General features: G+C 42.2%; 44 protein-coding genes, 1 other RNA gene and 3 pseudogenes (1 of these 48 only partly in view). 40 read left to right on the top strand and 8 right to left on the bottom strand.

Translation table 11 applies throughout. The annotated features are described in order from the left end of the window. Positions 1-140: 140 nt before the first annotated feature. The 14 genes and pseudogenes from merTP to VM932_RS07225 all read left to right on the top strand — a co-directional run. A pseudogene (gene merTP / locus VM932_RS07290) lies at positions 141-599 on the top strand (mercuric transport protein MerTP); the annotation flags it as partial. Continuing rightward, positions 599-802: pseudogene (locus tag VM932_RS07285) on the top strand (GDCCVxC domain-containing (seleno)protein). The pseudogenes merTP and VM932_RS07285, both read left to right, overlap by 1 nt. 24 nt (positions 803-826) lie before the next feature. Beyond that, positions 827-1038: pseudogene (locus tag VM932_RS07280) on the top strand (IS982 family transposase); the annotation flags it as partial. Positions 1039-1300: 262 nt separating this feature from the next. Further along, positions 1301-1843: an RNA polymerase sigma factor gene (locus VM932_RS07275; RefSeq protein WP_326278127.1), complete on the top strand. Its 543-nt coding sequence runs from the start codon at positions 1301-1303 to the stop codon at positions 1841-1843. 82 nt (positions 1844-1925) lie between these two features. Further along, positions 1926-3119, top strand: a complete 1194-nt coding sequence (locus tag VM932_RS07270) for a FecR family protein (RefSeq protein WP_326278126.1) — start codon at positions 1926-1928, stop codon at positions 3117-3119. 235 nt (positions 3120-3354) lie between these two features. Then, the gene (locus VM932_RS07265) at positions 3355-6714 is read left to right on the top strand and encodes a SusC/RagA family TonB-linked outer membrane protein (RefSeq protein WP_326278125.1); all 3360 of its coding nucleotides are present in this window, start codon (positions 3355-3357) and stop codon (positions 6712-6714) included. Between the two features lie 10 nt (positions 6715-6724). Next, a complete protein-coding gene (locus VM932_RS07260) occupies positions 6725-8254 on the top strand; it encodes a SusD/RagB family nutrient-binding outer membrane lipoprotein (protein WP_326278124.1) in 1530 nt (509 codons plus the stop codon). A 29-nt stretch (positions 8255-8283) separates the two neighbouring features. After that, positions 8284-9783: a mandelate racemase/muconate lactonizing enzyme family protein gene (locus VM932_RS07255; protein ID WP_326278123.1), complete on the top strand. Its 1500-nt coding sequence runs from the start codon at positions 8284-8286 to the stop codon at positions 9781-9783. Positions 9784-9885: 102 nt separating this feature from the next. Continuing rightward, positions 9886-10827, top strand: coding sequence for an RraA family protein (locus VM932_RS07250; RefSeq protein ID WP_326278122.1), 942 nt, complete (start codon positions 9886-9888; stop codon positions 10825-10827). A gap of 10 nt (positions 10828-10837) precedes the next feature. Further along, positions 10838-11287, top strand: a complete 450-nt coding sequence (locus VM932_RS07245) for a nuclear transport factor 2 family protein (protein ID WP_326278121.1) — start codon at positions 10838-10840, stop codon at positions 11285-11287. Positions 11288-11315: 28 nt separating this feature from the next. Next, positions 11316-13589, top strand: a complete 2274-nt coding sequence (locus tag VM932_RS07240) for an outer membrane protein assembly factor BamB family protein (protein WP_326278120.1) — start codon at positions 11316-11318, stop codon at positions 13587-13589. A gap of 16 nt (positions 13590-13605) precedes the next feature. After that, the gene (locus tag VM932_RS07235; protein ID WP_326278119.1) at positions 13606-14703 is read left to right on the top strand and encodes a bile acid:sodium symporter family protein; all 1098 of its coding nucleotides are present in this window, start codon (positions 13606-13608) and stop codon (positions 14701-14703) included. 137 nt (positions 14704-14840) lie between these two features. Next, positions 14841-15887, top strand: coding sequence for a sugar kinase (locus tag VM932_RS07230; RefSeq protein ID WP_326278118.1), 1047 nt, complete (start codon positions 14841-14843; stop codon positions 15885-15887). Positions 15888-15962: 75 nt separating this feature from the next. Further along, positions 15963-16637: a bifunctional 4-hydroxy-2-oxoglutarate aldolase/2-dehydro-3-deoxy-phosphogluconate aldolase gene (locus VM932_RS07225; RefSeq protein WP_326278133.1), complete on the top strand. Its 675-nt coding sequence runs from the start codon at positions 15963-15965 to the stop codon at positions 16635-16637. Here VM932_RS07225 and VM932_RS16745 read toward each other — a convergent pair. The 4 genes from VM932_RS16745 to VM932_RS07210 all read right to left on the bottom strand — a co-directional run bounded on the left by VM932_RS16745 (position 16632) and on the right by VM932_RS07210 (position 18739). Beyond that, the gene (locus tag VM932_RS16745) at positions 16632-16775 is read right to left on the bottom strand and encodes a recombinase family protein (RefSeq protein WP_428979825.1); all 144 of its coding nucleotides are present in this window, start codon (positions 16773-16775) and stop codon (positions 16632-16634) included. The two genes, VM932_RS07225 and VM932_RS16745, sit on opposite strands and share 6 nt — an antisense overlap. 82 nt (positions 16776-16857) lie before the next feature. Beyond that, the gene (locus VM932_RS07220) at positions 16858-17010 is read right to left on the bottom strand and encodes a hypothetical protein (RefSeq protein ID WP_326278117.1); all 153 of its coding nucleotides are present in this window, start codon (positions 17008-17010) and stop codon (positions 16858-16860) included. Positions 17011-17317: 307 nt separating this feature from the next. After that, complete coding sequence (locus VM932_RS07215; RefSeq protein WP_326278116.1) at positions 17318-17899, bottom strand: VOC family protein; 582 nt, start codon at positions 17897-17899, stop codon at positions 17318-17320. 114 nt (positions 17900-18013) lie between these two features. Next, the gene (locus VM932_RS07210) at positions 18014-18739 is read right to left on the bottom strand and encodes a superoxide dismutase (protein WP_326278115.1); all 726 of its coding nucleotides are present in this window, start codon (positions 18737-18739) and stop codon (positions 18014-18016) included. Between the two features lie 58 nt (positions 18740-18797). On the opposite strand from VM932_RS07210, the gene VM932_RS07205 reads away from it, so the two are divergent. Next, positions 18798-19271 carry a hypothetical protein gene (locus VM932_RS07205; RefSeq protein ID WP_326278114.1) on the top strand — a complete coding sequence of 158 codons (474 nt, stop codon included), beginning with the start codon at positions 18798-18800 and terminating at the stop codon, positions 19269-19271. Positions 19272-19642: 371 nt separating this feature from the next. On the opposite strand, the gene VM932_RS07200 is transcribed toward VM932_RS07205, so the two are convergent. Then, the gene (locus tag VM932_RS07200; RefSeq protein ID WP_326278113.1) at positions 19643-20344 is read right to left on the bottom strand and encodes a hypothetical protein; all 702 of its coding nucleotides are present in this window, start codon (positions 20342-20344) and stop codon (positions 19643-19645) included. 380 nt (positions 20345-20724) lie between these two features. Here VM932_RS07200 and VM932_RS07195 point away from each other — a divergent pair, with 380 nt between their 5' ends. The 16 genes from VM932_RS07195 to rhuM all read left to right on the top strand — a co-directional run bounded on the left by VM932_RS07195 (position 20725) and on the right by rhuM (position 31366). Beyond that, positions 20725-20901 (top strand): hypothetical protein, encoded by a 177-nt coding sequence (locus VM932_RS07195; protein ID WP_326278112.1) that lies wholly within the window; start codon positions 20725-20727, stop codon positions 20899-20901. A gap of 75 nt (positions 20902-20976) precedes the next feature. Then, complete coding sequence (locus VM932_RS07190; protein WP_326278111.1) at positions 20977-22920, top strand: tetratricopeptide repeat-containing sensor histidine kinase; 1944 nt, start codon at positions 20977-20979, stop codon at positions 22918-22920. A gap of 14 nt (positions 22921-22934) precedes the next feature. Further along, positions 22935-23600, top strand: a complete 666-nt coding sequence (locus VM932_RS07185; RefSeq protein WP_326278110.1) for a DNA-binding response regulator — start codon at positions 22935-22937, stop codon at positions 23598-23600. Between the two features lie 201 nt (positions 23601-23801). Beyond that, positions 23802-24311, top strand: coding sequence for a hypothetical protein (locus VM932_RS07180; protein WP_326278109.1), 510 nt, complete (start codon positions 23802-23804; stop codon positions 24309-24311). 164 nt (positions 24312-24475) lie between these two features. Beyond that, the gene (locus tag VM932_RS07175; RefSeq protein ID WP_326278108.1) at positions 24476-24634 is read left to right on the top strand and encodes a hypothetical protein; all 159 of its coding nucleotides are present in this window, start codon (positions 24476-24478) and stop codon (positions 24632-24634) included. A 275-nt stretch (positions 24635-24909) separates the two neighbouring features. Next, the gene (locus VM932_RS07170; RefSeq protein WP_326278107.1) at positions 24910-25959 is read left to right on the top strand and encodes a type I restriction endonuclease; all 1050 of its coding nucleotides are present in this window, start codon (positions 24910-24912) and stop codon (positions 25957-25959) included. Continuing rightward, positions 25949-26176 carry a hypothetical protein gene (locus tag VM932_RS07165; RefSeq protein WP_326278106.1) on the top strand — a complete coding sequence of 76 codons (228 nt, stop codon included), beginning with the start codon at positions 25949-25951 and terminating at the stop codon, positions 26174-26176. Before VM932_RS07170 ends, VM932_RS07165 begins: the two co-directional genes overlap by 11 nt. A gap of 214 nt (positions 26177-26390) precedes the next feature. After that, positions 26391-26585, top strand: coding sequence for a YegP family protein (locus VM932_RS07160; RefSeq protein WP_326278105.1), 195 nt, complete (start codon positions 26391-26393; stop codon positions 26583-26585). 3 nt (positions 26586-26588) lie between these two features. Further along, the gene (locus VM932_RS07155) at positions 26589-26888 is read left to right on the top strand and encodes an excalibur calcium-binding domain-containing protein (protein WP_326278104.1); all 300 of its coding nucleotides are present in this window, start codon (positions 26589-26591) and stop codon (positions 26886-26888) included. 12 nt (positions 26889-26900) lie between these two features. Continuing rightward, positions 26901-27305, top strand: a complete 405-nt coding sequence (locus tag VM932_RS07150) for a hypothetical protein (RefSeq protein ID WP_326278103.1) — start codon at positions 26901-26903, stop codon at positions 27303-27305. 1 nt (position 27306) lies between these two features. Continuing rightward, positions 27307-28572 (top strand): ABC transporter permease, encoded by a 1266-nt coding sequence (locus tag VM932_RS07145; protein ID WP_326278102.1) that lies wholly within the window; start codon positions 27307-27309, stop codon positions 28570-28572. A 4-nt stretch (positions 28573-28576) separates the two neighbouring features. Further along, positions 28577-29491: a hypothetical protein gene (locus VM932_RS07140; protein WP_326278101.1), complete on the top strand. Its 915-nt coding sequence runs from the start codon at positions 28577-28579 to the stop codon at positions 29489-29491. 1 nt (position 29492) lies between these two features. Next, complete coding sequence (locus VM932_RS07135) at positions 29493-29759, top strand: DUF4236 domain-containing protein (protein ID WP_326278100.1); 267 nt, start codon at positions 29493-29495, stop codon at positions 29757-29759. 208 nt (positions 29760-29967) lie between these two features. Then, a complete protein-coding gene (locus VM932_RS07130) occupies positions 29968-30219 on the top strand; it encodes a type II toxin-antitoxin system ParD family antitoxin (protein WP_326278099.1) in 252 nt (83 codons plus the stop codon). Next, positions 30206-30508, top strand: coding sequence for a type II toxin-antitoxin system RelE/ParE family toxin (locus VM932_RS07125; RefSeq protein ID WP_326278098.1), 303 nt, complete (start codon positions 30206-30208; stop codon positions 30506-30508). The genes VM932_RS07130 and VM932_RS07125 overlap by 14 nt, the downstream gene beginning before the upstream one ends. A gap of 183 nt (positions 30509-30691) precedes the next feature. After that, positions 30692-31366 (top strand): RhuM family protein, encoded by a 675-nt coding sequence (rhuM, locus tag VM932_RS07120; RefSeq protein WP_326278097.1) that lies wholly within the window; start codon positions 30692-30694, stop codon positions 31364-31366. 489 nt (positions 31367-31855) lie between these two features. Here the strand turns inward: rhuM and VM932_RS07115 are convergent, their stop codons facing one another. Next, positions 31856-32188 carry a DNA-processing protein DprA gene (locus tag VM932_RS07115; protein ID WP_326278096.1) on the bottom strand — a complete coding sequence of 111 codons (333 nt, stop codon included), beginning with the start codon at positions 32186-32188 and terminating at the stop codon, positions 31856-31858. Between the two features lie 388 nt (positions 32189-32576). Between VM932_RS07115 and VM932_RS07110 the strand changes: the two genes are divergently transcribed. From VM932_RS07110 to VM932_RS07095, 4 genes are all read left to right on the top strand, one after another. Further along, on the top strand, positions 32577-32831 hold the full coding sequence (locus VM932_RS07110; protein ID WP_326278095.1) for a helix-turn-helix domain-containing protein: 255 nt from the start codon (positions 32577-32579) through the stop codon (positions 32829-32831). Then, a complete protein-coding gene (locus tag VM932_RS07105) occupies positions 32828-34066 on the top strand; it encodes a type II toxin-antitoxin system HipA family toxin (RefSeq protein WP_326278094.1) in 1239 nt (412 codons plus the stop codon). Before VM932_RS07110 ends, VM932_RS07105 begins: the two co-directional genes overlap by 4 nt. A 636-nt stretch (positions 34067-34702) precedes the next feature. Next, positions 34703-34876, top strand: coding sequence for a hypothetical protein (locus tag VM932_RS07100; protein WP_326278093.1), 174 nt, complete (start codon positions 34703-34705; stop codon positions 34874-34876). Positions 34877-35306: 430 nt separating this feature from the next. After that, positions 35307-35588: a hypothetical protein gene (locus tag VM932_RS07095; RefSeq protein ID WP_326278092.1), complete on the top strand. Its 282-nt coding sequence runs from the start codon at positions 35307-35309 to the stop codon at positions 35586-35588. A gap of 72 nt (positions 35589-35660) precedes the next feature. Here VM932_RS07095 and ssrA read toward each other — a convergent pair. After that, positions 35661-36060: a transfer-messenger RNA gene (gene ssrA / locus VM932_RS07090) on the bottom strand. Between the two features lie 223 nt (positions 36061-36283). On the opposite strand from ssrA, the gene VM932_RS07085 reads away from it, so the two are divergent. Continuing rightward, positions 36284-37489 (top strand): NAD(P)-dependent oxidoreductase, encoded by a 1206-nt coding sequence (locus VM932_RS07085; protein ID WP_326278091.1) that lies wholly within the window; start codon positions 36284-36286, stop codon positions 37487-37489. Between the two features lie 122 nt (positions 37490-37611). Next, positions 37612-37839: a hypothetical protein gene (locus VM932_RS07080; protein WP_326278090.1), complete on the top strand. Its 228-nt coding sequence runs from the start codon at positions 37612-37614 to the stop codon at positions 37837-37839. 1 nt (position 37840) lies between these two features. Here VM932_RS07080 and VM932_RS07075 read toward each other — a convergent pair whose 3' ends face one another. Beyond that, the gene (locus tag VM932_RS07075) at positions 37841-38956 is read right to left on the bottom strand and encodes an Sb-PDE family phosphodiesterase (RefSeq protein WP_326278089.1); all 1116 of its coding nucleotides are present in this window, start codon (positions 38954-38956) and stop codon (positions 37841-37843) included. A gap of 214 nt (positions 38957-39170) precedes the next feature. Between VM932_RS07075 and VM932_RS07070 the strand changes: the two genes are divergently transcribed. The 3 genes from VM932_RS07070 to VM932_RS07060 form a co-directional block, all read left to right on the top strand. Next, positions 39171-39629 (top strand): COG2426 family protein, encoded by a 459-nt coding sequence (locus tag VM932_RS07070; RefSeq protein WP_163626030.1) that lies wholly within the window; start codon positions 39171-39173, stop codon positions 39627-39629. Between the two features lie 103 nt (positions 39630-39732). Then, positions 39733-40602: a DUF808 domain-containing protein gene (locus VM932_RS07065; protein ID WP_326278088.1), complete on the top strand. Its 870-nt coding sequence runs from the start codon at positions 39733-39735 to the stop codon at positions 40600-40602. A 22-nt stretch (positions 40603-40624) separates the two neighbouring features. After that, a protein-coding gene (locus VM932_RS07060; protein WP_326278087.1) for a DUF1801 domain-containing protein crosses the window boundary here: on the top strand, positions 40625-40683 show its beginning. 310 nt of this gene lie beyond the right edge of the window; the window shows 59 of its 369 coding nt (coding positions 1-59); it begins with the start codon at positions 40625-40627; its stop codon lies off the right edge, out of view.

Here is a 40683-nt window from a genome sequence, read left to right as displayed (position 1 = left end):
TGCTTGGCAATATCGAAATGGGTAATCAATAGTTCGGGAAGGAGAACCTTCAGTAGGTCAATGTATGGATCCAATACAGTCAGTTTTTAAAACAAAGTTCAAACTATAAATTCAATTTACACACAACTTTTGAGATTGACCCCTATTTTGTTGGACTGACCGTTTTGGCCCTTGGGTTTGCCTGGTACCGGAAGCTAAGGCCCAAAAAGGAAATTGATTGCAATTGCGAAACGGAAGACAAGCCCAAATTTGTCCAAAGCAAAGCATTTTTGGGATTGATAACGGTTTTTGCAGGTCTGATGCTTGCCTTTCCCCTATATGCCCGTATTTTCTATCCGAAGGTTGAAAAACAAATAATTGTGGTGGACAGATCGAATATTCAAACTGTTGAGTTTTCCATAGATGGTATGACCTGTGCAGGCTGTGAGGCACATATGGACCATGAGATGAACAAACTTCCTGGGATTATCTCATCGACCGCATCCTACGAAAAAGGGAACACCAAGGTCGAATTTAACACTTCAAAGACCGATATTGATGAAATCGAAAAGGCCATCAATGCGACCGGATATACCGTGACCGGCAAAGAAGAAGAGTAATGGATGTTATCCTACAATCGACCATCACCTGCCCCAATTGTGGACACCAGAAAGAAGAGGAAATGCCGATCGGGGCCTGCCAGTTCTTTTACGAATGTAAAAACTGAAAGACCGTATCAAAGCCGAAGCAGGGCGACTGCTGTGTGTACTGTAGCTACGGTTCGGTAAAATGTCCGCCGGTAAAGGACAACTGTTCTTGCTGATTCCTGTCCCAATTATGTATCATCACGCCCATGAGACGCAACCAAAAAGAGTTCAGGGAACACCATACACCTTCAGAAAATCAAGGAAGCGGATAGAAACTCTGTTCTCATAGCTCTGCGACCATTTCTTAATACGAAGAAATTGTGCCAAGACATTTGAAGGGTTTAAGACCAAGGTCTTGGCAAAAGTGACGGAATTGACAATGGTACGGTATGTCAATCATTTTATATTTTAAAGGAGCATCAACAATATTAAAATCAGTATTGTTTAAAATGCACTGCGGGTTAAATACAAATAACATTTATGCTACAAAAAACTAGTTTTCAGAGAACATCTTATCTCACATGTTTAAAAGTAAATATGTTAGTAAAACGGCAAATTTTATTAAACTTAAAATAAATGAATATATTTAAAGATAATTTAATAAAATTTTAACCCAAATATTATATTCTATTGAATAAGGGTGCATCGGAAACTTTGATGTTTAATTATAGAAAATGGACTCCCCAACCGAAAATAAGATAAGAAGTTTATTCAAGGAAAATTATCAAGAGTGGTGCGTGCATTCTTTTGCATTTCTCCATAACATGGATGAAGCTCAAGATGTGGTCCAGGATGTATTGGTTAAAATTATATCAGGGAATAAACTTGAGGGTATTGCCAATCCCTCTTCTTATATTAAGGTGGCTGTTAAAAATGCCAGTTTACAGAGAATCAAAACAAAACAGAAAATAAGGAAGCTAGATGAAACCCCTCCCTTGATAGATTATTCTTACGAGCAAGAATTAATTGAACAAGAGAATAAAGCTAAAGTTCAAAATGCCCTAAATGTATTGCCTGATCAAAGTAAAAAGGTCTTTGAGCTCTGTGTGATAGAAGGTCTGCAGTATAAGTATACAGCGGATATTATGGGAATATCCATTAATACGGTTAAATATCACTTAAAAAAGGCCTATAAAATTCTTAGGACAACCCTTAAGGATACCTATTTGTTCAACTTAATAGTTGTCATTGTCTACATTTTTTTTGTTAAAAAATAAAATTTCAACAAAAAATCACTACCCGTTTTTGTAAAATGATAATTATATAGGTAAACGTGCCATCGCACAATGTTTAAAGCCTATGGAAGTCGCACGACTTATTTATAAAAAACTTACATCTAAACTTGGCCCAAACGAAAACTTGGAATTTAATCAATGGTTATCGGCTTCAGAGGAAAACGAATTTGTATTTCAAAGCATCCGGAATTATTATAAGAAGGGCGGAGATATTTCAAAATTGAATCAACTGGACGCAGATAGTGCATGGAACAATATTCGCGAAAAATTTACTTCTACAAAGAGGAACAGAGTGATTCATATAGTCAAATCCACCTATAAATATGCGGCCATTCTTATAATTGCTTTGATAGCTGGATATTTTTATTGGGGGGGAAACAATGATCTAAACGAAATTACAGAGGTTCCAATAACTGATAAAGATGGTGTTGTAATAGTTCTTGATAGTGGTGAGGAGATAGCGCTTTCGCCAACAGGCAAGCAAGAATTGGTAGATAAGGCAGGGAACAAATTTGGAGAGAAAGAGGGACATCAGTTAAGTTACTTAGGGGAAAATCCAAAGGATGAATTGATATACAATACATTATGGGTTTCCAATGGAGAGCGTTTTGACGTTGTTTTATCCGACAGCACCCACATCTATTTAAATTCAGGGTCATCCCTGCGTTACCCTGTTACATTTTTACCTGGAAAGAAAAGACAGGTCTTTTTGGAGGGTGAAGCTTTTTTTGAGGTATCAAAGGATAAAAAACATCCATTTGTGGTTACGAGTGCCAATATGGATGTAGAAGTTTTGGGAACAAAGTTCAATGTCTATGCCTATCCAGAAGAAGATAGTATTAATACCGTTTTGGTTGAAGGCTCGGTGAGGCTTAATCCCAATCCATCTGAAATAAAAAAAGGGGACTCATTGATTCTTCAACCTGGGCATATTGCCTATTGGGACAAAAAAATGGTAGCTGCCAGTACCAAAAAAGTGGATACGGACATCTATACCAGTTGGATGGATGGAAAACTGGTGTTTAAGGGAATGAGGTTTAGGGATATCATCAAAAGGCTGGAACGACATTACAACGTTAGTATCTCCAATCAAAATGATAATCTAAATGAGCGCTTGTTCACGGCAACATTTGATGTAGAGACCATTGATGAGGTCTTGAGCACATTTGCGTCAGAAACAAAGTTTGAATACGAAATAAAGGAAAATCAAATAACCATATCAAAACAACCTCAAAAAACAATTAAGCCTATGAAATAAATGCACATAAAAAAATCGGGAAATGCTGCAACATATTCCCGATAGAGTTCATCAACTTAAAAATTAAGTTAACTAAAAACATTACAAAGGTATGAAAAATAATATCAAGGACACTGTGCCTTGTCTACCAATCAACCTGTCGCTGACCGTGAAACTAACCGTCTTTTTTTTGATAGTTTCCTTTTTTTCGACACATGCAAACTCCTACTCCCAGAAAGCCAAACTTACATTGGTAATGGAAAATGTAGCGATCGAGCAAGTGTTCGAGGAAATTGAATCTGCAACAGAATTCAAATTTTTTTACGACAATAAAAAAATAGACACCAAGAGAAGGGTTTCCATTAAGGCAGAGCAATTGTCGATTACGGCCATTTTAGATGAGCTGTTCAAAGGCACCAGCATTACTTACTTGTTCAATAAGAAACAAATTGTGTTAAAGCCTAGGCCAAAGGGCATGCAAGGTGCGCCAAATGGACTTGCGAATACCCTCAGGGTAATTCCACAAGCTACAATCACCGGTACTATAACAGATTCGAACGGAGTTCCAATTCCGGGAGCCTCAGTTATCGAGAAGGGCACGACCAATGGTGTTGCGGCCGATTTCGATGGTGTATATGAGATAACCGTTAGAGGAACGAACCCAATATTGATTGTGAGCTCCATAGGTTTTGCAAGACAAGAAATTCCTGTGGATGGGGCAAGACAACTCAACATAACACTACAGGAAGATACCCAAAACCTTAATGAGGTAGTAGTTACTGCTTTGGGAATCAAACAAGAGACAAAAAAACTGGGATACTCCGTAGCCCAAGTGGATGCAGAAGAGGTAAATGTCAACAGGTCGAGCAATTTCATGAACACCTTACAAGGTAAAGTGGCCGGTGTCAATATTTCTTCCTTGAGCACTGGACCTGGGGGTTCATCAAAAGTTAGGATTCGTGGACAGTCGTCGATTTCCGGAACCAATAATCCCTTAATAGTGGTAAACGGTGTGCCTATTGACAATACAAGCTTTGGTACCAGCCCTGGAAGTGCCAGCAATGAAGTTGGAACCAATAGCGGAGGTGTTTTTTCTGATGGAGGAGATGGATTTTCCAGTATCAATCCAGATGATATTGAAAGTATGACCATATTGAAAGGAGCCACAGGGGCTGCACTTTATGGTTCCAGGGCCAAAGATGGTGTGATCATGATAACGACCAAGAGCCGTGGCTATGGCGATGGACTTGGAATTACCTACAACGTGAACGTAACGAATCATACCCCTCTGGATTTCACCGACTATCAATACGAATATGGCCAGGGTGAAAATGGAATCAGGCCTACATCTGCCAATCCAACATCAGGACAATGGTCCTTCGGTGAACGTTTTGAACCAGAAATGACACAAGTGCTCTTTGATGGAATCGAGGTGCCATATGTACCTGTACGCGATAGGGTCAAAAAGTTCTACAGGAATGGTTTGGATGTTACCCATTCGGTTTCTTTTGCGGGCGGGAATGAAAAAGGAGGGTTTAATGTTTCTTTATCAGACCTGAACAGCGAGGGTATTACTCCCAACAATGAATTTGATAGGAGTACGATCAACTTGGGCACTACCTATGATCTATCCGATAAATTGAGCTTTGAGGCCCACGTGAACTACTCCAATGAAAGGAATACCAATCCACCGAATGTGGGGCAACAGGACAATACGATTCCCGTATCACTGTTCAATATGGCCAATTCCATGCCTTTGGACGTCTTGGATGCCAATAAGTTTGATGAGAATGGCAATGAATATGTCTATTCAAGGTTTAGGAACAGGACAAATCCATACTTTACACTCTCAGAGCAGTTCAATACTATAAAAAGAGACCGAGTTTTTGGAAATATATCCCTAAAATATGATGTATTACCCTGGTTGAGCGCCCAAATCCGGGGAGGCCAAGATTATTGGTCCCGGTTCCAGGAATATAACGGTTTCCCAACGGGACAGGCTTCAAGAGGGCCAGCTCCGGATGGTTTCGTGAACGGGACCTTTACGCAAGAGTCTAGAAGGTTTAGGGAGACCAATATAGATTTCCTGATTTCCATAAATAAAGATATTTCTGAAAATTTTTCAGTAGGTCTGAATATGGGGGGCAACAAGATGAAGCGTACCTTGGATCTGAACAGGGTAGATGTATCGGATTTTGTGATACGAGACCTTTATACCGTTCAGAATGGTCGTATCAAAGACCCTGTTTATAGTTTATCGGAACGCGCAGTAAATTCTTTGTACGGTGCGCTGGACCTATCGTATAAAGATACCTATTTCCTGAGTGCAACATTGAGGAATGATTGGTTTTCCACTCTCGCTCCAGCGAATAGGAGCATACTTTATCCATCCCTATCCGCAAGCTATATTGTATCCAATGTATTCGAAGAACAACCAGATTGGCTCACTTTCGCCAAACTTCGAGTGGCTTATGCAGAAGTGGGGAGCGATACGGATGTGCCCCCTTACTCCGATGCATTGTTCTACGATATTGACTCTAATTTCTTTCCCAATATGGATGGGAATGCGCAACCAGTGGCAGGCGCAAATACCAGCACTTTGCCCAATCCCGATCTGCGACCTATGCGGACCAAGGAGATGGAATTTGGTCTGGACGTTAGATTTTTTGATAACCGGTTGGGACTGGACATGGCAGTATATCGTAAGACCACGATAGATCAGATTGTACCGGCACAAATCTCCAATACATCAGGTTTTGTGAGCACTTTGATCAATAGCGGCGAGAGTAGGAGCGATGGTGTAGAGGCCATGCTCAATATTGTCCCGATAAAGAACAAGGACTTTAGATGGGACCTTAACTTGAACGCCTCTTACAACAAAACAAAGGTAATCAGCTTGTTGACCGATACACCAGGAGAGTCCATATTGGTCGGTAATCATATTTTCAATGGGTTCCTATATCAAGTAACCGGCAAAGAAATAGGTCAATTGGCCGGTTTTGGATTTATGAGGGATGAACAAGGCCGACAAGTTTTTGGCGATGATGGAAGGGCACTTAGAACTGATGAAATCCAATACTTTGGAAGTGCTCTGCCAAAATGGGTCGGTGGAATCACCAATGCCTTTAGGTATAAAGACTTCAATTTTTCATTCTTAATTGATTTTAAGTTGGGCAACAAGATAATTTCAGGTACGAACTTTAATGCAGTAAGGCACGGGTTGCACAAAATGACACTTCCCGGACGTGAAACCGGTGTGGTGGGCGACGGTGTTAACCTGCAGGGAGAACCTAATACAGTGGCCACGGAATCCCAAAGGTATTGGGAAGTAGTAAGGTCATCACAAATTATTGAACCCATTATTTACGATGGAGGGTATTGGAAACTGAGACAAATTACCCTCGGGTACAATTTTAGAAAGTTTATCCCCGATGATTCGGTATTGAAAGGAGCCACATTGAGTTTGGTGGCCAACAATGTATTTCTGATCAAAAAATGGGTTGATAACATAGACCCGGATTCGTTCAGCTATAGTTCGGACAATGTTTCCGGGTTGGAATCAACTGGTGTGCCCACCACTAGGAGCATGGGCTTCAATCTAAACCTAAAATTTTAAGAGAAGAATTATGAAAAGCAATAAGAAAATTATAGCATTAATGATGGTGGTTTTCCTCTTTATTGGGTGTGAACAAGACTTTGATGAGATAAACACCAATACAGTGGATCCTACCAGTGAGAGTATAGACCCAACATTTTTGTTGAACAACGCCATTATCGGATTATCGTTCTCCAACGGACAGGTAGTTTACGATATGGGGATAGTGCAACAATTGATAACCCCGAATTCTGGTATTTTGAGCGGGGCAAACTATAACCAGGACAACCGCGGGGCAACCGAAATGCAATGGAACGACTACTACGAGTCCGTTATAAAGCATACAGGGGACCTGATCGACCAATTATCGGATAGGCCGGAACGAAGCAACCTTTTGAATATGGCCAAGATTGTCCAGTCCTATGCCTTTATGGTATTGACGGATACCTATGGGGATATCCCTTATTCTGAAGCAGGAAAGGGGTATTCGGATCAAATTGTTTTGCCAAAATATGATGCACAGGAGGACATATACCTAGACTTGATCGAGCAATTGAAAGGAGCCGTTGAAGGTTTTACAGCATCAGCGACCGATGAAGGCGGTGAGGTACTATATGCAGGTAATTTGGACCAATGGAGGAAATTAGGGAATTCACTCCTCCTTCGTATCGGAATGAGAATGGTGAAAGTGAACCCACAATTGGCCCAAGAAACCGTTCAGTACGCCTATGATGGAGGTGTGCTGGAGTCCAATGAAGATAATTTTGTGGTTAGGCACGATAATAACTTTACAAGCCCCATAGGGGGGTATCTCAACGGTTCCGAGGCCAATAATTTTTATTTAACGGAGTACTTTGTGGATTATTTGGCCTCACATAACGACCCGAGATTGGAATCCATTGCAGTTAGATATATTGGTGCCGCTTCAGGTGCGGAACAGACCGAGGACAATGCGTCCACCAATGCTGAAGATCAAATAGGAATGCCCATTGGGTATGATAATGTGAGCATCGAGCAAGTCGTCTCGGATATGGGACTGGAGAGCTTTTATGCATTCAGTCAAGTGGATAGGGACAGAATCGTTACAATCAGCTCCCCGGTATTTTTATTGACCCATTCACAAACGCAATTATTGTTGGCCGAAGCTGCCGAAAGAGGTTGGATCACAGGTGATGCCGGGACTTTTTATGAAGAAGGTATGAGGGCCCATATGGAACAGATGGCCTCTTATGGCAGTGATGCCACAATAGAAGCCTCGGATGTCGATGCCTACATAGCTGCGAACCCTTTGGATGGGAGCAATAACCTAGAGTTGATCAATACCCAGTACTGGGTTTCCTCCTTTTTAAATGGACCGGAGGCATTTGCCAATTTTAGAAGATCAGGGTATCCCAACCTGTCCCCGAATTCATATCCGGGACAGGATATAACCGGTGACTTTATCAGAAGATTGACATATCCAAATGCGGAAATAGCAGTAAATGGGGAGAATCTGAACGAGGCCATATCCAGAATGGGGCCTGATAATCTAGACACCCGTGTGTGGTGGGACCGAGAGTAAATTAATCAAACAAATCAAATCCATAAAAAATGAAATCAGTATTAAAAGAAATCATAGCCAAAAATAAAAAGGAGGAAAGTGCCTATAAATCGGCCAGGGAGGCCGAAATCAATAATCCAAAAACACCGGATGCCAGACGGGATTTTTTGAAGAAAACCGCTCTTGGAGGGATTGCGATGACAGGAATGATGGGGCTTGGCATTGAGGATACCGTGGCCCAGACGACATCAAAAGTGAACAGGGCCTCTGCTCCCTCTGAGCTAAAGATTACCGATATGCGATATGTTCTGACCAATGTAATGGGAGGTACCGCCATCATAAAAATAGAGACCAACCAAGGTATTTATGGATTGGGAGAGGTAAGGGATGCCGCCGATGTTCGCTACGCATTGTTCCTTAAGAGTAGAATATTGGGGAAGAATCCTTGCAATGTTGAAAAAATATTCAAGAGCATAAAGCAATTCGGAGGGCCTGCTAGGCAGGCCGGTGGTGTTTGTGCCGTGGAAATGGCCTTATGGGACCTTTGTGGAAAAGCATATAATGTGCCCGCATGGCAATTGTTGGGAGGAAGATATAGGGATAGGGTGAGGTTGTATGCCGATACGCCCCAAGCCGATACGGCGGCCGAGCAGAAAAAACTCATTGACTATAGAATGAATGACCAAGGTTACACTTGGTTAAAGATGGATGTGGCCATTTCTTCCTTGCCCCCAAATTCGGGAACCTTGGTAAACGATAAGTTCTGGAGAAACAAGGAAGGACGTTTGGCACAATGGGGGGACCGAAGGAACTATATGTCCTATGGGAACACCGAGCATCCTTTCACACAGATCCAGATTACCGAGAAAGGACTCGATATGTTGGCCCAGCGTGTTGCAGATGTAAGGGAAATGGTAGGTTGGGAAATTCCAATATCCACCGATCACTATGGACACTTTGACATGAACAATGGAATCCGACTGGGAAAAGCATTGGACAAATATAGGTTGGCATGGTTGGAAGATATGGTGCCATGGCAGTATACCGAACAGTGGAGAACTATTTCCGAAGCATTGGAAACACCGACCACAACGGGAGAGGATATCCATTTCTTGGAAAACTTCAAGCCCATCATACATAACAGGTCAGTGGATATCGTACATCCGGACCTGGCTTCTTCCGGGGGATTGCTGGAAACCAAGCGGATAGGCGATTATGCAGAGGAATTTGGAATAGGCATGGCCATGCACCAAGCCGGTACTCCCGTATCCTTTATGGCCAATGTGCATTGTGCGGCTGCAACACAAAATTTCTTGGCCTTGGAGCACCACTCAGTGGATGTGCCTTGGTGGGAAGACTTGGTAACAACAGTCGGAGGCTTTAAGATGATCGATAAAGGTTTTGCGACCGTACCCCTTACGGCACCTGGATTGGGGATTGAGTTGAATGAGGAAGTGGTCAAAGACCACTTGCACCCAAGCGATAAGAGCTTCTTTAAATCGACAAAGGAATGGGATGAACTGAGATCCCATGATAGGACTTATAGTTAGTATTTGTAGTTGAATTGTTTAGTTAGGCAAGCCCGTGATAGGTTTTATATCATCATGGGCTTCCATTGAATATTTGTTGAATCAATACGGAATTTTTAAAAAATGAAAAAATCTAGAATATTTTTAGTGTTGCTTGTTTGTTTGATCGGCCAATGGGGCATGAACGCCCAAAAGGTCGGTTCATCGCCAGAATATATAAAGGCACTTACAAAAGAATGGGAAGGGGAGCGCTTTAAGGACGGTAGGCCTAGGGTTTCCGATGCACTATTGGAGCGATTGAAAAAAATAAGGATCGAAGAGGCCTGGGGCTATCTGAGAGGCAAAGGATATAACAACCAGTATGAAGGCGGATGGAAGATCATTCATCCCGAAGGGGTGATGACCGGTCGCGTTGTAACGGCGCAATATATGCCACTTAGGCCAGACCTAAACCAATACGTGAAGTTACAGGGTGCCAAAGAAAAAAGGGATACCATAGGAGGAAGCAATTCCTGGCCCATTGAAATGTTGGTCAAGGGAGATGTGTATGTGGCGGACGGTTACGGAAGGATCATTGACGGAACATTGATCGGTTCCAATTTAGGGAACGCCATATACGCCAATTCCCAAAATGGGGTGGTTTTCGACGGAGGTGTCAGGGATTTGGGTGGATTGTTAGAGATCGAAGGGTTCAATGGATGGTACCGTGACGAGGATCCCTCGTATCTGCAAGAACAAATGCTGACCTCGATCAATGCCCCCATTCGGATCGGAAGGGCCACCGTACTGCCAGGGGATGTGGTTTTGGCCAATAGGCACGGGACCATCTTTATACCGTCCCACCATGTGGCCGAGTTGGTGATCTCTTCAGAAGTAGTGGCTTTGAGGGATGAATTCGGTTTTCAAAGATTACGGGAGAAAACATATACCGCAGGGCAGATTGATACCAAATGGACCTCCGAGATCAAATCGGATTTCTTGAATTGGCTAAAGAATTATCCAGACAGCAAACTACCTATGACCAGGAAGGAATTGAACGCTCATTTAAAGAAAAACAACTATTAATTTTTTATAAATGAAGCAGCTGTTTTTGACCCTATTGTTCCTTTTGGCAGGTATTGTCCTTAGTTCATGTACGGCCCCTGGGACAGAGGGCGAGCTCAATAAGGACATAGTCTTGAGTGCACTGGAACGGTTCGATAACGCTATAATGGAAAGGGATGCTGAGGTTTTGTCGGCAATAGCATCCCAAGATTTGACCTATGGACATTCCAGCGGAAACATACAGGATAAGGAAGAATTTATTGATGATGTGGTAAACGGACCTTTCCAATTCTTATCCATTTCAAATAAAGACCAAAGAGTTAATGTATCGGGCAATGTTGCCATTGTGAGGCATGTTCTCTCTGCCGATGCCATGAACAATGGGGTTTCGGCCCAGGTACATATAGGAGTTGTAATGGTTTTCAAGTTGGATGACAACGGGCGTGTAGCGCTTCTTGCCCGTCAAGCATATAAACTATGATCATGATATTTAATCATCACGGGAATATATGAAGGAAACCGGAATCCTTGTAAAAGGAGAACAAAGTGTACCAACTTTGGTGTTGATCCTTTTCGTTGCCACAGTCCCAATATTGGTCGGAGGATGTGTCGATGACAACAAAAAGTATCTAGACAGCTTCACTCCTACATTAGAGACAGGAAAAGATTGGCCTGTATATGGAGGGAGTAGAGCGTCAAAAAGATATTCCCCATTGACACAGATAACCATGGAAAATGTGGGCGATTTGGAAATAGCCTGGACTTATGATGCCAGAGACCAAGTCGAGGGAGCTGAAGCGTCCAGACCTAGGTCCATACAATGCCAGCCCATAGTGAAGGATGGCATTCTCTACGGTACAACGCCGGAACTGCAACTGTTTGCACTTAGGGCGACAACAGGAGAGGAGCTATGGAGGTTTAAACCGGTTCGGGATTCCCGAAAATACAATATTAGTGCAGGTAGGGGCGTCACCTATTGGCAAAAGGGCATTGATTGTAGGATTATTTACACATCGGGTACCTACCTATATGCGATCAATGCAAAAACAGGCAATGCAATCCCTAGTTTTGGAGAGGACGGCAGAGTGGATTTGCATGAGGGCCTGGACGATGGTTTGGATTTGGATATGGGCAAGGTCAGTATAAATGCGACGAGCCCCGGAATAATTTACAAGGATATATTCATCATTGGTTCCAGTGTTTCCGAGAAAGGGGATGCGGCACCGGGCAATATTCGTGCATTCGATGTGGTGACGGGAAAGTTAAAATGGGTTTTCCATACCATACCCCATCCGGGCGAGGAAGGATATGATACTTGGCCCAAAGATGCATATAAAGAGCATGGAGGCGTAAATAGTTGGGGCGGCATGTCCTTGGATGTGGAAAGGGGCATGGTATTTTTCGGTACCGGATCGCCATCCTCGGATTTTTATGGTGGCAATCGTAAGGGAAAAAACCTGTTCGCCAACAGTGTGGTGGCCTTGGATGCAAAAACGGGCAAACTGGAATGGTATTTTCAGACCGTACGGCACGACCTTTGGGACAGAGATCTCCCATGCGCGCCAAACCTTACCACCATCACTGTGGAAGGGGAAAAGAGGGATGTCGTGGTACAGGCTGGAAAAGATGGGTTGGTTTACGTTTTGGACAGGGAAAATGGCACGTCCGTTTTTCCAATCGAAGAGCGAAAAGTCCCTATTTTGGATGGTCTTCCGGGAGAACAACCGTACCCTTCCCAAATTTTTCCGATAAAACCAGAACCATTGTCACATCAATTTTTCAGGGAAGATATGATAACCGACCTATCACCGGAATCCCGTGCGTACGTTAAAGGGATAGTCGATAAATATCAAATCGGGCATAAGTTCAGTTTGCCCAGTGAAAGCGGTACGCTGATGTTCGGATATAGTGGTGGAGCGGAATGGGGAGGGAATGCAACGGACCTGGAAGGGATCCTCTATCAAAACTCCAATAACGATCCTTGGATATTGGAAATGGAGGATGTGGAGTCCAGGGACAATGAAATGCAAAGTGTACGGACCGGTGCCGATATCTATAGGATAAATTGTGCCATGTGCCACGGAAGCGATAAAAAAGGGACCGCAGAGTTTCCAAGTTTGGTCAACATTGGGGATAGGTTGGCTTCACAGGACATTGAATCTATTCTTGAATCCGGTATGGGTCGTATGCCGGCCTTTCGCCACATTTCCAAAAAAAATAGAAAAGCCGTTACAGCTTTTCTATTGGATTTGCCTATGGGAATGCATCCCGGGACGGCAAATGTCCCCAATACAAGCGAAGCGGAAGAAAATATAGAAGAGCCTGCCTTTGGCTATGAACCACGTTATGTTCCAAAAGTTTGGAAAAAACTAAAGGATCAAAACGGTTACCCCGGAATCAAACCACCATGGGGAACACTGAATGCCATTGACCTGAATACCGGGGAGTACCTTTGGAGGGTTCCTTTGGGAGAGTACCCTGAGTTGACGGAGCAGGGCATTCCGATAACCGGAACGGAAAGCTATGGAGGCCCCATAGTAACCGCCAGTGGGCTCGTTTTTATTGCAGGAACAAAGGATGAGAAAATCAGGGCATTCGATAAAAGGACAGGGAAGGTGGTCTGGGAATACCAATTGCCCGCCGGTGGCTTTGCCACACCCATCACCTATGAAGCGGACAACAGACAATATGTGGTTATCGCTGCCGGTGGGGGAAGGGGGCAAAAACCAGGAGGGTATTATATAGCGTTTGCTCTAAAAAACAAGCCACAAAAAATTAATTAACCATAAAAAAAACATTTTGAAAAAACCGATAATATATAAGATAAGCTTGGGCCTTGCAGTTTTGTCGCTATTGATTTTTAGTGCTATGGCCCTTATGGGCGAACTGTCCGGTGCAGGTATGCCCATAGTACTGTTCTTTGTACTGTTGGCCCTGGGCTTCAGCGGTTACAAATCGTTGAGGGACTATGTGTTCGCAGTGCTGATCTTTGCGGGGGTCTCCCTTTCATTATATTGGCCCCAGTACTTTGTGCAGGTCGGCGAATTTAAACTGACTGGCCTGATCATCCCCTTGATACAGATCATCATGTTCGGCATGGGGACCTCGATGAGCGTAAAGGACTTTGCCGGGGTGGTCAAATCGCCGAAGGGGGTCCTGGTGGGTGTTGTTGCACAATTGGCTATAATGCCACTAGTGGGGTACGGCCTTGCCAATCTGAGCGGGTTTGCCCCTGAGATCGCTGCGGGAATCATCCTGATCGGCTGCTCCCCAAGCGGCGTGGCATCCAATGTCATGGCGTATCTGGCCAAGGCGAACCTGGCACTTTCCATTACCATAACCTCCATTGCGACGCTGTTGGCCCCTTTTGTGACGCCCTTGCTCATGAAGCTATTGGCGGGGCAGTTCGTTGATATCGATGTGCTTTCTATGATGTGGAGTATAACCAAGATGATCATCCTTCCCATAGGGGCGGGCCTGTTGTTCAACCATTTGCTGCACGGGCGTACCAAATGGCTGGACAATGTGATGCCTCTGGTGTCCATGTTTGCCATAGGGCTGATTATTATAGTGATCACCGCTGCTGGCAGGGACAGTTTGTTGGACATAGGGGCATTGCTGTTGTTGCTGGTACTGGTGCACAACGTTTTTGGGTATACATTGGGCTATTGGTTTGCCAGGACGGTAGGAATGAACGAGCGCGATTCCAGGACGATCTCCATAGAGGTGGGCATGCAGAATGGGGGCTTGGCCTCCGGTATCGCCAATACCTTGGGCAAGATAGCCACCATGGGTCTGGCCCCAGCGGTCTTCGGGCCGTTGATGAACATTACAGGATCTATTCTGGCTTCGTACTGGCACAAGAACGTGCCCGTGGAAGAAACCCGGGATATGTAGCGTTCAAGGTGATAAAAAAATAATAGGTCGTTTGAATTAGCTTGGTCAATCGGGAAGGGCACGACATATGTCGTGCCGGTCCTTCCCTTTTGAAAGTGAACGGGAACGACAAGTAAACCTTAAAATGAAAGATAGAGATGAAAAAAGTAGTAACGTTCGGCGAGATTATGTTGAGATTGGCCCCTCCGGGGTTTCTGAGGTTCTCGCAGGCCAACAGTTTTGATGTGGTCTATGGCGGGGGGGAGTCCAATGTGGCGGTCTCATTGGCCAACTATGGGGTGCCCGTTGACTTTGTGACCCGATTGCCCAAGAACGATATCGGGGAATGCGCTCTGATGGAAATGAGAAAGCGGGGAGTGGGCACCGACAAGATCGTTTATGGCGGGGACCGCTTGGGCATCTATTTTTTGGAGACCGGGGCCGTGAGCCGGGGCAGCAAGGTGGTCTACGACCGGGCACATTCGGCCATGGCCGAGATAGGCCCCGGGATGGTCGATTGGGACAGTGTCTTCAAGGATGTGGAATGGTTCCACTGGACGGGGATTACCCCAGCCATATCACAGGGCGCAGCGGATGCCTGTCTGGAGGCCGTAAAGGTGGCAAGTGATAACGGCGTTACCATATCCACCGATCTTAACTATCGTGCCAAGCTTTGGAAATACTGTGACGATACCAAGCGGGAGGGGGTTATGTCCGAGTTGACATCGTACTGTGACATCGTACTGGGGAACGAGGAGGACGCGGAAAAACACTTCGGAATCAAACCGGAGGGGCTGGACATCACCACGCAAGGTGAACACGTGAAGGCCGAAGCCTTTCTTTCGGTATGCAAGCAGATGATGGAAAGGTTCCCCAGGGCCAAAAAGGTCATTACCACCTTACGGGGTTCCTTGTCCGCCTCCCACAACACATGGGCCGGCGTGCTCTACGATGGAGAGACGATGTACACCTCCAGGGAATACCAGATTACGCATATCGTGGACCGTGTCGGTGGCGGGGACTCCTTTATGGGGGGATTGATCTATGGGCTGCTTAAATATCCCGAGGACGACCAGAACGCTTTGGACTTTGCCGTGGCCGCCTCATGTTTAAAGCATACCATAAAGGGGGATGCCAATCTGGCCACGGTGGACGAAGTGGAAAAATTAATGGGGGGCGATGCCTCCGGTAGAGTGTCCCGATAGATGGTCGGGTTGGTTTAGTTTTTTAATCCCATGGGGTCCATGATAAGGCTCCATGACTTTTTGATATATAAGGATATGGCAGGACATACAAGATTGGAAGTAGTGGGAATGATGCAGGAAACGGGGATGGTGCCCTTGTTTTATCATTCGGACGTTGAGGTGGGGAAAAAGGTACTGAGAGCATGTTACGCGGGCGGCGCCAGGTTGATGGAGTTCACGGCAAGGGGGGATTTTGCCTTTGAAGTGTTCTTGGAACTCAATAAATATGCAATCAAGGAGCTTCCCGGGATGATCATGGGGGTCGGGTCCATTACGGATGCAGCGGCGGCCTCTCTGTTCATGCAAATGGGCGCGAACTTTATTGTCACCCCATCCTTTAGGGAGGATATCGCCAAGGTCTGCAATAGGCGCAAGGTGCTTTGGTCGCCGGGCTGTGGATCATTGACGGAAATCAATAGGGCGGAGGAACTGGGGTGCGAGATCATCAAGCTTTTTCCCGGGGCCACCTATGGCCCCGGGTTTGTGAAGGCGATAAAGGGCCCGCAACCCTGGACGAGCATTATGCCCACGGGGGGCGTGAGCACGGAAAGGGAAAATTTGGAAGCTTGGTTCAATGCCGGAGTGACCTGTGTGGGCATGGGCTCCAAGCTCATATCCAAGGAGATACTGGCCAATGGGGATTATGCCGGGTTGGAAAACAAGGTGAAAATCACTTTGGAGACCATAGGGGCTATCAGAAGGAGTTTATAAATTATATGGCCTTTCCTTGTTTTCAACATCCTTACACTTAATTAGTTTGGTCAAGTGTGAAAGGCTCCTGCTTATTCGATTTAGTTTCCAGACCACAATGTTGTCTCCGTCCCTCACATATTTTAAAAGTTCGCCCAAGCTCTTCCATACTTCCTTGGTCCTGGACAATTTACCCGTTTAAATATTCTTTTGGTGGAACTATAGTTATTGGGCAATAGTATTAGGCCCCATCCGATGCCTGTTCCGTTGTCAAAAGACTTTCTATATAACTTCCAAGGGATATTCCATAAAAGATATCGTCGAATTCCTGATTATCAGTGTTGAGAATTCTGCGTACCGTGGTTTGTTGATCGACCAATGACTGGGAGGTCATATCATTGTTTTGGTCTACGAGATATACGGAAAGGGAACCCCGTAGGATGTGATTGTCGTTGATTGAGTTTACCGAAAGTTTTATACTAAGGACGGCATCCATATTGCCCCTTAACTCATTGGCAGTGTTCCATAATTGCGTTTCGGGCAGTTTTTTTATTCTTCGGACATGAAGTGTATTTAATTTTGGATAGGGGAAATCTTACCCTTCCCACATACATGGAAACATTCGGTTTGAAGGGTAGCTTACAGATGTTCAATGTGGTTTTGAGGGGGCGCACGCCGTCATGTAATGGCGGAGCCACCCACTACATAGGCCGTAGCCCATTTATTTCGTTCATTAATCCATCAAGGTCAAGGGGTTTGGTATACATATCCAATGAGCCATCAGATTTTTGTGGCCATTGGTTTTTCGGTTTGTCCCAATATAGTTCAACACCATTGCCGTCAGGGTCATCTAAATATAAGGCCTCTGAAACGCCATGATCAGAAGCCCCTGTCAACGGGTAGTCGGCCTGTTGTAAGCGATAGAGAATGGTTGCTAGGTCTTTTCTTGTTGGATACAGTATTGCCGTATGAAATAGTCCGACCGTATTTCTTGCTGCTGGAGGGGCGTTCTTGCTATACCAAACGTTTAAGCCAATGTGGTGGTGATAACCTCCCGCAGATATGAAGGCGGCGTCAGTGCCATAGGTCGTTGTAATTTCAAAACCCAATAGTCCGCAGTAGAAGTCGAGTGAGCGCTGTAGGTTGGAAACCTTCAAGTGTACGTGCCCTATTTTGGTGTCCTTTGGTACCTTATAGTTTGTTGTAATGTCCATCTGTCCGTCTTGTTTTTTGATTACTGCCAACTTGTTTATATCCCAATTCTCTTCGGCATCCTGTGCCAAATAGGTTGGCTCTGCCCAAGTTTTGTGTTTTTAATGCAAAGCATAGTTTCCGCTATTCAAGGGCTTGTGCACGTGTCTGCTTATGGAGGAACGGACCATTGTTGGCAGTAGTGTTTATTTTGTAAGTCGTTTTGCTGTCATAAATCGTTCAGCTACATTATCCCAATTGATAATTTCAAGAACGGTATCAACAAATTCAGCTCTTTTATTTTTGTACTTCAAATAATAGGCGTGTTCCCAAACATCAATCACCAAAATCGGAATAACGCCCCATTGTGTTAATTTTTGATGGTTTTCGCACTGTAGCAATGTCAAGCTGTCCGAATAAGGTTGGTAGCCCAAAATTCCCCAACCGCTACCTTCTACAGTTTTTGATATTTTTCCGATGTAACTTTTTAACCTATCAAATGAGCCAAAGTCCTTTTCTATCTGTTTTAAAAGTTCGGTCTTGGGTTCAGTTTTTTTATTTGTTAAGTTCGTCCAAAAAATAGAATGAAGTACGTGGCTTGAAAAATGGTAAGCTAACTTTCGTGTCCACAAATCCACTTGGTCTAAATCGCCCGATTTTAGGTGTTCCTTAATTTTAATCAAATCTTTGTTTGCTCCTTTAACTGCTCCACCGTGATGAAATTCAAAGTGCAAATGAAGTGTTTCCTCGTCCATATATGGCTCCAAAAAAGTTTTATTGTATGGAAGTGATTTTTGAATGAAATTCCCATTATTGTCCACTAATTTGTCAATACCATTTTCTGTCACATTTTGTGAAAAAACGTTGTTGATCGGTAGGATTGTCGCTCCACCTAAAATTGCCGAGTTTTTTAAAAATTCTTTTCTGTCCATAATTTTGTTACTTTTAGTTTAACTCGTTTTCTACATTACTGTAAACGGCCACGCGGATATGGCGAGTAGCGTTGTCCTGCACAGCGGGGCAAAAGCTAGGGCAGCCATTAAACGCACATTCGCTATATGCACAGTTAGGAACAGTGGCAAAGGCAATTTAGTGAAAATAATTGTTGTAGTTGATCGTGAGAACTGGCGAATGTGCGATTGTACGGAGTGGCGTTACGGTCGCAGGGTGTACTCCAAAGGACTGTATGTGGCCCAAACGGAGATCGGTTTTTCCATCAAGCACCATAAGAACAGTGTGAACCTGATTATGCCCGAGTTGGAAGGATTGTTCCGTAAATTCATGGACAATGAATTCTATACGATCTCCGATAGGTACCACCAGATAATCTCGGCGAAACTATTGGACACTAAGGCCTTTAAGAAGGTGCTCGATCAGACCAAGCTCTTTTGCTATGAGTGCAGTGATACCAATGATAATCCCTCCAAAAGGGCCCGTGAGGTCATCGAGATCCTAGCTCGTTAGGCCGTACTATTGGGTACTACTCCCAACCTCTGATTGGGCTACAATGCCTTTAATGCGGTATTGCACTGTAGTTTGAGACGAAGTTTTTCACATCAGAAACGTTTCGATAAACAACTCTTTGAAACCGTTTGTGAGATGGTCTAAAGGCCATAAAGGGCCGCTCCGGTGCCTATAAACCGGAGATTTTTGATGGGATATTCGTTTTTCGAAATGTTTTGGCTTTGGTTATGGGAGGTATCGATTATGGGGGCAGTGCATTATGTTGCTTTTGAAGGAGCGCTTTTTAAACGAGGGAGTCTCAGACCCAAATATCCTGGACTGGAATTATCCTTGCGCTTTATTCAAACTTTATGCATTTTAAAATGCAGGTATTATTCCAAGAAGGAGTCCTTTTTATAGGAGTGCACAGGAACATAGGTCTGGATGATATAAGGGGTAATCTTCCGCAAGGTTTCGTCATTGGTCGGATGTAGTCCTGGAGCCGTAAAATATTCAATCTCCCCCTCCTTGTTCTTATGGTACCATAGTAAGGGTTTATCATCCTGCGAAAAGAATTGCGTTGCCATGTTGACATCCACTTTTTTAAAATGCTTCAGCTTTGATATATCCATGGGCTCCACCTTGGTTCCAAACGAAGAATAGGGTTTGGAAGTACAGGGCACTTTTACATATATGGAGTCGGCCCATGCCATGCATTGGTTTTCAGCCTTTTCACCTGTGGGATTTGTATTGTTCCCATATATCCCTATCACGATTGCCAAAACCAAGGAAACGACCACGAGGATGGGTATGGTCCATTTTGTGGCAGGGACTGTTTTTCTGTTTTTTACATAATCAGCATAATTGTCATAGCCTAGATATTTACAGCATAGATCTACACTCTCCGCTTGTGGGGCACCATACTTCTTTTTTTTGTTGATGTATCTGTCATAGGCCCTCTCCAAGGTTTTCGAACTTAGTTCACTATGGTCGCTGATATGACTGGACAATGCAAACCTAGAGTGGGAGGCATGCTCCGTCTTCGCTTTTTCAAAGACCTTCCGAACAATCTCTGCTATATATTTTTCATCCATTGGACTAAAAGTACAAATTTTAAAAAGGCAAATCATATTGCTGAACCCTTCCGAACCCCTGATTTTATTGATGTCTAAAAAATGTCCAATACAAGTCCAATCGCTGTCTGCAATGCAAATGAACACTTCAATTTACTTTGTCTCAGAAAATGGATTCCGCTATGTGTTGCTAACATGGCTTTTCTAGAAAGTTCATTTTTATGGGATGCTGTAATGCGGCCTGTAAGGTCCATTGGAAAGTAACCTAAAGGGTCGCTTACAGTTTCCACTTTCCAAAAATAGCAAAGGAGTACTCCAAAACTCACGGGTGGTTGAAAACCAAAAATCCTCCGGAAAATTCCGGACGGCCACCTCTTTGTTCAATTTAAAATTTCATAAAGATGAGAAAAGTGTTTTTGGCCGTGATGGCCGTTGTTCTGAATATGTTTCTGTTCTCTTGTTCCACTACGGATACGGCTGAGATCGAGAGCGAATATGACATGGTCGCTACCGAAGGTGACGACCAAGATCCGACCCCACCACCACCTCCACCGCCCCCCGGAGAAGGTGATCAATAAGAATAATTTCATTAATTTGAGCCATGTCTGTAAATCGGACATGGCTTTTTTTAATGAACCACAACTTCTTTATTCTTGAAACGGTACCCATTCCTTATCATATTGACGATTTTAGTTTCCTGTGTACCGTTCGATAAAGATGGGACAAGGGATGTTTCGGATAAAAACGACAGTATAAACATCTATTATACTCGCTCCATTAGCAAGGATGTTTCATTGGAAGAGAAAAGGGAAAGTATAGACAGGGCCCTTTTTTTGGCTAAAGATCTGGAAGCGGATTCCATCTTGGGCAAGTTGATGTACAAAAAAAGTTCCTTGCTCTTTCAAGCTGGGGACTACAATAGCTTGGTGGCCCACCATGACAGTTTCGTCACAATGCAATCCGAAGTTGATAGGCCTAGATTAAAGGCATCCCAGTATTACCTAATGGGGTATTATTATGATCGGATCCAATCTGATTATAGCAGGGCATTTGAAAATTACAGTGCGGCCAAAAGCCAATTCGAATTGGCAAAGGATAGTAGCTGGACAGGGAATTGCTTATTGCTTATGGGGGTGATACAGAAGAACCAAAATGATTTTTTTGGAAGCAAGGAAACCGTGACCGAGGCCCTGCAATTTTTAAGGGAATCCCGTGACATCAAAAAAATGGTTCAATATTATGGACTCTTGGCCACCAATCATAGGAAGTTATTGAACTTCGAGGATGCCATATTCTATTATACCAAGGCCATTAAAAATAGCGGATCATTGGAGGACAGGATCGCATTTGAGAACAATCTTGCCGCCACCTATATCGATAATGGAAGATATGAAGAGGCCATAGCGCTTTTAGATAAGATCGTGGGAAATACAGCCTTGGATTCCACTCCTGTGGTTTATGCAAGGATATTGGATAATTTGTCCTATGCCCAATGGCTTTTAGAGAAAAAGGATGTTGGCGCTTCTTTCCAAAAGGCCCTCCAAATAAGAAAGGAGAAAAAGGATTGGCGTGGGCAATTGGCAAGCTATACGCATCTAGGTGAGTTTCATTTGGAAGATAGGTCCAATAGGGCCAAGGCCTATTTTGATACCGTGATCCAAGTGGCCAAAAAAATCGAGGTCCCAAGGGCAGAGATTGATGCCTTGAAATTTCTCATGCAAATAGACCCAGAAAATGTCAAGCTCCGAGACCGCTATATTCTGTTGGCCGATAGTCTTGATTCGCAGGAATTGAAGGTCAAGACCCAATTTGCCAAATACAAGTATGACGATAAAATAAAACAGGAATCCATTTTGCGCTTAGAGAAGGAGAAGGCGGAACAAGCGTTGTTGACCGCAAAGGAGCGAAATCAAAAAACGATATCCTACTTAGGTTCCTTGACAATGCTATTGGGCTTGGGTTTTGCCATTTATTTTTTTAAACAACGGACGAGACATTTAAAGGAACAAAATAGATTGACAAGGTTGGAGGCGACATTGGAGACCGAAGCGGAAATGTCCAGAAGGTTACATGACGATTTCGGGGCGGGACTCAACCAGACCATGTTGATGATCAATGCGGACGTGGATAGGACAGCGGTCTTGGATAAATTGGATGGCCTTTACAATCAAAGCCGCAATTTTTCGAGGGAGGTCAATGAAGTGGCAATAGGAACGCATTTTAAGGAAGCGTTTTTGGAAATGCTTCGCTTTAGGACACCGAGCGATGCGAACCTTTTCATGACCGGTGTCAAGGATGTCCAATGGAATGAAATGGCCCCTTTATCACAAAAAGTGCTCTTCAAGGCTATACAGGAACTGATGATCAATATGGGCAAGCATAGTAGTGCCGATATGATCACCATTGTTTTCAAATCCACAGAAAAAGTATTGACGGTCAATTACTCGGATAATGGAGTGGGGGCGTCACTGAAGGAACTCAATGCCAAAAATGGTCTTTGGAATACAGAAAAGCGTATTCAGGCTATTGGAGGAAGCATTACTTTTGATTCCCATAAAGGTCAGGGCTTTAAGGCCCATATCACGATACCTTTATAATTCAACGTATTGTTATGTTCAAAAAAATATTGCTCGCGGAGGATTTTCAAGATACCAATCAAGGGATATCTGAAATGTTGCGCGAGAAGTTACAAATCCCGATCATCCGCGACGAACTCTATTGTGATAAGGCATACAATCGCTTAAAGTATGCTGTAGATCAAAGGGAACCTTTCGGCTTATTGATAACCGATTTGTTTTTTAAAGGAGACCATGTGGAGCGCAAACTCACCTCTGGTTTGGAACTGATCCAGGCTGCCAGAAATCTGCAACCGGAAATAAAGGTCATCGTGAATTCCATGGAGGATAACCCGTCCAAGATCGATGCACTCTTTAAGGACCAAGAAATCAATGCCTATGTCTGCAAGGGACGCCATGGCCTTACGGAATTGGTAAGAGCAATTCGGGAAGTGTACCATAACCGTACCTATGTTTCCCCCGGTATTGATCTGAACGTTTCCAATAACGTATTTGAACTTGAAGAGTTCGACCTGATGATACTTCAAAGCTTGGCGGAAGGGCTTACCAAAAAGGAGATTTCGGAAAAGTTCAAAAAGGATAATATCACCCCCAACAGTGAAAGTACCATAGACAAAAGGGTCAGTAAAATGTTCGATGAATTCGGGGCCAAGAATACCAATCATTTAATCGCCAAAATGATTCGGGAGGAAAAGATCTGATCAAGAGTTTTTTAGTAAACCTTTGAATTTCCCTTGCAGATATCTGTAAGGGATTTTTTTTGCTGGGTAGTATGTTTGATGTCATAAATACACAATGGCTTATTTACCATTGGAAACAAACCAAAGTGGAGTTCAGGAACCACACTTAAAAAACGAGGCGGGACCGAAAAGCCAGATGAGTAGGATAAATCCAACAAACAAATGATCAAAAATTCAACCACCAAAATGACCGCCATTTTTTTGGCAGCCACATTTCTCTTTTCAAGTTGTGCTTCCATAGTAAGCAAGGGAAGCTATCCAATTTCAATAAATAGCGCTCCTAGCGAGGCCAAAATCGTAATAAAGGATAAAAAGGGCATTGAAATTTTTTCAGGGCAGACACCTGCCACACTAAAACTTAAAGCAGGAAGTGGTTTTTTCGGTAAAGCGAGGTATCAAGTAACTTTTTCAAAAGCAGGATATGATACAAAGACTGTACCGGTCGATTTCAAGCTTGATGGGTGGTATTTTGGGAATTTGCTCTTGGGAGGACTTATAGGTATGCTCATAATTGACCCGGCAACCGGTGCTATGTACAAGTTGGAAACCGAATTTCTTAATGAAACTTTGATCCAAGCTACAGCGAGTAACCAAAACAATGGATTGAAGGTTTACGACCTGAATGAGATTCCTGCTGCATGGAAGGGCCATTTGGAACAAGTAGGTGAATAAAAAATCAACGTCACTGACCATTGGACAGTCGTATTGGACTTCAGGAAATAGAATCCATTCTTTTTCATTTGTTCGATATGACAAATTTGGATCCCTTACAGAAATCTGTAAGGGATTAACTTTTTATAGGGGTAGGTTTGAAAATATAATCAAATACTATCGATATGGCAGTTAAACATATCCCAACAGGAGAAGTGCACAAAGGATACAAGGGGGGGATTACAGATTGTGGATTTGACACAAGGGCAAAGCCAGAGCATTGGGAAGAAAGTGTTGAGGAAATTACATGCGATAAAAAGGGATGTAAAACCAGCTATCGGTAAAATGGGGTCGTTTCTAATTTCATATGTTTTGCATGCCCCAATTCGGAATTATCAACCATTGGTTGAAGAAATACAAAGAATTGGAAATTGTAGGCAATGCTTCGATTCGATGTGGGTGGTCAAATCCAATGAAACCAGTGCATTATTAAGGGATAGACTCTCCAAACACATCTATGGAGACGATGAACTCCTTGTTGTTGGATTAAAAGGATATTGGGCTTCGCATAATCTAAGCGGTGATTGTACCAATTGGTTGTCAAAAAATATATAGGAACATGGAACTTCAGAACCAACTTAAGGTATTAGCGGAAAAAGTAATCAAGCTCAAAGAGCAAATCGATACCGAGGAATCTACCAAACATGCCTTTGTGTTGCCATTCATCAATTTATTGGGCTACGACACCTTCAACCCTACCGAGGTAGTACCTGAATTTACCGCAGACCTTGGATTGAAAAAGGGGGAAAAGGTGGATTATGCGATTTTTCAGCATGGTGACCCCATAATCATCATCGAGTGTAAGAACTGGAAAGAAAAGTTGAACGCCCACAACTCCCAATTGTTCCGGTATTTCCATACTACGAAAACTCGTTTTGCCCTGTTGACCAACGGTATCGAGTATCAATTTTTCACCGATTTGGAATCGGCCAATAAAATGGACGAAAAACCTTTTTTAGAGTTCGATATCACCCAGTTAAAGGAGAATGTGGTCAACGAAATTGCCAAGTTCCACAAGAAGAACTTTAACGTTGATGCGATAGTGGACAACGCGAGCTCCCTAAAATATACCAAGGAAATCAAAAAACTTATTGGCGAAGAACTACAAGCGCCAAGCTATGATTTTGTCAGGCTCTTCGCATCACGGATCTATACTGGCCGGCTTACTGAAAAGGTAATGGGGGAATTCACCGATTTGGTAAGCAAGGCCTTTATCCAGACCATTGGCGAGAAGGTGAACGATCGCTTGAATTCAGCGCTTCATAAGGAAGCGGAAAAACAACAGGAAGAGGACAAGGAGCCAGAAAAGGTGAGTAAAGTCGACACCACGGAGGAGGAACTTGAAGGATATCGAATCGTAGTGGCCATTTTGCGTAGGAAACTTTCGATTGATCGTATTGTACATAGGGATACCCAATCCTATTTTGGTATCTTGCTGGATGACAATAACCGAAAGCCACTATGCCGTTTGCATCTCAATGGAGGGAACAAATACCTAGGGACCTTTGATGAAAACAAGGACGAGACACGGCACTTGATTGAAACGGTGGATGATATTTATCAATTTGAAGACCTTTTATTGAGAACAATAGATTTGTATGAGGGCTAGGATACTGTTACTTCCGTTGCTTTTTCTATGGACAAGTAGTTTCAATACACCTATTTCTTTGGATACCAACGTCTATGTCTGTATGGGAAAGGGAAGCAAAAAGTACCACTACCGCAAAAATTGTAGGGGTCTTTCCAACTGTTCCACCAAGATCTACCAAGTCACTTTGGCAAAGGCCAAGGAAATGGGCCGCACCCTTTGCGGTTGGGAGGACTAAAAATGCCATATTTTCTACAAATCTTAAGAGCAACTGCTGGATGGACTATCAGTCGAAATCTAGCTTGTGCGCCCTTATCAGTTTTACCTGAGAGCTTTTTGGACGTCTGACCGGATAAAGTATTTCTTATCACCTATTTGCATTACGGAAATCTGTAAGGAATTGCCAAGTAATGGGGTTACGTTTGGGAAACAAACCATTAAAACCAATACAAATGGCCTTTCCAAAATTTGAAATCAAAAAAAGCAAAAGTGGCGATTACTATTTCAACCTCCGATCCAAAGGAAGTGGGGAGGTTATCGCCACCAGCGAAATGTACAGTTCAAAGCAGAACTGTAAGAATGGCATTGCTGCCGTAAAACGGGATGCCCCCGTAGCTGAGGTGGATGACTTGACCGTTACTTCATAACCCATGGGCTATCGCAAAGGATATTACAAGAAGGATGGAACTTATGTCCAAGGACATTTTGTGAGCAAAAGATCGAAAAGTCTAAAAAGCAATAATTACAAGGGAGGCTGTATGGGATTGATGATGATTTTCATAATTCTATTGGTTTCCGTATCGTGCACCAGTGATAGCGAATCACCCTGTGCCAAGAGAAACTGTTCCGATTTTTCTTCCCAAGAAGAGGCACAATCAACATTTGAAACAAATAAGACCTGTTATTCAAATTTGGATAGGGACAATGATGGGATAGCCTGTGAAAACTAAAAAAAAACAACCATGGATAAAATGAATATTTCACTGGAGTTAAAGAGCCATTTTTTAAGGTTATATCAAATGGCGTTTACTGATGATAATTTTGATGTGCTGGAACTTCAAATGTTATATCGATTCGCAGAGGAAAGGGGATTGGCCCAGGAACAATTGAACGAAGTACTGCTCAATCCGTCCCAAGATTCTAGCGTACCACAGGAGTTGGAGGACAAAATTGAATATCTATACGATCTGGCACTTATGATTTGGGCTGACGGTATAGCAACTGAGGATGAGGTCAATACACTCAAAAAGTATTGCCTAAAGTTTGGCTTTTTGGAAGAAAACGTGGACGACATCTGCGGGTTTTTATTGGAAAACGCTGAACAGAATGTTTCCAAAAAGCAATTAATGCACCTAATGAACGATTGATATGAGCCCTTTAAAAAAAATATTCTCAATCAAAAAGAATTCCGAACCTGAAGCGGTACGCCCACAGGAAGACAACCTTAAAAAAATAAAACTTACTTTTTTTGAGAGTGGTTATGGTTCATCCAAACAGGCTGAAGGCAACCACATGGTCTTTAAGGCTTGTTTGCAGGATGTTTATATGGACTATAAAGGAAAATGTAGGGAAGATGAGAGACTTCAGAAATCCTTAAAAGAACCCTATGTCCAAGAAAGGAGCAAGTATGAAATAGAACTGAAGAAACGGAAAACTGCAAGGGTGATTTTGGAAGAGACCATCGGCAAGCTGGAAGAGAAAATACAACGGTTCAAATCTGAGATTGCCGATGTAAAGCATAATCCCGAAAAATATGTGGAGGATGTGGACAAGAAACCCAAAGCGCAATTTTATTTGGGTTTGATTGTCTTGATTCCGATTACCTTTTATCTATTGGTCTTCTATATATCTGCTTCATATTCTGCTTTTTTCAAAACTTTTGATCCTGATGATGAAATTTCAGCAGCCATTTTTGATGCCAATGCTTTATCTAAGGCAATTGCAGATGGTTGGTTAGAAGGTGTGTTTGTTGCCACTATCCCATTTGCCTTTATGGGGTTGGGATATTTAATACACATGTTTCAAAAGCATAAAAATTGGTTGTCCTATGTGAAGATAGGAACCTTGTTTGTGGTCACTTTTATATTTGATGCTATTTTGGCTTATCAAATCGAGAAGAAGATTTATGACTTTGACAAAACATTGAATTCCCCTCCATTTGATGTTGGAATAGCTTTTACCTCACCGGAATTTTGGGGTATCATCTTTGCAGGTTTTGTAGTCTATATTATTTGGGGATTGGTGTTCGATTTTATCATGAAAGAGTATGACAATTTCGACAAGATCAAATCCTTCATCCGATCCAAAAGGGAAGATATTGAAAATGCTCGGCAAGAAATCAGCAAGTTGATAAGCAAGATTAATCCAATTAAGGAAGAAATTTCGGGAATAGAAGGGAAAATCAATGACCTACAAAGAACCATTGATGGATTCATTTTTTCCAACAAGCACTACCTAACCTATCATGCCGAATATGTAAAAGGATGGTTTTTGGCCATAGCCGATAATTTTGATTCCTTAAAAAGAAGGGATGAATTATTAGCTAAATGCAGGGAAGAAGAGCGAAAACATTTGGAAGAACACGAAATAGCCGATGAAAGCTACGAAGGCAGGTTGTATAAACTTATAAACTGATTTCATGAAGACGAAGATTTTAATAGTAATTACTACTTTCATATCGCTGCACTCCTGTAAAAAAGATGCAAAAGCAGAAACGGCTGAAAAGGAAGAACAACCTATTACCGAGGTAAAATCCACTTCTCCCAGCAATGATTTAAACATTAGCATTTTGCTAGATCTTTCAGATAGGATAAACCCTGAAAAATATCCTGCACCTGCCATGGAATATTATCAAAGGGATATTGGGTATTTGGAATCGGTTGCCAAAAGTTTTGAATGGCATTTATTGCATAAGAAGGTTATTCAAATGGATGACAAGATCCAGGTTTTTATAGATCCCGAACCATTTGACCCAACCTTGAACAAGAAGGTTGGTGAACTGAAGACACATTTCACGAAAGTCAATGTGTCCAAAGATTCTATTTTACTGGTATCTGAAAAGTTTAGTTCCATTTCAAGGGCCATCTATAAGGCAGCCATAGACGACAACAATTATGTAGGGTCGGACATTTGGGGCTTTTTCAAGAACAAAGTCGATGATTACTGCATAGATGATGGGTATCGAAACATACTGGTGATTCTGACTGATGGTTATATCTTCCATAAAGACGCCAAGATGAACCAAGGAAACCGAACGAGTTATTTAACTCCACAATGGATTGATAAAAATGGATTGAACAATGGAGAATGGCAAAAACAAATGGATGAGAAAGATTTTGGGTTCATGGTGGCCAGTAAAGACCTTTCCCATCTCGAAGTACTTGTATTGGGAATCAACCCAAACAAGGGCAATCCCTATGAAGGGGATGTTATCAGAACATATTGGAGCAAATGGCTCGATGTAATGAACGTAAAAAAATATGAGCTTAAGCAGGCTGACTTGCCAACACATATGGATAAGATTATTCAAGATTTCATTCTAAACAAGGAGTAAAATGGCTTTCAGATTCAATAAACGCGTTTCACTTGGAAAAGGTATTGGGTTGAATATTAGTAAATCAGGCATTACACCAAGTTATCGTGGAAAACGCGGCAGTTTGAGTTCGAAAGGGTATTCCATCCGGACAGGGATTCCAGGTCTGACCTACCGTAAAGCGTTTTCAAAATCAAAAAACAGTGGTTGTCTGGTCATGTTGTTGGTCATCATATTGGTGGCATCTGTACTTTACATACATCAAAATAGACTTGGGTCTATTCAATAATCCTTAATTTGAACCGCAAAACAACAGGCAAATGGTCCGATAGTTTCCTGGCCCTTTATTCTTTGATGTTGAAAAGTCCAAAAGAAATCTACAAAAATGGATTGATTATAGAGATTCAATTCTTAATAGATAAAGTTCAAATAAACGATTGTTGTCTATGCCAAATTATTTGCTTAAATTGAATCATTATTAATAATATTGGTTCAATATGGGGGTAATTAGAAAATCCATCACTTTTACGGAACAACAAGATGCCTTTGTCAAAAGTTTGATCGAGCAAGGGTTCTACACGAACGACAGCGAATATATCAGGGACATAATTCGAAAGGATCAAGAGCGTAGAAAACGTATCGTTGATTTGAACGAAGCGTTGATCGAAGGAATTGAAAGCGGTCCGACCGATGTTACTATCGATAGTATTTGGGAAGAAGCCATAAACGAGCACAATGCCGGAAAATAAATTTGTCATTAGTGCAAAGGCAAAGGCAGATTTGAAGGCCATTGCCAAATACACAATAAAAAAGTTCGGTGAGGGGCAATCTTTAAAATATGCACAGGGACTCAAAACTATTTTAGCTGATTTGGGCGACAACCCTGAACTCGGAAAGAGATATGTGGCAGTAAAGGACAAAATGTTGCTACGCTATAGGTACAAGGCACATGTCATATTTTTTTTTGTGGAAAATGAGAAAATATTCATTGTAAGAGTTTTGGGCGATCGGATGGATTTTCCAAAACACCTTAAGTAAAGTTCAAATAAACGATAACTTGCTACTGAAAGTGTTTAAGCAAAAATAATTTCAAACCGGAGATATCAGTTCATAACAATATGAATACGGATAAGCAAATAGAGATTTACCAAGCTAAATGATGGTTCTACTCAAATAAACGTTCAATTTGAGCAAGATACCGTTTGGTAGACACAGGCGCAAATGGGTCAACTATTTGAAAAAAACAAACGTACAATTTCGGAGCATATAAGAAACATTTTCAAAGAAGGTGAACTGGATGAAAAACTGGTTGTCCGGAAATCCCGGACAACCACTCAGCATGGTGCCATTGAAGGGAAGACACAAATCTCCAACGTGAATATTTACAATTTAGATGTAATAATTTCTGTAGGTTATAGGGTAAAATCTCAAAGAGGAACACAATTTAGAATATGGGCTTCCAATATTCTAAAGGAATATCTGATTCAAGGCTACGCTGTAAATGAAAAACGTTTGGCTCAAAAGGAGCAAGAAGTACAGCTTCTAAAAGGAGGCATACAAATATTGAGCAGGGCCATTGAAGAAAAAGTAGAAGATAATGAATGGCTTACAGTATATGCCAAAGGTTTAAGCTTGTTAGATGATTACGACCATGAGCAATTAGATGCCAAAGGGTTAACTACGAGAGCAGCCAACTATCCAACTTTAGAGGCATATTTTGAGGTAGTAAACCAAATGAAATCTGAGTTCGATAGTGCGGTATTTGGAAAGGAAAAAGATAAAAGCTTTCAAAGCTCTTTAACCCAAGTCGCAAAGGGTTTTGACGAAAAGGATTTTTATCAGGACTATCTCATAAAGTGTGTAAATAGAAAATTAGCGGGGGCATGCCCCCGCTAATTTTTTGTCTAATTTTAAATATTTGCACATTATAGACTTCCATAGACCCTGACATGTTCACACTGGTCAGACCAACCCCTTCTATGCTGACTTTCGAATCTTCATCAGCAATGTTTCCAAATGGAAGGAGGTCGATTTGGATACGGCCTTTCCATAGGAGTACAAAAGCGTTGTCTTTTAAGGGTTGAAAACCTTCATGTTCTATTAAATATTGCTTCAAACTTTGATAGGTTCCTGGATGGATACGCTGGAGCATGCTGACCCCTCTACAGCCCGGCTTATAGGCGACTGCCGTTCTGGCGGATGCTGCCCCCCCCCTTACAAAAATAAGATATCTAAAGTTTTAGATTATTCTGGAGCATGTTGACCCCTCTGGATAATTTATTTGGGAGCATGTTGCCCCCCTGGCTGCACAATCCGGTGAAAATGGTTCTTCTTCATATTTGGGGAAATCTATGTATTAGGAATTTAGTTGTAAAATATTAAATATCAAATGTTTAAATACATCCCCAAAATTGCAATGGTCTTACCTCCTGAATCAATTGCTGTCTGGTGGGCTATTGTATCTATTCTTTTTGCCAATCCACTTACTACTATAATGTCGTGCTTGACCAAAGTTTTTGATATGATCTTTGCCCGTTGTAAACCTTCCTTTGAAGCGGCTCTTGAACCTACAACGGAAACTCTTCTTTTCTCATAGAGCAAGTCTTCTTCTCCACCAAAAACCAACTTTTCAGGGAAATGCTTCTTTTCGGCATCTGCCAATAGTTGAAAATAGGTTTCAATGCCTAGGTAGTTATAGTGGTAGATACGACTAGACACAAAATAAAAGAAAATATTATTGGCTTATTTCTAAGGGGTATTGGCTATGTGGATGTGCTGGATGGTTGAGACCACAAGAACGGAAAATTTTAGCCATTCAATATTTGACTAAACTGAGTTGAAAATCAGATTTTTGTAATACCTGGAACGGTACTCATTTTATCCGACAAAAAGATATACTATGGTCATTTTTTGAAAGATTCGGACACAGATGACATTCTACATAGGAGTTGAGGTTGAATTTCTTAAAATACGTTTCATTTTAAAAGTAAGTAAATTCCAATATAACTACTATTATAATAGTAATTATTTCATATATTTACACATAACTAATACTATAATGTCACTTATAACGCAAAATAAAGCCCAAAAAATAATCACTCGGAACATGAGGGATCTGCGTCTTGGAAGGGGGCTGACCCAAAAGGGGTTGTCAGAGCGCTCAGGGGTAAGCCTATCCTCCTTGCGCAAGTTCGAACAAAAGGGAAGCATTTCCCTGGAATCTTTTTTGAAGTTGGCCCTGACGCTTGGATGCATGGATAAGCTTATAAAGGCTACTGAACCCATGGAAAGCAATTTCTCATCCATCGATGATGTATTGGCCAAAGATGACAAAAAGCCTAAAAGGGGTAAACACGGATGAGCACTTATATTTCTGTAAATGAATTAAAGGTCGGGATAGATTTTGGAAAAAAGATTATCCCAGTGGGCCGTTTGGCCATTCGTGATTATAAAACATATTTTGAATACGACACGGATTTCATAAAAAAGGGCTTGGAGATATCCCCGATCAAACTTCCTCTTGGTCCGGGACTTCAGGTGTTCGATTATCAATCCTTCGAGGGGTTGCCCGGTGTCTTTAATGACAGCCTGCCGGATGGATGGGGGCGGCTGCTGTTTGATCGGTATATTAGAAGTCAAAATTTGTTGCCAGATGATTTTTCCTCTCTGGACCGGTTGGCCCATGTTGGTAAAACAGGACTCGGGGCTTTGGTGTATGAACCTGATTATAGTGAGATAGACGTTGAAAAGGATGAGATAAATCTGGATATACTTTCCCGGTACACACAGGAGATTTTGGATGGAACGGCCGATGAGGTGCTGAAGGAGCTGATAGATCTGAATGGTTCATCCGCGGGAGCACGTCCGAAAGCCCTTATTGGTTTGGATAGGACGAAAACCCATATTATCTCGGGAAAACATGACCTTGGTCCTAACCATGAGTATTGGCTGGTCAAATTTGCCAATGGTAGCGATGGTATCGATGCCGGTGCAATCGAGTATGTATATGCCCTTATGGCCAAGGATGCTGGTGTGGAGATGATGCCCGTACATCTATTTGAAGCGGCAAAGGGTTCCGGTTATTTTGCTACCCAACGCTTCGACAGGAAAGGAGACAAAAGACTTCATATGCATACTGCCAGTGGTCTACTGCATTCGAACTTTAGAATACCGTCCTTGGACTATGAGGATTTGATCGCCCTTACCGGGGTACTTACCAAGGATGTGCGAGAAGTAGAGAAAATGTTCCGTCTCGCAGTATTCAATGTGCTCTCCCATAACCGGGATGACCATGGTAAAAACTTTTCCTTTCTTATGGGAGAAAAAGGGGAGTGGAAATTATCCCCCGCCTATGATCTGACCTTTTCATCAGGTCCAAGGGGACAACAGAGTACCATGGTCATGGGAGAAGGACAATCGCCATCAATTGGACATTTATTGAAATTAGGGGAGGAAGCCAATATAAAAGAATCCAAGGTCAATGAAATCATAGATCAAACCAAGTACGCCCTAAGTCATTGGGAGGTTTTGGCACAGGAATACGGTGTGACAAAAACGAATATCAAGTTTATTAGATCCAGAATTGTAACTGTTTAAGAGAAACAAACGTGGCATTGTAATATACTGATAAGTAGGTGATGATTGATTCTTCCTTTATTTCAAAGCGGAGTTATGGTTGCATTCTTTGACTGTTTTTACTCAAATGTAGGCTAGTATACCGGGCATAGTTTCTTTTGACATAAGGATTTAACATTAGAGCCCGGTACTGGTTTTTTAAAATGTAATTTTCAATCCATTTCATTCTTTTGTTTTAATTGCTTTCTTCAATGCGAACACCCTCATTCCTTTGTTGGTTTGGGGGTGTTTTAATTAGTGTTCAATACCTTACTGCTCCAAAAGAAGCTAAGAATCCTTTATTTAGGAAAGAGGATGTTGAAGGGCTGTTTCAAGGTTGGGGGGTGGCTGTTTTTTAGATTTTAATGTAACATATGTGCAACATATCGAAAAATCAACTATTCAATGTAATATTTACTGGTTTTCAGCGTCCTATATATAGTTAAGCATTAAGTTGTTGATGTACCTAAAGGTAAGTGTTAAAAATGTTGGATTTTGACACGCTTTTCGTTATAATATGTTGTGAACGTGATACTTTGTGTTGTTAAATATGTTGTATATTATTATTGTAATACTTTTATATCATAAAGCTTTATTTAAACTAAACATTTGACTGACATGAAAAAAGGTCTTAAATACAAAAAATCTGTTGCGTCTTCTTCTAACTCTAAAGGAGAGAGATTGGGTTGGTCTTTGGTTAGTGATGTAAAGAATAAGTCTCTCAAAAAAGTATTATCAAGAAGGAAGAATGTTACTTTAAATTCTGATTCAGAGCCACTTCTTGTGCCTTAATGAAAATCACTCATAAAGGTTATCCCTTAAAATTTATTCAAACTCATCCTGTTCCAAGTTATGACACAACGTGTCATATAAAAACCTATGTTTTTAAGTTTCGGTCTAAAAAAACAAAATTTCATTATATAGTAAGGGCTGAGCTACATGAACTTGATTTTTTTGCAATCAAGTTTTACGCAAAGCGACACCGGAAAAGTGACAGGAAATATCAAATAGTGGTGAATAAGGGAGATGTGGCCGGTGTAGTTGTAACTGCCGCTAAAGTTATTCCCTACCTTCTGAGATTGTTCCCGAAAGCATCTTTTGGTTTTTTTGGTTCAAGAACGTTCGACACCAGAAGCAATAGACTTGAGCCGTTACAAAATAACCAAAGGTTTAAGTTGTATAGTGAGCATATTTAACGACGAAGAGAGCAAACGGTTACTTCTTGGAAACCAAAAAACTGGAAGAACTTAGAAGAGCCATCTCATCTTTATCACACTTTGATTTTTATTTCCCGGGAGAAGTTGAGTTTTTAGTATTGGGAACAAGCAAGGAGGAGGTAATTACATTTACCCATAACTTAGCAGATGAGGATTTTAGGGATGTTTTTGTCCATCATCAGGCGTATTTTAATATGGGCATTATGCCTTATGATAAGTTTATCGCATCTTTAAATGACTGGATTGAAATGATGAGAAAAGGTAGGGCGGCCTTAGAGGTGGCCTAATCTTAAAACTACAAACTAAATTGACAACCATAATAAAAAAACCCCCGTAAACATTAGCGTTTCGAGGGTATCTAGTGGAGCCGGAGGGATTCGAACCCTCGTCCAAACAAGCAATAACCATGCTTTCTACATGCTTAGTATCTGCTTAATTTTCGATGTATACCTGACCAGATACGGCCTAACATACACTTAGCTTCTTTAGGTTTTAGAGGTGTCGCCAAAGCGAGCGGACACCCTTGTGTTGACTTTTTTGGTGCTCCTAAACGAATCGCCGTCAACAAGGGCTATTCAGGAACATCTCGCTTCCCTACCTTGTAGGGACGAGGCACATCCTACTATAATTCAGATTATGCGGCAAGAGCGTAATTATTTTCGCCAATTAAAAGTGTGAAACATGAGATTTACGAGCTATATCCCAGCGCTCGACATGCTTACATCGCCATTGGTCTTGCTGTCAAAACCGGTCGGCCCCGTAATGTCATTCCCGCAAAGGCAGGAATCTCCCACTTTTTTATCAAAGAACGCTTTTCGCAATACGGGCGTTACCAAAGCTTGGCTTCGCAACATTTCGGTCGGGCTATCGCCTCTATCCCTAAAGCGGTCGGCAAAGGTAACTTATATCCATCAAACAATAAAAAGTTTGCTTACCCTGCCTATTACTCTTATTTTGGTCAACAATTATACCAAAATACTATATGAAGTTCGGAATCATTAGGGAACGAAAAAATCCGCCCGATCGCAGGGTGGTGCTATCCCCAGAAGCATGCCAAAATGTCCTTTCCACATATCCAAAAGCCCAAATTTTGGTCGAATCGTCCCCAATTCGGGTGTTTTCGGACCAAGAATATACCGATAAAGGTCTAAACGTTGTCAAGGATATGGCCACATGTGAAGTACTCTTCGGTGTCAAGGAAGTACCTGTAGAGGCATTGATTCCCAACAAAAAGTATTTCTTCTTTTCCCATACCATTAAAAAACAACCCTATAACCGCGAACTCCTTCAAGCTATTTTGGAGAAGAACATCGAATTGTACGATCACGAAGTGATAACGAACCAAAAAGGGAGTAGACTTGTGGCCTTTGGCAGATATGCTGGCATCGTAGGTGCCTACAATGGATTCAGGGCCCACGGACTCAAATATGATCTGTTCCAATTACCCAAGGCGGAAAGTCTACTGGATCAACAGGCACTTATCGTCGAATTGAAAAAGATAGAACTTCCCAGCATCAAAATATTGCTGACAGGTAAAGGGAGAGTGGGCAATGGCGCGAAGGAAATGCTCGATGCCATGGGGGTAAAGCAAGTGTCTCCTGGCGAATACTTATCCGACACATTCAACGAACCTGTCTATTGCCAAATAGATGTGTCCCATTACACCAAACGTAAAGATGGAACCAAAGGCAGTAAAGCCGATTTTTTCCAAAACCCAAAATTGTATGAATCCGACTTTTTCCGCTTTGCCAAGGTAACCGATTTATATATAGCAGGTCATTTTTATGGGGATGGAGCCCCGTATCTGTATACCCGAGAAGATGCCAAACAGCCCGATTTCAACATAAAAGTAGTTGCTGATATCAGTTGCGATATCGATGGTCCAGTGGCTTCAACCATTCGCCCGTCTACCATAGCAGAACCCATTTATGGGTACGACCCCGTATCCGAAACGGAAACCGACTTTAAGAATGAAAGTGCCATTGCCGTAATGGCCGTGGACAACTTGCCTTGTGAATTGCCCCGAGATGCAAGCGTAGGTTTTGGAGAAGCATTTTCCAAGCATGTAATTCCGTCCTTCTTTAACAACGATAAGGATGGGATTCTCGATCGGGCCCGCATGACTCAAAATGGAAAGCTCACCCCTCGGTATGCCTATCTTCAAGATTATGTTGACGGAAAAGAATAGCTTTTTAGCCAAAAATGCCTTCCAGAGGTTGGTAATGCATTGCTTTTTAGTATATTGTATGTCCTAATCCTTAAAAGCCTGTGACATTTAATTGGGTGTTTTCTGGAGATGACAATCCAGCAATGCAAAGAACCTGTATCGATTTGGAATACAGCCTCAGACCTAGAATCATGCGATTCCTGTTGTCCCGATTGGATGTTGATACAGACTTTTCCTGTTTTCACTTTAATGTTGATGTGGACAAAAAATGGGTGTCTATCTCAGATAAAACCCCAAAAGAGTACGTCAGCAAAATATTGACAGGCTTTGACCAGGTAATCAACGGGTCCTCTTTTTCCTCTGTGGCTTAAACTATTCCTCCAATCTAATATCCCAAGTAACGATCGGATGCTCTTTGGGAGCAGTATAAGCCCCTAATGCTTTGAGCTTTATTTTTAGGTCGGCCTTTTTTTCCAGCGTTTTGATCTGTAGGGTTTTGGTGCCTCCGGCCGGTACTGTAAAAACCGGCGAACTGGAATAGAAGGTGTAAGGCATTTGGTTTTCGAATATCAAATCGCTGCTGGTCACATTTTTTAAGGTAATCCCTAAAATGGAAGTGTTGTTAATGTATTTGGCTTCTTCAAATTGTAATGAAGCATTGAGTAAAGGAACCAGATTTTCTTCTTTTCCAACCAAAAGCGAATTAAAAACAGCGACCGTTCTTCCTGCAAATAAGGCTTCTTTTAAGGATTCAATAGACCTTTCTTTGGCAAAAACCAAGGTTATGGGGCGGTCGTGCCCCTTTTCCACATAATCCCAATCAATAAGGCCATGTATATCGCTGGTGCCCATAATGGTCAAATTATTTTCAAGGGCTAGGGCCAATGACTCTTCAGAATAATCAACCGTATTTATGACCTCTATTCCGTGCAACTCTCCCTTTTTGATCCGCTCTTTTTGAAAATCGTCCAAAACAGGGTTTCCGCTTGGCGATTGGGCATACCATGCGGGATGGTTCCAAAATACAAAGGCATCTTGCTTTTTGGCCTCTGCAAACGATTCTTCGGCCTCGTCTTTCAAAAGTTTGTTGGCATCTGCTATAAAAATGGCATTGCTATGCCCCATGGGTGCCTGGCGGGTAATTTCGGACCCATGAACAATTAGCAGATCATGGTCTTTGGCCTCATTAAGTGCAATTTCGTACGATCTGTTCCTATTGGGGTGGGGAATATCTGCTGCGTGGGGCTGGTATTCAAGGTGTTCGGTAAGCGAAATCACATCCAAATTATCCCGAAGGGCTTCCATGACCCTAATATTGGGCCAAACATTGCCATCTGAAAAAACAGTGTGCTGGTGCAAGTCTGTTTTCAAGGTTTTGTATCCAGGTACATCAGGAAAAACAAGGGTTCTGGAACTTTGGTGCGAATGCTCTTGTGCAAATAGAGCGGAGGTTGCGAGAAATAAGGTTAGAAAAGGTTGGAGTTTCATGTTGATGGTTTTGTCAAATCTATAAAACTATATGATATGCTTCAATCGCAAGAAGTATATTTTACATACTGTTAACCTGAGGGTAAAGTAGTTACATTTTTTTTGGTATTGGTGGTATTGTTCGGAAATCACAATTAATAAATATTTAAGGTTTCCAAAAGTGGAAATAAGCAAAATCCTCACTAGGTTTGTCGGTTGTAAAAAATGGTATTCCTTGCATAAAGATTTGATCATAGCAATACTGTGGAGCCTATCTCCTTTTGGGGAGGCCAAAGTTGGCATACCCTATGGCATGTACCAAGGGGTGAACGAGTATATGGTTTTTATAGCCTGTTTTTTGGCCAATGTATTGGTGTTCCCCATTATGATGTTTTTTTTGGAGCACATCAATCGGTATTTGATCAGATGGCGATTCTATAAAAAGTCTGCTGTTTATGTGGGCCAAAGGGCCAAGAAAGGGTCTGGGAAAAAGGTACAGCGGTTTGGTTTTTTGGGCATTGTCCTGTTCGTAATGATTCCTTTGCCAGGTACAGGTGTATATGCGGGCAGTATAGCGGCGTACCTTTTCAAAATGAAAAAACGGGAGGCCTTTGCAGCCAATACCATCGGAATCTTCTTTTCCTCTGTAATTGTTTGGGTTACCACTTTATTGTCCTTGGAAGGCGTTAAATAACATTGCAAACGAGGCATTTTTGGATTTTTTAATACTCCATTATGCTTGGATTTGTTTATTTTGCTTGTGATCAATGACGTTTCTTTAACCATAAAACACATATATGGCTTCAGGTTTTTTTGCTGTTTTGGATGATATTTCTGCACTTATGGACGATGTGGCTTCCATGAGCAAGATTGCGACCAAGAAAACAGCAGGCATTTTGGGTGATGATTTGGCGGTAAACGCCGAAAAAGCGACCGGTTTTTTGTCCAACAGGGAAATTCCTGTGCTTTGGGCCATAACCAAAGGTTCCTTTTTAAATAAACTGATCATTCTCCCCATCGCATTTTTATTGAGTGCCTATCTTCCGACCGCAATTACAATCATACTTATTTTAGGAGGGGTGTACCTTGCGTATGAAGGAGCGGAGAAAGTATATGAGTACCTTTTTCATCGTAAGGAGGAAGGACATGCGGAAGACCCCATTGATATTCCCGAAGAAGAACTGCCCGAACTGGAGCAAAAAAAAATAAAGCAGGCCATTGTTACCGATTTTATACTTTCCATTGAAATTGTCATCATTGCATTGAGCACCGTGGTCAACGAAACGCTGACCATTCGAATTGCAACCGTTTCCGTGGTGGCACTGCTGGCCACCGTTGGTGTGTATGGCGTGGTGGCATTGATCGTTCGGATGGACGATTATGGGTACAGACTTATTCGTCTCAACGATCGTGACGATAGTTTTTCTGACAAAGTGGGCGGGGTGTTGGTGAATGCACTGCCCCATATCATAAAGGGCCTTTCAATTGTAGGTACCCTGGCATTGCTATTGGTGTCCGGGGGGATATTCAATCACAACATAGATTATCTTCATCATCTGTTACCTGGTCTTCCAAGCTTATTGAAAGATTTTCTGGTCGGGCTGGTCATAGGTTTTGTAGCTGTTTTTTTAATGAAATTGTTAAAAAAACTATTCAAAAGCAAATAGGATACCGCTACGGAAATTGTATATGAACCCAGCAGAAGATTACATTCTTAATCAACCCGAACCGTTCAAAAGCATTTTGAT

Origin of the sequence: Flagellimonas halotolerans (assembly GCF_035818535.1) — a bacterium.
GTDB lineage: Bacteria > Bacteroidota > Bacteroidia > Flavobacteriales > Flavobacteriaceae > Flagellimonas > Flagellimonas halotolerans.
Note: the sequence above shows the minus strand (reverse complement) of the source record. Positions and strands in the feature narration are given on the sequence as shown.

What these genes read in the sequence shown, in the direction of transcription:
- VM932_RS07275 (WP_326278127.1), top strand. Translation starts at nt 1,301, where the DNA reads ATGGACTCCCCAACCGAAAATAAGATAAGAAGTTTATTCAAGGAAAAT.
- VM932_RS07270 (WP_326278126.1), top strand. Translation starts at nt 1,926, where the DNA reads ATGGAAGTCGCACGACTTATTTATAAAAAACTTACATCTAAACTTGGC.
- VM932_RS07265 (WP_326278125.1), top strand. Translation starts at nt 3,355, where the DNA reads ATGGAAAATGTAGCGATCGAGCAAGTGTTCGAGGAAATTGAATCTGCA.
- VM932_RS07260 (WP_326278124.1), top strand. Translation starts at nt 6,725, where the DNA reads ATGAAAAGCAATAAGAAAATTATAGCATTAATGATGGTGGTTTTCCTC.
- VM932_RS07255 (WP_326278123.1), top strand. Translation starts at nt 8,284, where the DNA reads ATGAAATCAGTATTAAAAGAAATCATAGCCAAAAATAAAAAGGAGGAA.
- VM932_RS07250 (WP_326278122.1), top strand. Translation starts at nt 9,886, where the DNA reads ATGAAAAAATCTAGAATATTTTTAGTGTTGCTTGTTTGTTTGATCGGC.
- VM932_RS07245 (WP_326278121.1), top strand. Translation starts at nt 10,838, where the DNA reads ATGAAGCAGCTGTTTTTGACCCTATTGTTCCTTTTGGCAGGTATTGTC.
- VM932_RS07240 (WP_326278120.1), top strand. Translation starts at nt 11,316, where the DNA reads ATGAAGGAAACCGGAATCCTTGTAAAAGGAGAACAAAGTGTACCAACT.
- VM932_RS07230 (WP_326278118.1), top strand. Translation starts at nt 14,841, where the DNA reads ATGAAAAAAGTAGTAACGTTCGGCGAGATTATGTTGAGATTGGCCCCT.
- VM932_RS07225 (WP_326278133.1), top strand. Translation starts at nt 15,963, where the DNA reads ATGGCAGGACATACAAGATTGGAAGTAGTGGGAATGATGCAGGAAACG.
- VM932_RS07220 (WP_326278117.1), bottom strand. Translation starts at nt 17,010, where the DNA reads ATGACCTCCCAGTCATTGGTCGATCAACAAACCACGGTACGCAGAATT.
- VM932_RS07210 (WP_326278115.1), bottom strand. Translation starts at nt 18,739, where the DNA reads ATGGACAGAAAAGAATTTTTAAAAAACTCGGCAATTTTAGGTGGAGCG.
- VM932_RS07205 (WP_326278114.1), top strand. Translation starts at nt 18,798, where the DNA reads ATGGCGAGTAGCGTTGTCCTGCACAGCGGGGCAAAAGCTAGGGCAGCC.
- VM932_RS07200 (WP_326278113.1), bottom strand. Translation starts at nt 20,344, where the DNA reads ATGGATGAAAAATATATAGCAGAGATTGTTCGGAAGGTCTTTGAAAAA.
- VM932_RS07195 (WP_326278112.1), top strand. Translation starts at nt 20,725, where the DNA reads ATGAGAAAAGTGTTTTTGGCCGTGATGGCCGTTGTTCTGAATATGTTT.
- VM932_RS07185 (WP_326278110.1), top strand. Translation starts at nt 22,935, where the DNA reads ATGTTCAAAAAAATATTGCTCGCGGAGGATTTTCAAGATACCAATCAA.
- VM932_RS07180 (WP_326278109.1), top strand. Translation starts at nt 23,802, where the DNA reads ATGATCAAAAATTCAACCACCAAAATGACCGCCATTTTTTTGGCAGCC.
- VM932_RS07175 (WP_326278108.1), top strand. Translation starts at nt 24,476, where the DNA reads ATGGCAGTTAAACATATCCCAACAGGAGAAGTGCACAAAGGATACAAG.
- VM932_RS07170 (WP_326278107.1), top strand. Translation starts at nt 24,910, where the DNA reads ATGGAACTTCAGAACCAACTTAAGGTATTAGCGGAAAAAGTAATCAAG.
- VM932_RS07165 (WP_326278106.1), top strand. Translation starts at nt 25,949, where the DNA reads ATGAGGGCTAGGATACTGTTACTTCCGTTGCTTTTTCTATGGACAAGT.
- VM932_RS07160 (WP_326278105.1), top strand. Translation starts at nt 26,391, where the DNA reads ATGGCCTTTCCAAAATTTGAAATCAAAAAAAGCAAAAGTGGCGATTAC.
- VM932_RS07155 (WP_326278104.1), top strand. Translation starts at nt 26,589, where the DNA reads ATGGGCTATCGCAAAGGATATTACAAGAAGGATGGAACTTATGTCCAA.
- VM932_RS07150 (WP_326278103.1), top strand. Translation starts at nt 26,901, where the DNA reads ATGGATAAAATGAATATTTCACTGGAGTTAAAGAGCCATTTTTTAAGG.
- VM932_RS07145 (WP_326278102.1), top strand. Translation starts at nt 27,307, where the DNA reads ATGAGCCCTTTAAAAAAAATATTCTCAATCAAAAAGAATTCCGAACCT.
- VM932_RS07140 (WP_326278101.1), top strand. Translation starts at nt 28,577, where the DNA reads ATGAAGACGAAGATTTTAATAGTAATTACTACTTTCATATCGCTGCAC.
- VM932_RS07135 (WP_326278100.1), top strand. Translation starts at nt 29,493, where the DNA reads ATGGCTTTCAGATTCAATAAACGCGTTTCACTTGGAAAAGGTATTGGG.
- VM932_RS07130 (WP_326278099.1), top strand. Translation starts at nt 29,968, where the DNA reads ATGGGGGTAATTAGAAAATCCATCACTTTTACGGAACAACAAGATGCC.
- VM932_RS07125 (WP_326278098.1), top strand. Translation starts at nt 30,206, where the DNA reads ATGCCGGAAAATAAATTTGTCATTAGTGCAAAGGCAAAGGCAGATTTG.
- rhuM (WP_326278097.1), top strand. Translation starts at nt 30,692, where the DNA reads ATGGGTCAACTATTTGAAAAAAACAAACGTACAATTTCGGAGCATATA.
- VM932_RS07110 (WP_326278095.1), top strand. Translation starts at nt 32,577, where the DNA reads ATGAGGGATCTGCGTCTTGGAAGGGGGCTGACCCAAAAGGGGTTGTCA.
- VM932_RS07105 (WP_326278094.1), top strand. Translation starts at nt 32,828, where the DNA reads ATGAGCACTTATATTTCTGTAAATGAATTAAAGGTCGGGATAGATTTT.
- VM932_RS07100 (WP_326278093.1), top strand. Translation starts at nt 34,703, where the DNA reads ATGAAAAAAGGTCTTAAATACAAAAAATCTGTTGCGTCTTCTTCTAAC.
- VM932_RS07085 (WP_326278091.1), top strand. Translation starts at nt 36,284, where the DNA reads ATGAAGTTCGGAATCATTAGGGAACGAAAAAATCCGCCCGATCGCAGG.
- VM932_RS07080 (WP_326278090.1), top strand. Translation starts at nt 37,612, where the DNA reads ATGCAAAGAACCTGTATCGATTTGGAATACAGCCTCAGACCTAGAATC.
- VM932_RS07075 (WP_326278089.1), bottom strand. Translation starts at nt 38,956, where the DNA reads ATGAAACTCCAACCTTTTCTAACCTTATTTCTCGCAACCTCCGCTCTA.
- VM932_RS07065 (WP_326278088.1), top strand. Translation starts at nt 39,733, where the DNA reads ATGGCTTCAGGTTTTTTTGCTGTTTTGGATGATATTTCTGCACTTATG.